At 42.8% G+C, this 41,893-nt stretch carries 49 protein-coding genes and 2 tRNA genes; 37 read left to right on the top strand and 14 right to left on the bottom strand.

The features are described from left to right. Positions 1-39: 39 nt before the first annotated feature. The 8 genes from KTR07_RS23390 to KTR07_RS23355 all read right to left on the bottom strand — a co-directional run bounded on the left by KTR07_RS23390 (position 40) and on the right by KTR07_RS23355 (position 4,806). Positions 40-306, bottom strand: a complete 267-nt coding sequence (locus KTR07_RS23390; protein WP_254305273.1) for a hypothetical protein — start codon at positions 304-306, stop codon at positions 40-42. Further along, a complete protein-coding gene (locus tag KTR07_RS23385) occupies positions 290-697 on the bottom strand; it encodes a hypothetical protein (protein WP_005794432.1) in 408 nt (135 codons plus the stop codon). Before KTR07_RS23385 ends, KTR07_RS23390 begins: the two co-directional genes overlap by 17 nt. Continuing rightward, positions 694-1,071 carry a hypothetical protein gene (locus tag KTR07_RS23380; protein WP_007846579.1) on the bottom strand — a complete coding sequence of 126 codons (378 nt, stop codon included), beginning with the start codon at positions 1,069-1,071 and terminating at the stop codon, positions 694-696. The genes KTR07_RS23385 and KTR07_RS23380 overlap by 4 nt, the downstream gene beginning before the upstream one ends. 5 nt (positions 1,072-1,076) lie before the next feature. Then, a complete protein-coding gene (locus tag KTR07_RS23375) occupies positions 1,077-1,313 on the bottom strand; it encodes a hypothetical protein (RefSeq protein ID WP_007846577.1) in 237 nt (78 codons plus the stop codon). Next, positions 1,301-1,483, bottom strand: coding sequence for a hypothetical protein (locus KTR07_RS23370; protein ID WP_005794436.1), 183 nt, complete (start codon positions 1,481-1,483; stop codon positions 1,301-1,303). The genes KTR07_RS23375 and KTR07_RS23370 overlap by 13 nt, the downstream gene beginning before the upstream one ends. A 1-nt stretch (position 1,484) precedes the next feature. Further along, the gene (locus tag KTR07_RS23365; RefSeq protein ID WP_007846574.1) at positions 1,485-3,122 is read right to left on the bottom strand and encodes a phage/plasmid primase, P4 family; all 1,638 of its coding nucleotides are present in this window, start codon (positions 3,120-3,122) and stop codon (positions 1,485-1,487) included. Between the two features lie 156 nt (positions 3,123-3,278). After that, positions 3,279-3,479, bottom strand: coding sequence for a hypothetical protein (locus tag KTR07_RS28530; protein WP_007846572.1), 201 nt, complete (start codon positions 3,477-3,479; stop codon positions 3,279-3,281). Between the two features lie 760 nt (positions 3,480-4,239). After that, on the bottom strand, positions 4,240-4,806 hold the full coding sequence (locus KTR07_RS23355) for a hypothetical protein (RefSeq protein ID WP_007846570.1): 567 nt from the start codon (positions 4,804-4,806) through the stop codon (positions 4,240-4,242). Between the two features lie 374 nt (positions 4,807-5,180). On the opposite strand from KTR07_RS23355, the gene KTR07_RS23350 reads away from it, so the two are divergent. From KTR07_RS23350 to KTR07_RS23290, 14 genes are all read left to right on the top strand, one after another. Continuing rightward, positions 5,181-5,420, top strand: a complete 240-nt coding sequence (locus tag KTR07_RS23350) for a hypothetical protein (RefSeq protein WP_004327398.1) — start codon at positions 5,181-5,183, stop codon at positions 5,418-5,420. 139 nt (positions 5,421-5,559) lie between these two features. Then, on the top strand, positions 5,560-5,844 hold the full coding sequence (locus tag KTR07_RS23345; RefSeq protein ID WP_007846567.1) for a hypothetical protein: 285 nt from the start codon (positions 5,560-5,562) through the stop codon (positions 5,842-5,844). A gap of 74 nt (positions 5,845-5,918) precedes the next feature. Next, on the top strand, positions 5,919-6,812 hold the full coding sequence (locus KTR07_RS23340; protein WP_007846566.1) for a hypothetical protein: 894 nt from the start codon (positions 5,919-5,921) through the stop codon (positions 6,810-6,812). 4 nt (positions 6,813-6,816) lie between these two features. Next, positions 6,817-7,008 carry a hypothetical protein gene (locus KTR07_RS23335; RefSeq protein ID WP_007846565.1) on the top strand — a complete coding sequence of 64 codons (192 nt, stop codon included), beginning with the start codon at positions 6,817-6,819 and terminating at the stop codon, positions 7,006-7,008. A gap of 343 nt (positions 7,009-7,351) precedes the next feature. Continuing rightward, on the top strand, positions 7,352-7,510 hold the full coding sequence (locus KTR07_RS23330; RefSeq protein ID WP_007846560.1) for a hypothetical protein: 159 nt from the start codon (positions 7,352-7,354) through the stop codon (positions 7,508-7,510). A 146-nt stretch (positions 7,511-7,656) separates the two neighbouring features. Further along, positions 7,657-8,838, top strand: coding sequence for a hypothetical protein (locus KTR07_RS23325; protein ID WP_254305274.1), 1,182 nt, complete (start codon positions 7,657-7,659; stop codon positions 8,836-8,838). A gap of 102 nt (positions 8,839-8,940) precedes the next feature. Then, positions 8,941-9,354, top strand: a complete 414-nt coding sequence (locus tag KTR07_RS28525) for a hypothetical protein (protein WP_254306570.1) — start codon at positions 8,941-8,943, stop codon at positions 9,352-9,354. A 39-nt stretch (positions 9,355-9,393) separates the two neighbouring features. Further along, complete coding sequence (locus tag KTR07_RS23320) at positions 9,394-9,576, top strand: hypothetical protein (protein WP_007846556.1); 183 nt, start codon at positions 9,394-9,396, stop codon at positions 9,574-9,576. Then, a complete protein-coding gene (locus KTR07_RS23315) occupies positions 9,569-10,078 on the top strand; it encodes a hypothetical protein (protein WP_007846555.1) in 510 nt (169 codons plus the stop codon). Before KTR07_RS23320 ends, KTR07_RS23315 begins: the two co-directional genes overlap by 8 nt. 7 nt (positions 10,079-10,085) lie before the next feature. Continuing rightward, on the top strand, positions 10,086-10,343 hold the full coding sequence (locus KTR07_RS23310) for a hypothetical protein (RefSeq protein ID WP_007846554.1): 258 nt from the start codon (positions 10,086-10,088) through the stop codon (positions 10,341-10,343). A gap of 12 nt (positions 10,344-10,355) precedes the next feature. Beyond that, positions 10,356-10,751: a YopX family protein gene (locus KTR07_RS23305; RefSeq protein ID WP_007846553.1), complete on the top strand. Its 396-nt coding sequence runs from the start codon at positions 10,356-10,358 to the stop codon at positions 10,749-10,751. Further along, positions 10,748-11,017, top strand: coding sequence for a hypothetical protein (locus KTR07_RS23300; RefSeq protein ID WP_007846552.1), 270 nt, complete (start codon positions 10,748-10,750; stop codon positions 11,015-11,017). The genes KTR07_RS23305 and KTR07_RS23300 overlap by 4 nt, the downstream gene beginning before the upstream one ends. 5 nt (positions 11,018-11,022) lie before the next feature. Beyond that, positions 11,023-12,279 carry a P-loop NTPase gene (locus KTR07_RS23295; RefSeq protein ID WP_007846551.1) on the top strand — a complete coding sequence of 419 codons (1,257 nt, stop codon included), beginning with the start codon at positions 11,023-11,025 and terminating at the stop codon, positions 12,277-12,279. Between the two features lie 2 nt (positions 12,280-12,281). Further along, positions 12,282-13,100 (top strand): site-specific integrase, encoded by an 819-nt coding sequence (locus KTR07_RS23290; protein ID WP_004326975.1) that lies wholly within the window; start codon positions 12,282-12,284, stop codon positions 13,098-13,100. Positions 13,101-13,151: 51 nt separating this feature from the next. Here KTR07_RS23290 and KTR07_RS23285 read toward each other — a convergent pair whose 3' ends face one another. From KTR07_RS23285 to KTR07_RS23275, 3 genes are all read right to left on the bottom strand, one after another. Then, positions 13,152-14,291 carry a site-specific integrase gene (locus tag KTR07_RS23285; protein WP_007846549.1) on the bottom strand — a complete coding sequence of 380 codons (1,140 nt, stop codon included), beginning with the start codon at positions 14,289-14,291 and terminating at the stop codon, positions 13,152-13,154. Positions 14,292-14,508: 217 nt separating this feature from the next. Next, positions 14,509-14,582 (bottom strand) — tRNA-Asp (locus tag KTR07_RS23280). Between the two features lie 53 nt (positions 14,583-14,635). Then, positions 14,636-14,709: transfer RNA gene (locus KTR07_RS23275), tRNA-Asp, on the bottom strand. Positions 14,710-15,152: 443 nt separating this feature from the next. On the opposite strand from KTR07_RS23275, the gene purU reads away from it, so the two are divergent. From purU to KTR07_RS23230, 9 genes are all read left to right on the top strand, one after another. Then, on the top strand, positions 15,153-16,010 hold the full coding sequence (gene purU, locus KTR07_RS23270) for a formyltetrahydrofolate deformylase (protein WP_008762395.1): 858 nt from the start codon (positions 15,153-15,155) through the stop codon (positions 16,008-16,010). Continuing rightward, complete coding sequence (gene hisH / locus KTR07_RS23265) at positions 16,010-16,600, top strand: imidazole glycerol phosphate synthase subunit HisH (RefSeq protein ID WP_016267206.1); 591 nt, start codon at positions 16,010-16,012, stop codon at positions 16,598-16,600. The genes purU and hisH overlap by 1 nt, the downstream gene beginning before the upstream one ends. A 171-nt stretch (positions 16,601-16,771) precedes the next feature. Next, on the top strand, positions 16,772-17,491 hold the full coding sequence (hisA, locus tag KTR07_RS23260) for a 1-(5-phosphoribosyl)-5-[(5-phosphoribosylamino)methylideneamino]imidazole-4-carboxamide isomerase (RefSeq protein ID WP_055299432.1): 720 nt from the start codon (positions 16,772-16,774) through the stop codon (positions 17,489-17,491). Between the two features lie 107 nt (positions 17,492-17,598). After that, entirely contained in the window at positions 17,599-18,354 is a 756-nt protein-coding gene (hisF, locus tag KTR07_RS23255) for an imidazole glycerol phosphate synthase subunit HisF (protein WP_008762398.1), read from the top strand. 62 nt (positions 18,355-18,416) lie between these two features. Continuing rightward, on the top strand, positions 18,417-19,028 hold the full coding sequence (hisIE, locus tag KTR07_RS23250) for a bifunctional phosphoribosyl-AMP cyclohydrolase/phosphoribosyl-ATP diphosphatase HisIE (protein WP_008762399.1): 612 nt from the start codon (positions 18,417-18,419) through the stop codon (positions 19,026-19,028). After that, positions 19,013-19,738 (top strand): cell division ATP-binding protein FtsE, encoded by a 726-nt coding sequence (locus KTR07_RS23245; protein WP_008762400.1) that lies wholly within the window; start codon positions 19,013-19,015, stop codon positions 19,736-19,738. Before hisIE ends, KTR07_RS23245 begins: the two co-directional genes overlap by 16 nt. 13 nt (positions 19,739-19,751) lie before the next feature. Then, positions 19,752-21,071, top strand: a complete 1,320-nt coding sequence (locus KTR07_RS23240) for an aspartate kinase (protein WP_008764912.1) — start codon at positions 19,752-19,754, stop codon at positions 21,069-21,071. Positions 21,072-21,149: 78 nt separating this feature from the next. After that, on the top strand, positions 21,150-22,310 hold the full coding sequence (gene lysA / locus KTR07_RS23235; RefSeq protein ID WP_008762402.1) for a diaminopimelate decarboxylase: 1,161 nt from the start codon (positions 21,150-21,152) through the stop codon (positions 22,308-22,310). A 121-nt stretch (positions 22,311-22,431) separates the two neighbouring features. Then, positions 22,432-22,911 carry a ferritin gene (locus tag KTR07_RS23230; protein WP_008762403.1) on the top strand — a complete coding sequence of 160 codons (480 nt, stop codon included), beginning with the start codon at positions 22,432-22,434 and terminating at the stop codon, positions 22,909-22,911. Between the two features lie 98 nt (positions 22,912-23,009). Here the strand turns inward: KTR07_RS23230 and KTR07_RS23225 are convergent, their stop codons facing one another. Next, on the bottom strand, positions 23,010-23,417 hold the full coding sequence (locus tag KTR07_RS23225) for a DUF2721 domain-containing protein (RefSeq protein WP_008762404.1): 408 nt from the start codon (positions 23,415-23,417) through the stop codon (positions 23,010-23,012). A gap of 120 nt (positions 23,418-23,537) precedes the next feature. Beyond that, positions 23,538-24,725 (bottom strand): glycine C-acetyltransferase, encoded by a 1,188-nt coding sequence (gene kbl, locus KTR07_RS23220; RefSeq protein ID WP_008762405.1) that lies wholly within the window; start codon positions 24,723-24,725, stop codon positions 23,538-23,540. Between the two features lie 137 nt (positions 24,726-24,862). Between kbl and KTR07_RS23215 the strand changes: the two genes are divergently transcribed. The 5 genes from KTR07_RS23215 to KTR07_RS23195 all read left to right on the top strand — a co-directional run bounded on the left by KTR07_RS23215 (position 24,863) and on the right by KTR07_RS23195 (position 30,095). Continuing rightward, the gene (locus KTR07_RS23215; protein ID WP_008762406.1) at positions 24,863-25,819 is read left to right on the top strand and encodes an NAD-dependent epimerase/dehydratase family protein; all 957 of its coding nucleotides are present in this window, start codon (positions 24,863-24,865) and stop codon (positions 25,817-25,819) included. Next, positions 25,816-26,664 carry a DUF4348 domain-containing protein gene (locus tag KTR07_RS23210; RefSeq protein WP_008762407.1) on the top strand — a complete coding sequence of 283 codons (849 nt, stop codon included), beginning with the start codon at positions 25,816-25,818 and terminating at the stop codon, positions 26,662-26,664. The genes KTR07_RS23215 and KTR07_RS23210 overlap by 4 nt, the downstream gene beginning before the upstream one ends. Before the next feature lie 19 nt (positions 26,665-26,683). After that, entirely contained in the window at positions 26,684-27,679 is a 996-nt protein-coding gene (gene murB, locus KTR07_RS23205; protein WP_008762408.1) for a UDP-N-acetylmuramate dehydrogenase, read from the top strand. Then, on the top strand, positions 27,676-28,434 hold the full coding sequence (locus KTR07_RS23200; protein WP_011107742.1) for an MBL fold metallo-hydrolase: 759 nt from the start codon (positions 27,676-27,678) through the stop codon (positions 28,432-28,434). The genes murB and KTR07_RS23200 overlap by 4 nt, the downstream gene beginning before the upstream one ends. A gap of 83 nt (positions 28,435-28,517) precedes the next feature. After that, positions 28,518-30,095: a DUF3352 domain-containing protein gene (locus KTR07_RS23195; RefSeq protein ID WP_113748368.1), complete on the top strand. Its 1,578-nt coding sequence runs from the start codon at positions 28,518-28,520 to the stop codon at positions 30,093-30,095. Positions 30,096-30,803: 708 nt separating this feature from the next. On the opposite strand, the gene KTR07_RS23190 is transcribed toward KTR07_RS23195, so the two are convergent. Further along, positions 30,804-31,178: a DUF3127 domain-containing protein gene (locus tag KTR07_RS23190; protein WP_008764919.1), complete on the bottom strand. Its 375-nt coding sequence runs from the start codon at positions 31,176-31,178 to the stop codon at positions 30,804-30,806. Between the two features lie 152 nt (positions 31,179-31,330). Here KTR07_RS23190 and dnaN point away from each other — a divergent pair, with 152 nt between their 5' ends. The 9 genes from dnaN to KTR07_RS23145 form a co-directional block, all read left to right on the top strand. Further along, complete coding sequence (gene dnaN / locus KTR07_RS23185) at positions 31,331-32,455, top strand: DNA polymerase III subunit beta (protein WP_117981463.1); 1,125 nt, start codon at positions 31,331-31,333, stop codon at positions 32,453-32,455. Positions 32,456-32,584: 129 nt separating this feature from the next. Continuing rightward, the gene (locus KTR07_RS23180; protein ID WP_008762413.1) at positions 32,585-33,364 is read left to right on the top strand and encodes a 3'-5' exonuclease; all 780 of its coding nucleotides are present in this window, start codon (positions 32,585-32,587) and stop codon (positions 33,362-33,364) included. Continuing rightward, positions 33,364-34,566, top strand: a complete 1,203-nt coding sequence (gene coaBC, locus KTR07_RS23175) for a bifunctional phosphopantothenoylcysteine decarboxylase/phosphopantothenate--cysteine ligase CoaBC (RefSeq protein WP_016267211.1) — start codon at positions 33,364-33,366, stop codon at positions 34,564-34,566. Before KTR07_RS23180 ends, coaBC begins: the two co-directional genes overlap by 1 nt. Before the next feature lie 37 nt (positions 34,567-34,603). Next, positions 34,604-36,271 (top strand): DNA repair protein RecN, encoded by a 1,668-nt coding sequence (recN, locus tag KTR07_RS23170; RefSeq protein WP_011107738.1) that lies wholly within the window; start codon positions 34,604-34,606, stop codon positions 36,269-36,271. 33 nt (positions 36,272-36,304) lie between these two features. Beyond that, complete coding sequence (gene rlmB / locus KTR07_RS23165) at positions 36,305-37,048, top strand: 23S rRNA (guanosine(2251)-2'-O)-methyltransferase RlmB (protein ID WP_008762416.1); 744 nt, start codon at positions 36,305-36,307, stop codon at positions 37,046-37,048. 1 nt (position 37,049) lies between these two features. Continuing rightward, positions 37,050-38,756, top strand: a complete 1,707-nt coding sequence (locus tag KTR07_RS23160) for a serine protease (RefSeq protein WP_117981462.1) — start codon at positions 37,050-37,052, stop codon at positions 38,754-38,756. 553 nt (positions 38,757-39,309) lie between these two features. Then, positions 39,310-39,882, top strand: a complete 573-nt coding sequence (locus KTR07_RS23155; protein ID WP_117981461.1) for a UpxY family transcription antiterminator — start codon at positions 39,310-39,312, stop codon at positions 39,880-39,882. 45 nt (positions 39,883-39,927) lie between these two features. Next, positions 39,928-40,296 carry a UpxZ family transcription anti-terminator antagonist gene (locus KTR07_RS23150; RefSeq protein ID WP_117981460.1) on the top strand — a complete coding sequence of 123 codons (369 nt, stop codon included), beginning with the start codon at positions 39,928-39,930 and terminating at the stop codon, positions 40,294-40,296. A gap of 15 nt (positions 40,297-40,311) precedes the next feature. Further along, positions 40,312-41,893 (top strand): SLBB domain-containing protein (locus KTR07_RS23145; protein WP_217315516.1); only part of this gene is annotated, 1,582 nt, incomplete at its 3' end.

Genomic DNA, 41,893 nt, shown 5'->3' with positions numbered 1-41,893 from the left:
ATGGATGGAGCTCTTTTCAATTAGAATACAGCGCACTTTTCAATTAGTATCTACAGTATAAGTATAGTCTTCAATTATTTCAAGAAGGGATAAAATAATGGCATCCACTTCCTCCTGCAACTGTCTGTTTGCTGAAAAACGGAATAGTTCAGGGCTGATCTTGTACCGGTATGAAATATCTATAATTTGCTTTGCCGCCTCGATCATTACAATTTGAAGATTGGTACGCATGGATAGCTCCGCATCCAGACGTTGACGGAGGTATTCTTTGGCCTCTTCAATTTCCTTATCAGTCGGTACCCTCATTTTTATGTTCCTCCTTAATACCTTCCTTGATACTATTCATGTTTCTCTCTTCTTCCAGTATCTTGGCATCATCTTCCGGTGATACTGGTTGCTGCAAGCCTCGTAGCCGTTCGGTAAGATCAGAATAGCTTTTAAAAAACTCTTCCATAAACTTAACGTCAGGGGTTGCATTACTAATAAGGAAACATACTTTGATCCATGTTTCCAAATATTCACGAAGTTCCTTATTGTTGGTTAACTCCCGAATCCGGGAAAACATTCCGTTATCATCCCGAAAACGCATACTCCAAAAACCTGACACTGCCTTAATACTGATCCAGTCATGTTCACTACCATTATCCCTCGTAACAATAAAGTTACCTACCTGAATACCATTTGTTTTTTTGCTCATAATCCTATTTTTAATTTACGTTCAAATCTATCTCCAAGATTAAAAAAGTATTCCTTACCGTAAGAGTTTATACGTTCTTCATCCGATGATACTTTATTCATTTCATGAATCAAGCAACTATACCTATCATCATCAGGAAGAAGCCCTTTGCACTCTTCTCTGATATAAATATGATGCTTCCCATTTACCCAATAAAATTCAGAGAGAAATCCACCAAGAAGCATTTCAATCATTTTTTGGTGTCTGACAGACAATTCTCCTTGCACTGCTATATCCATTACAATGCTCTTACCTTCTATTGTCTTCAATTCACATGAATAGTTCAAGGCCCGAAGAATAGACATCAGCTCAACACTTAACTCTATGTGATTCATATTTTTCATACTTTTACTATTTCAAATTCATCTGCATGTTTCTTACCAATCCAATCCCGTTTCTGATTTTCAGTTGCGCTTTCGTAGATTCTTCCTCGCTTAGACAAATGCCTTTTCCTAAAAATACCTTCTTCTCCAAGTTTGTCATAATCTCTTCTTGAAGGGGATAATCCCTTTGCCCTGCAAAAGAACAATCCCGTTTCCTTGTGTCTAAATTTTACTGCCATGCTTATTCCTCCCATGGATTTTCGTCTTCTTCCTCAACGTAAATCCGTTTTAATTTGTCTGATACTTCTTCAAGCTCACGCTTCATTTGATTTACATGAAATCCAGCTGGCATAGGGATTTCCAATGCTCCCCGTAGGTTATCTATTTTTTCAATAACCTCTGCAAATTCATCCGGTGCGATCATACTATTTGGTTCTTATTTTTAATTGTTTGATAATCTTCTCCACAGCGTCCAAGTCAAAAACAGTTGTTCTCTTCTCCATGTGGTACGTCCCCTCCAGTTTCTTCTCCCGGAACAAACGCTGGACTTGATAAATGCTCAATGACAAGCAGGCCGCAAGCCCTTCATGGGTATAAGCGTATCGTTTGCCATCTTGATAAACCGGTTTAGCGATCCTTTGCTTATAGTTACCCCGTAGGTCTTCCCGTTTCTCATAATAGAGTTTTTCCGTCAAGGCTGTTCCATACAAACCATACACCTGACCATTCGGGGTTCTTTTTTTACGATAACCGGCTTCCGAAAGAATACGTCCGAATACTGTCACATTCTCTTCTTTGGCATTATTGTCCCTACACCATTTGCAATATTTCCGGTACAGAATGGCCGAAGACATCCATTTGGGTTCAATATCGGCAATTTCCTCATAGCGGCACAGATAGTTCATTTGATACATGAACTTCATTACGGTACTACTTTCCGACTGATATTCATCCATGACATTTTCAAGCTCCTTACTGTCTGTCAACTTATAACCATTGGCGATAAAACGGTCACGTCCTTCCAATATCCAATTGAATATAGCTGGGTATTCGGCCTCCAAATCCCGTGACAGTTCTTTTTTCTGCCGGGCTTTGGGTATCTCCACCTCAAAGGGAATAATGCAAATACGCCGCCTCATTCCATAGCTCCAGTCTTTCAAATACGGCATTTGGTTGGCATTTGCCATAAGCAGGGGAATATTGTAAGCAGTGAAGTTATCGCCATAGATAGGCCGGGCTTCGGTAGGTTCACCACTGATAAGGCTCTTCAACGTGTCACTATCCTTACCAAACTCTAACGCTTGTATTTCAGAACAGTAGTTCAACCGCTTGCCATTAATGAAAGCGATATTTTTTTTTCTCTCATTTCCAGTAATCAATGCACCTATGCCGAAATTGCTGACATTCTCCCGGCCAAGTATGCCCATGATCGTTTCAAAGACTACACTTTTGCCATTGGAGCCGGAGCCACGAAGAACAAGCATAGTTTCCATTTTCGCCACACGCCGGTCAACAAAAATACTTCCAAGAAACTCCTGCAAAACTTTTTGCATGTTTTTGTCCGGCAAAACTTCATCCAGGAACATTCTCCAAAGAAAGACATGCTCTTCCGGCTTGTAGTCATAGGGAACGCATGTAGTCTGTACCCAACGGCGGTTGAAAGAATGTGCACGGCGAGCATTCATATCAAACACACAGTTATTGAACACCACAATGGCATTATCAGGCTTCAAGGCTTTTCCTGCCACCACACGCTTACAGACTTTCAGTACACCCTCCACACGGGAATAATCACCATTGGGCATTTTGCATTTACGCATCAAGTCATATATCAGGTTACCAAAATCATCCCATGCCATCTCTTCATATATCCGGCCACTGAAATAGTAAGGAGTACCATTGAACTTACAAATCGAAGATCGTATAATGGCTGCACGCATCAAGTCCTGCACAGCGTCAACACGCGCTGCACTTTTGGACTCTTGTAAGGCGGCATCCAGTTTCTCGCCTTTCATAAGCCCAAAGACCTCATTTAACAACTTCCTATACTTTCCCGACTCCATTTCAGTCTTTAAATTTACCAGTCCTTACCTGATTGATACAGTCAGCAACCCATCCAACAAGATACGAGAATGTTTCCTGATTAGCTAAATCCACTTTTGCACCTATATAATCAAATATGTTCATCGCTATATGTGAACTTTCATGAGCGATATTTGCTATAGTAATGGCATTCTTACTTTCAAATCGGACAAGAATACACCCAAATTTCGCAGTTTATCACGAACACAGTCCACAATGGCATCAGCAGTATCATCCCATTCACTTACACCTTCAAATCTATCTGAAAATGTATCTGTACTGACTGCAACCCACAACTTGCGTGGATATATCACCGGATCAAACTCATGTATTTTCATAAAATATCATTATATATTCAAAAACAAGTGTTTTTGATAGTTTTATGCCTATTTTCAGGCCGTTTTACGCCACAAATATAGTCTATTTTCTACATAATTATCATATAAATACTATTATTTTCTACTTAAAATATAGAATAAACACGTGCTTTTGAAGGCTTTTTTATCATATTTTGTATTCATAGCACCATTCAATATAAGTAATCATAAAATATTGGCAAACAAAGGATAACGACTCTATTTCAATAGGAAATACAGATGGAGCATTCTCTCTGATATGTATGGTTTATGTAGGGTTTTAAAGGCAACTATACATATATAACATATTGAAATACAAATCAATGGAAAAATAGTGCATAGTATGTATAGTTTTTTATGCAAACCATATTATATATATTTTTTTCCATACGCAATTTACATATAAACTATACATACTATACATTAAATTTCCATTGACTTAATAATGAATGATTTACACATGTATAGTTATGAAGTAAACCATACATATACTATACATTTTCAGAAGTAAAACTATACATCAGACATTCACTTTTGTAATTTATCATTGGAAAAGCCTTAAAAACATCCATTATTGACTCCAAAAAAGAAAAAAAATAAAAATCTTGACCGGGATTGAAACATGCTTGGTGTCTTGGGTAGCCGGGGGGGGTGCCCTCCCTGCTTTCATTCCCCAGTTGACCGGCAAAGAAGGAGAAAAGCCGCGCTTTGCCTTGATTCTCTTTATATTATACCTATAATATTAAATATAATCCGGCTTTTCCGCTTCTTCTGCTTTCCGCTTTGCTCGATCAGCTATAAAAAGGCTGCATCTATAACACTGCAAAGGCAGATAATAATGTACTGTTTCCTCTTCTTCTGTATTTTCGTCCTTCTTCATTTGCTGGAGATCGGCAATTTTCATTAATACATCCGCACGATCTTTCCCCCTCAAATAAGGCAAAGTTTGTTCGAGACCTGATAAAACCGCGTCTTTATCCCGGTATTGTACAACATTCCCGGCTTTTTCTTCCTCTTCTGCTTCTGTGTTTTTCTTTTTCTTCTTGCTTTTGGGGCTATCATTGTCAGGAAGGAAGGCGGCGCGGTTATCTTCAAAAGACCGTATCAATTTATTAATGCCGGGTTTATCCTTTGCAAGCTGGGCGGCTCCGCGTTGCGCCGTTTCTATTTTGGTTGATCGTGGTCTAAATATAGTTGCGTATGCTTCGCCACGACTGGCGCCGGATGCAACAAGCATACAAAAGAAAACATCATCCGGGGTTAATTGATAAATTTGCTGTAAATCTGTTACGCGCTTACTGTACACCATATAAAACGATATAAAAGAGTTCATTATATTGGCGTCTCGCGCTCTGTAACTTGCTACAAAGTTAAACAAAGGCTACAAATAAAGCAAATAAGCATATTTAAAGCCTGCACATTACAAATATTTCATTACTTCATAAATGCTTTATATTTACATTTGCATCATTGTGTAATATATTGATTATTAGTTATTTATATAAATATTAATAAATGCAAAAACAGGACATTTTCTTAAAAATAAAAGTACATTTTGTTTTGTATTACAAATATTATTCGTATCTTTGTAATACAGAAAAGGAGATAAAAGATCGGATCACCTACCACAAATCCCGCTTTTACTTCCTTCTTGGTTGAATGTTTAATTTAAAATATAAGATCATGGAAGTATTACTAAACTTACAAAACAAAAATGTAACGCTAAACGCTGTACATGTAGCCCCAGAGGGCACAAACTGTTGCAACCGTTTGAAGGTTCATTTTGATGTATTTCAAGAAACAGCGAAAAAAGCCGCTATTATAAGACTATCAACGGCAAATAGTTTTGAATTGATTCACTATCAAGATAAACATATAGCGTTGTTAATTCCTTTTGATCGTATTCAAAAGATTTCATACTAATAAAAAACCGGGTCGAGTTTGGCGACTCTTCCCGGCCTCCCTTTAAACTTTGCGTTTATCGGATCACCTACCACAGTGACAACGCAAAGTTAAGGGAAAAACAAAGACAAACCAAGTTTCACCCTTTAAATTTTGCGTTATGAATACAAATTTGCTAATTATCTACATTCGCAATTCTCGCGATATTTACGCGCTTACTGAATGGCTGCAAAATGCACTTTTGAAAAAAGTAAACCGCGGTTTAACTCCTTCCGTTGAATATCTTGCAAACTGTTCCACTATGAAAAAGATCGTCCGGATGGCGGCTAAAATGCTTTCCGATCAGGATCATAAGACCGCAACCAAGCAAGAAAAAGAACAAGCAGCCAAAGAACATGCAATATACATTATTGGATGCGTGGAATACCTTGCAAACAATAAATAGTAATTATTTCCGGGGCTGTCATGGCTCCGGGTTACTTCTTACTTTTCATTATTCACCCTTTAAAACTTTGTATTATGACTACTACAAATAGACTTTTTTACACAGTATCAAAAAGATATATTCAAGCCGGGACAACCTTTAAAATCGATGTTAAAATATTACTGGCTGATGATTGCAAAAATAATATATGCGATTGGAGTATAACGGCGGATATTTACGAACAACGCAAAAACGGGCGTTTCGTTTGGTGTGCTGGTGGTTGCTGCCATGAAGAAATACTAAAGCGTTTCCCACAGTTTAAAATGTTCGTTGATCTTCATTTGTCTAATCATTACGGCGCGCCAATGTACCCAGTTGAAAACGGGTTTTACCATATTACGAACAGCAGCAAAGAAACTGCAATTAACTATTTGCGTATCACGGAAACAGAATATAATTTGCTTTATCAGGCAGAAGATAAACAATACTTTAAATACCTTCTTTATACGCTTGGTATCGTTGAACGCTGGAAAAGAGAATCTAACGAGGCTTTAAAAAAGCTGGAAGAGTTAACCGGGCAAACATGGGAAAACCCATATAAGCCGGAAAACGAACGTTTTACTTTGAAATTGACGGACGAAGAACGTACAACTATAACTAACAGAATAAACGATGGTTATTATCGTCCTGAAGCTGTACAAGCGCGAAAAGACGAAGAAAAGCGCAAAGCATACGAGAAAAAACGCGCTGAAATAATTAACAACTGTGAAAAGAAACAAGAAAAGGCCGAAAATGAAAAGCGGGTTATGTTGGCCGTTCTTGATGCCGGGTTATCAGTTAGTAATGTAATATATTACGATCATAGTAACGAGCTTGTTTTTAATTGGAGAGACCACGAAACAAAAGTAACGGAGAACGATTTTAATAAATTCGTTTCCAGTGTTAACCGTTCTTTGTTACCTGTTGGCATAACTTTTAAAATGAAATAGCCTTATGAAAGTACGTAGAATAACAAAAGAAGAAGGAAAACGGGTGAATATATCCCGTTTCCCGAACTTTCATAAATCCGGCAGTATTAGAGGAATGAAAAAACAGTATTACGGCGTTGCCGCGCTGCTGGTGCGTTGTGGAAGCTATATATATAACGTAACATCAGAACCAAACATTTATTATAATGCTAAATAGTTAGAATATGTTTTGTTTAATGCTGCTTTTATTCGGTGCCGTGGTGTTCATCTCCGGCACCGATCCCAAGAAATTAAAAGACTTCATAAATAAAAATGATCAATCAGACAAATTTTAAATTTATGGAGAAAAAGATATTATATCATATTGGATTATACGGATTTAGAAAACTTATAGTTTATGTAATAAAGGATAACGGGGATAATACATCTATTGTTAGCCTTAACAAAGACGGTTCATTTCCTAAACACGTTTGGAAATGTAATTTGCATAACATAAACGAATAATACAAATATTCCACCGCGCCGGACGGTTTTCCGGCATTCCTTTAAACTTTTATATTATGACTACTTATATAATAGAATCCCCAAACGGAGAAACGCACAAATTAGAAGTATTCCGTACCGCAACCGGATTTAGTGTTTATGTTGATGGCTCAAATATATGTGAGAGTATAACGGAGGAAGATTTTTTGCAAGAGCTTGAAAACCCTACTTTCTAACATGGTGGGCGTAATTATTTGGCTAATAGTAGTTTTATTAATCTGCTTTAGCGTGTTTGGCGGTCTTTGGCTGCTTCCTATTTACTTGCTTTTTTGCCTTGCTTTAGGCTTTTACTTTGGTGTAAAATATCTAACTATTTAATGTTATGAATGAAAAAGAATTTAACGGCCTCATTTTGGCCGAATTGGTTAAAATAGCAAACGACGTTTTTACAAATGAAATAGAAATAGCTCCCGGCACCTATACCGCCGCGGAGCTTGCAAAACTGAAAGATGCCAACGGGAACGAGATAAATATAAAATATCTTTGCGTTGATGCCAAACTAAATATAACGGATTTTAGGACTGTACAAATAAACAGCTTTAAATGTTCCTTTCCAGTGGATCAGGTTTTTAATCTTGTTTGGCAATTTGAAAAGCTGATAAGCACCAAACAAGCCAATAAAACAAGGTTTACCAAAATAGAAGAGCGCGAAAATATTGTTTGCTCCTTTGATATGTGGATTATAAAGGAACATCTAAATATCACTAAATTAGTAACAAAAGATCCTTTAAGACCGGCATTTAATTATATTTATCTTGATCCTTACAAATCGGCTTTAGTTGCTTCTGACGGGCGTACATTAAAAGAATACCCCGTAATTATTGAAACATCCGGGCTTTTACCTGACGGTCTAAAATTATTTATCAATCCCAAACATTTAAAAGAAATGGTTGGCCGGTGTTCTGTTTGTGTTTGTAATCAGGACGGCGGCAATATTACAGAAATAACCAACGACAAGAAACAAACCTTTGTTTGTGATTTTGCCGGATATTTCCCTAATTACCGGCTTGTGTACCCCCATCTTTCAAAAGACGGATTTATAAAGATTCAGAAAAGCGAATTAAAAGCGGTTGCCGGTTTTGTAAAAGAAATAGCCAAACGAAACAAAAAAAGCGGTTTTTCACTTCGTACTATTGCCGGAGATAATAAAGTTTATTTATCTTATAATGATGCAGGCAGTAACGGACACAAAGAACTTTGTGCAACATTGGAAAAAGCCGCTTTAATTGATATAAAGTTAGGTTTCTTTGCATCAAACGTTATCCCCTTGCTTTCCGGCTGGACTGGTGGCGTGTGGCTGGTTGCACCTGATCGGGCGGCGGTCTTTGATGATAAGACGGCGCGTATAGGTGTGGTTATGCCTGCATTTATAAATGATTCTATTTGCCCGAACTTAAAATGTAATATAAAGGCTTTAGATCGCGCCAAAGCTCCGATCATCCCGGAAAAAGAACCGGTAAGAGAACCGGGAACACATTTACCGGCCTTATATGTGGATGCATAAACGAAAACACCGGCGTTTGTCTTTGCTTTGGTAGCTCTGATAGATTTTATTTCCCGTTGGTTTTATCAGGATCAAATAAACAAAGCATTACAGAGGCTAACAATGTTAACCGAACTATCCGGCATTTCTTTGCCTGAACTATTAACCGAACCAGTAAGCGAAGAAACAAACGCAAATGTACCCGAACCAATAACAGAGGATGAACCAGTACGCGCATACACACCCGAACTATTGTATATTGATCGGCCTTTGGTTTTCCCGGTGCCTATCTTCATACATAAACATGAACGAACTATCAGCCGAATCGTTGTGCCCGAACTATTGAATCACCAATGTATAGCGTTACTGTTTGTTTCCATGATGTTACCCGAACTATTACGGCGATATGTTTGGGGAACAATCCGACCAAAGGCAAATGCAGATGAACTATTTTGGGGCGATTTCAGACGTTTTCACACCAAAGGTAATCATCGAATCAGAGACGGAACAAAAGAGGCAAACAAACCTAAATTATAGCCATTTCAAACGAATTATTACATATATCAATGAATCATTATGGAAGAGAATAAACAAGCCAAAAGAAGTTATCGCCGAAACAAACCGGTTACGAAAAGTAAGGTCTATGCTATTAGACTGGATATTGATTTGGTTGATTTTGTCAGAGAGCAACCAAACATGAGTAAATTTATTAATGAACTGATCCGAAAGGAGAAGGAAAATACCCAAAAGTATGAATGAAAAATCAAAAGCTTTTGAACTGATAGAATTTGTTTGGAACAATGAAAAGACTGATTCTTATTTACGAGTCAACATAGCCATGTATGAAGCAGTAAAGTTGGCTATAATATCTCAAATGAAATTCAATAAAGAGGATTTTCAGAATATATTTTCAAAATTCAGCGGTGGTTACTGGTTTGGAGTCAACGCCAACGGTAAGGGCTATGGTGAAAATTTCTATCGGAAAGCTGTTACTTCGGGAAATATTTCAGCCTGCCAAAGCTATGAAGCATTCTGCAATATTAAACCCTTCATAGACTCCAAAGGCAGAAGGTTATGCAAAGGGGCAATGTACCGGGATAATGAGAAACGTTATAGGGTGACGGGATTTGATTTCAGCACTAAAAAAGTTTATTTAGTAGGTTATGCCATAAGTGATTGGGAAGAAAAAGGCAAAAAGACTCTTTTCAACTTTACCAACAACGAATGGAACGAATTTAGAAAACAAATAAAGCAATTTTAGCATAATTATGAATCAAAAAGCAAAAGATTATATCAGACGTAACACTTTGGATTTGGAAAGTGACAACCGGATGGATTCTACCGGCTATGTGCAATATGCCATATCAGAAGCAAAAGCCTATGCAGCAATAGCGATAGCCGAAGAAGGAATGAGACAAAAAGCCATTGAAGCATTCAAATTTGCTGTTGATGGTTACTTCATAATTGGTGGTACCGATTATTCAGCCGATAGATTAAATGAATTTATTAAAAAACTTGAATCTTAATTGGATATTTATATGAGAATGATAAAATTTAGAGCGAAAAGGGTTAACGGTGGTGAATGGGTAAAGAGTATGACCATTTCCTATGGAACCATCAAAAGAAAGATGTACAATGTATTCTTTGAAGTAGAACCCAACAAGTGGGTTGGTGTTATTCCCGAAACAGTCTGTCAGTTCAGCGAAATAACCGATAAGAACGGTAATAGCATCTTCGAACATGATCTAATACTGATTCATGAAAGTGAAAGCTCCTATCAATTTACAGTTGAGGTATTATTTCATAAAGGTATGTTTTGCTACAAGAACAAGGCATGTGGCTTTACTCCGTTGTGGTACGTCAGCGATAGATGTGAAGTGATAGGAAATGCTTTTGATAATCCTGAATTGATGAAAGAAGGAGTCCAACCATGAATATGCCATATAAAACCAGTCGTGACTATCAGCTTCTTAAAAAGCTACTGGATGAAGGAAAAGAGATCGTATGTTTTACAGACTTTCCGATAGATAATCGGATTTTCCGTGATGTTTGTAAAGCAAGAAAAATAGGAGAAGGCCGATATTCCGTTACTTGCCGTGGTTGTGAATATGCTTCATTTTGGGAAAATCACAATTACAAATGGACGTTTGAAGATGAAATGCGAATGGCTAATATAGAATTTATTGAACCAAATATTTAATTGATATGAAAGCTATTATAATATATTCAGGCAAAGGCGGCGTAGGCAAAACCACAACAACCGCAAATATAGCAAGATTACTTGCAAAACAAGGGAATAAGGTGTTTATCATTGATGCAGATATAAACACCCCGTCAATGAACACCGAATTTGAAGGCGATCATCCGCATGAAATGATTTGGGTACACTCTTCTGGAAATATGTTTTCCAAGTTTATTTACTTGGAAAAATCAATGGTAAGGCAATATCTTGAACTGGCTAAAAAGAAAATACACTCTATCAACCCGGATTATGTTCTTATTGACACGCCTCCAAGTGTTACAAACGTGCATATAGAACTTCTTAGTAGGGTAAAAGTAAGTTATGTGCTGTTTGTCACCCAACCCACGAAATTAAGCAACCAAGATGTATTGCGTACAATGGACTTCTTTCATGAAAGATGTGGGAAGGTTAATTGTGGTATTGTGGAGAATATGTGCTACGGTACAGAACATAATGAATACCCAATAAGACTTGTTGCACAAATACCCATGCAGGACAACATGAATACCGAAAACCTGCTAACCAATGCCTATAATGAGTTTCAAAAGATAGTTGATGAAATCGTACAGAGTGATATTGTTGTTCTTGAAGAATATTCCACCGAAAACGGATATGATGAAAACTTTGATGTTACGGATATACACATTACCGGCTCACGAAAACATTACTTTACCCATGAACTTAAATATGATAATGGTGTAGAAAAAACTCTTACTCTACCTGCTATGAAATTTCTGTCTGTAAGAACATGGGATAAAGTAAGAGATTATATCCGATTCCATGATGATATGGGACATCTTTGGGACGAGAGAATGAGAAGATGTGATACAGAAAGGGTTGGCAGAGTAGTAAATCATTTCCAAAATGACGATAACGCCTATTTTATGGTTATAAATGCGCCAAACACGGAAGTTCATCTCATTACTGGAGAAATCGGAATCTGTTCTTTATTGACTGGGCAGAGAGGGCATTTTGAACTACCAAGAGTCAGTTATCAAACGAGTAAAGGAAACGTGGTGCTGTTCCCTGATGAAATCATGCCAGTAGATATAAACTTGCTACAACAAGAAATAAACGAAGGCTATATAATGTTAAGTGACGGGAGATACTTACCACCGAAAGAAGCGGTACAACAATGTTACAACGCTTTCGGCATAAGGGTTGGCTTAGGTGATAATTGGGAAGATATTTATGATGGTTGGAATAAAGAAATGAAATAAAAATGAAAGACTTACGTATAGCATTCTTGGCAAAATACCCCAAATATGAAATTATACTCAACATGTATAGTCGGGCAAATGATTGCCCGGCAACATGGGAGAATCTTTCAAAAGTCCGATTGCAGACTTTTGTTGATTATATGGAAGAACGGCTGGCACCAAACTCTGTTCGCCAATATGCCGCCAAATTAAAAGCTGTATTGAACTTGTATAATGAAGAGGTTGAGCTACCTAAAGACTATAATAAAATCCTTTCAGTAAAAAATGTGAGAAGCACTAATGTTTGGCTTACTGATGAAGAACTTGAACGAATTATCACCTATGCTCCCAAGAATACCAACGAACAATTGGTACGCACACAATTTTTAATAGGCGCCTTTACCGGTTGCCGTCATAGTGACTATACACGGTTGAACAACCGTAATATAGTGGGTGGAATGATCTCTTATGTCAGCCTAAAAACTAAAACTCATGCCACGGTGCCATTGAAGCCAATCGTGAAAGAGCTACTAACAAATTTACCTAAAGAAGAAGTTAGTGATCCGACATTCAACAATAATATCCGTAATATTTGCCGGAAAGCCGGAATCACAGAGGCGGTTAAAGTATTCAAGGCCGGAAAGGAAGTGGAAGGTGAAAAATGGGAATTTGTTTCAAGCCACACGGCACGCCGGAGTTTTGCAACCAATTTGTATTTACGCGGTGCCGATTTATACTCAATAAGCCAAATGATGGGACATGCAAGCGTGGAAATGACTCAAAATTATCTTTGCTGTGGTCTCCGTGAACAATCGGCACAAGTTATGGAGTATTTTAAATGAAACAAGCCACGCTAAATATCGGTAGAACTATTTTAGCGTGGCTTTCTTATACTATGACAAAATCCGTTCCAGCATCTCAAAGTCTTTTTCCACTTCGGCATTCAGAACTTTAGCATATTGTTGTGTGGTGCGTACATTTGTATGACCGAGCATTTTACTCACATTTTCCATTTTAACCCCATTGTTCAGGCACATTGTCGCAAATGTGTGCCTGCTCATGTGAACGGTCAAATTTCTATCAAGCCCTGCATAATCAGCAACTATTTTAAGCCGCAAATTGTATTGTTGATTACTGATAATCGGAAGCACATAATCATATTTTTTCAATATTTCCATTGCAGGAGACAGTAATACGATAAAATAGTTTTCTTCTGTCTTTAAACGAATATCCAATATAACATACTTATTGCCGCGTTTTTGTACGTCACGTTTGAAATTGAATTTAGCAAGATCAGCATAGGATATTCCAGTATATGCCTGAAAAATAAAAAGGTCACGGACTCTACAGATCGTTTCCGAGTCTATTTGAGCATCTTTCACTTTCTTCAATTCTTCGGCAGTCAAATATTTCCTGATGGCATGTTTGCCACGGGAAAAACGCTCCCCCTTATACGGATCATTTTTTAGCAAATCAAACTTTATGGCCTCGTGGATATAACGTTTGTTACGTTTATGATAGTTATATATTGTCGGCTGTGAATAACCCTTAGCATGTAACCAATCATCATACAATGTGATATTGGCTTTTGTGAGATCAGAAAAATATATTATTCTGTCAAATTCACGTAATGAGGTCGCAAATGTCCGATGGGAAGCTTTGGTACTTTCCGTTATATCTCCACGCTCTTCAATTCTTCTTTCTACAAAGTCAACAAAACTTTCCGATTTATTGGTATATCTCAAAAATCTATCCAGCTTATCAAAATCAAAAACTTCCTTTTTGCTGATAAGTTCATTAATCCAATTTTGGATAATCCGGAGTTGTTCATCAAGACACTGGTTCAATTGAATCATTTCAACCGAATTGATTATCTTCTTTCGATCATTCCATTGGTCGGAATAGACTTTAACGCCGGTTCCGATCCATTTTCTCTTACCTTCGCTCAAAACTTCAATTTGAACGAGTCCCTTGTGTGTCTTTGTCGCAACCTTTTTACGGTCAAAGACGAATCTCATTGTCGGATATTTCATATTCTTTTGAGTTTTGGTATCTACTGATTATCGCTACAATAAAAAAATGGTATCAAAGGCGGTATCATTATAGGTGAAAATATCGGGAAAAATCGGGAAATACTGGTAAGTTTCCGGTAAATATGCACCCAATTTTTATATGTTCTCCATCTACTCCCAACGCCTTAATTGCTTGATACACAACAAAAAAGGGAGTAACTAATGTTACTCCCTTTCGCGGTGCGTACGGGACTCGAACCCGTGACCCCATGCGTGACAGGCATGTATTCTAACCAACTGAACTAACGCACCAAATATTAAAGACTAATTCATTTTATTTCTCTTTGCTTCTTACTTAAAAGAAGCGGTCCGGACGGGACTCGAACCCGCGACCCCATGCGTGACAGGCATGTATTCTAACCAACTGAACTACCGAACCAGAATTTCATTTTGTTAATCTGCATCTCTCTCGATTGCGGGTGCAAAGGTAGTTGTTTTTTGTAAATCTGCAAATGTTTTGATGAAACTTTTTTCCAATAAAAAGCAAGAAAAAAGCTTAGTGTCTCATTTTGAGTACTTTTATAATGAAAAAAAATATTAGTTTTTTCTTCAGTCAGGATGGTGACACTATCCGGTCGTCATAGTGACACTATCACGATGGGATAGTGTCATTATCCGGAGGCGATAGTGTCACTATCCTGAAGTTTGTCATCTTCTTCTTTGGAAATAGTCTTGGATATCTTTCTATCTGTAAGAAATCACCGTTTTTATATCAACTTTCTGCTTGAATAATTCGTAGTTTTGCAATAAATCGTTATTTTTGCGCACTAAAATTAGATAGGTGGAAGAATTTCCGCCCGGAATAGTAAATTAGTAAAAAGAATGATGACTACAGCCAAACTGTTATTGCACTGTCCCGACAAACCGGGAATCCTCGCGGAAGTGACAGACTTTATTACGGTAAACAAAGGAAATATTATCTATCTGGATCAGTATGTAGACCATGTGGAGAACATCTTCTTCATGCGTATAGAATGGGAATTGAAAGATTTTCTGGTTCCGCAGGAAAAGATTGAAGATTATTTCAGAACGCTATATGGGCAGAAGTATGAAATGGATTTCCGTCTTTATTTCTCGGATGTGAAACCGCGTATGGCTATATTCGTTTCTAAAATGTCTCATTGCCTGTTCGATATGTTGGCTCGCTACACGGCAGGAGAGTGGAACGTGGAGATACCTCTTATTATAAGCAACCATCCGGACTTGCAGCACGTGGCAGAGCGTTTCGGTATTCCTTTCTATTTGTTCCCCATCACCAAGGAGACCAAAGAAGAACAGGAACGCAAAGAAATGGAATTGCTTGCCAAACATAAAATTACATTCATCGTGTTGGCACGTTATATGCAAGTGATTTCCGAACAGATGATCAATGCGTATCCGAATAAGATTATCAATATCCATCATTCCTTCCTACCGGCATTTGTGGGGGCAAAACCTTATCATGCCGCATTCCAGCGTGGAGTGAAAATTATCGGTGCGACCAGCCATTATGTAACGACTGAGCTGGATGCAGGTCCGATCATCGAGCAGGATGTAGTACGCATTACACATAAGGACTCTATAGAAGATCTTGTAAATAAAGGAAAGGACCTGGAAAAAATTGTTCTTTCGCGTGCGGTACAAAAGCATATCGAACGTAAGATTTTGGCTTATAAAAATAAAACAGTAATATTTAGCTGATGAAAGTAGCAGTTGTAAAATACAATGCCGGGAATATCCGTTCTGTGGACTATGCTCTGAAGCGGTTGGGAGTAGAAGCAGTGATTACTGCCGATAAAGAAATACTTCAATCTGCCGATAAAGTGATTTTCCCCGGAGTAGGAGAGGCGGGAACTACCATGAATCACCTGAAAGCAACAGGGCTCGACGAGCTGATCAAGAATCTGCGTCAGCCTGTGTTCGGAATTTGCCTCGGTATGCAGCTGATGTGCCGGCATTCCGAAGAAGGTGAGGTGGACTGCCTGAATATCTTTGATGTAGACGTGAAACGTTTTGTTCCGCAGAAGCATGAAGATAAAGTGCCGCATATGGGCTGGAATACGATTGGTAAGACAAACAGCAAACTGTTCGAAGGATTCACCGAAGAAGAGTTTGTCTACTTTGTACACAGTTTCTATGTGCCGGTTTGTGACTTCACTGCTGCTGAAACCGATTATATCCATCCGTTCAGCGCGGCATTGCATAAAGATAACTTTTATGCCACCCAGTTCCATCCGGAGAAAAGCGGGAAGACAGGTGAAAGGATTCTGAGGAACTTTCTGGATCTCTAATAAACGTTGCAACAGTTTATAATAAACTCCGCTATAGTTTATAATAAACTCGGTCATCGTTTATAATAAACTATTTCCGGCTTTTCGGAGAAGAAGAAAAGGACAGGCATAAGAAGATGGAGTGAACAGCTAAAATAGTAAATCGTAAATGATCAAATTGTATATAAACAGATGATAGAAATTATTCCAGCCATTGATATTATTGACGGGAAATGTGTACGCCTTTCTCAGGGAGATTACGATAGTAAGAAGGTCTATAACGAAAATCCGGTGGAAGTAGCCAAGGAGTTTGAAGCGAACGGGGTTCGCAGGCTTCATGTGGTAGATCTGGACGGAGCCGCTTCTCACCACGTAGTTAACCATCGGGTATTGGAGCAGATTGCTACGCGTACCTCTTTAGTAGTAGATTTTGGCGGTGGAGTAAAGAGTGACGAAGATTTGAAAATAGCTTTTGAAAGCGGTGCTCAGATGGTGACAGGCGGAAGCGTTGCCGTGAAAGATCCGGAGCTGTTCTGCCATTGGCTGGAAGTATATGGCAGTGAGAAAATAATCCTCGGAGCAGACGTCAAGGAACATAAGATTGCTGTAAACGGCTGGAAAGACGAAAGCGCCTGCGAGCTTTTCCCATTTCTCGAAGACTATATAAATAAAGGTATTCAGAAAGTTATTTGTACTGATATTAGTTGTGATGGAATGCTGAAAGGTCCTTCTATAGATTTGTATAAAGAAATGCTGGAGAAGTTTCCGAATCTCTACCTGATGGCTAGTGGCGGAGTGAGCAATGTGGATGACATAATCGCCTTGAATGAAGCCGGAGTTCCCGGAGTCATTTTCGGTAAAGCATTGTACGAAGGGCATATAACATTGAAAGATTTGCGTATATTTTTATAATCAGGAGTGCTAAAATGAAAGGAAGCACCCTGTTATAATGAAAAATAAGGAAGCAGGTTCTCGGATTAGTAGAATCTAAATTGTCAAATAGTAAATAAGATAGAATTGTGTTAGCAAAAAGAATCATACCCTGTCTGGATATAAAAGACGGACAGACCGTAAAAGGAACGAACTTTGTCAATTTGCGCCAGGCCGGTGATCCGGTAGAGCTGGGGCGGGCTTACAGCGAACAAGGAGCAGATGAACTTGTGTTTCTGGATATTACTGCAAGTCATGAAGGACGTAAGACTTTCACGGAATTGGTAAAGCGGATTGCTGCCAATATCAATATCCCGTTTACCGTGGGCGGTGGCATCAATGAATTGAGCGATGTAGATCGCCTGCTGAATGCCGGAGCGGATAAGATCTCGATCAATTCTTCCGCCATTCGCAACCCTCAGCTGATTGATGACATTGCCAAGAACTTCGGTTCTCAGGTTTGCGTTCTGGCGGTAGATGCCAAGCAAACAGAAAACGGATGGAAGTGTTACCTGAACGGCGGGCGTATCGAAACCGATAAAGAATTGCTGGCATGGACCAAAGAGGCTCAGGAGCGTGGAGCAGGCGAAATCCTGTTTACGAGCATGAACCATGATGGGGTGAAGACCGGTTATGCGAACGAAGCGCTTGCTTCCTTGGCCGATCAACTCTCTATTCCCGTGATCGCTTCGGGCGGGGCAGGGCTGAAAGAACACTTCCGTGATGCTTTTTTAGTAGGAAAAGCAGATGCGGCGTTGGCTGCCAGCGTTTTTCATTTCGGAGAAATTAAAATTCCCGAATTAAAATCGTATCTTTGCGGCGAAGGAATAACCATCAGAGGGTGAGGCGGCATGGGCTCACACAAACGGTATAGTAAATTGAAATAGTAATTAGAACTTAATATAAGATGGAATTGGATTTCGATAAGATGAACGGACTTGTTCCGGCTATCATACAGGACAACGAGACACGCAAAGTCTTGATGCTGGGCTTCATGAACAAGGAAGCCTACGATAAAACGGTGGAAACCGGAAAAGTAACTTTCTTCAGCCGTACCAAAAATCGTCTTTGGACGAAAGGAGAAGAAAGCGGCAACTTCCTTCATGTGGTATCTATCAAAGCGGATTGTGACAACGATACCCTGTTGATCCAGGCAGATCCGGCAGGTCCTGTTTGTCATACAGGCACAGATACTTGCTGGGGTGAGAAAAACGAAGAACCGGTTATGTTCCTGAAAGCATTGCAGGATTTCATTGACAAACGTCACGAAGAAATGCCCCAAGGTTCTTACACCACCAGCCTGTTCGAATCCGGAATCAACAAGATCGCTCAGAAAGTAGGTGAGGAAGCTGTCGAAACAGTGATCGAAGCTACGAATGGAACAAACGAACGTCTGATCTATGAAGGAGCCGACCTGATTTATCACATGATTGTATTATTAACTTCAAAAGGCTATCGGATCGAAGACCTTGCACGCGAATTGCAGGAAAGACATAGCAGTACATGGAAGAAGCATTAATTCAATATAAAAACGTAGAAATCCATCAACAGGAACTCTGTGTACTGAGCGATGTCAATCTGGAATTGCACAAAGGAGAGTTCGTCTATCTGATCGGGAAGGTAGGTTCGGGGAAAACGAGCCTGCTCAAAACCTTTTACGGCGAACTGGACGTAATCGACGGCGAAGCGGAAGTGCTGGGCTATAATATGCGTTCAATCAAACGCAAGCATATCCCTCAGTTGAGAAGAAAGCTGGGAATTGTGTTTCAGGACTTTCAGCTGCTGACGGACCGTACCGTTTACAACAATCTGGAATTTGTGCTTCGTGCCACTGGCTGGAAGAACAAACGGGAAATTCAGGAAAGAATAGAGGAAGTGCTCGACCTCGTGGGAATGTCCAACAAGGGCTATAAACTCCCCAACGAACTTTCCGGCGGCGAACAGCAACGCATCGTTATCGCACGTGCCGTGCTCAATTCTCCGGCTATTATCCTGGCAGACGAGCCGACCGGAAATCTGGATGTGGAAACAGGCAAGTCCATCGTTGAATTGTTGCACAACATCTGCGAATCCGGTTCGTCGGTAGTGATGACAACGCACAATCTGCAATTGCTGAAAGAATATCCCGGCAGTGTATACCGCTGTTCCGAACATCGTATAACGGATGTGACAGACGAATACATGCCCAGACAGAGAACAATAGAAATAGATTTAAATATAGATAACTAAAACAGTAACGAAAATGAAAGTTTTAAAGTTTGGAGGAACTTCCGTGGGTTCTGCTCAGCGGATGAAGGAAGTAGCCAAATTGATTACCGATGGTGAACAGAAGATTGTTGTCCTTTCTGCAATGTCAGGAACAACAAATACATTGGTGGAAATTTCGGACTATCTGTATAAGAAGAATCCGGAGGGTGCCAACGAGATTATCAATAAGCTGGAATCAAAATATAAACAGCACGTTGATGAGCTTTTTGCAACTCAGGAATATAAACAGAAAGGTTTGGAAGTCATCAAGTCTCACTTCGACTACATCCGCTCCTATACTAAAGACCTTTTCACTTTGTTCGAAGAGAAAGTGGTTTTGGCACAGGGAGAGCTTATTTCTACGGCTATGGTCAACTTCTACCTGCAGGAATGCGGTGTGAAGTCCGTATTGCTTCCGGCTTTGGAATTCATGCGTACTGACAAGAACGCGGAACCGGACCCTGTATATATTAAGGAGAAACTGCAGACACAACTGGAATTGTATCCGGATATGGAGATTTACATCACACAAGGTTTCATCTGCCGCAATGCTTACGGTGAGATAGACAACCTGCAGCGTGGTGGCAGCGATTACACCGCATCCTTGATCGGTGCTGCCGTAAAGGCTTCCGAAATCCAGATATGGACGGACATCGACGGTATGCACAATAACGACCCGCGCATTGTGGACAAGACAGCGCCGGTTCGTCAGCTGCATTTCGAAGAAGCAGCCGAGCTGGCTTACTTCGGTGCAAAAATCCTGCACCCGACTTGCATCCAGCCTGCTAAATATGCCAATATACCTGTACGTCTGCTGAATACAATGGACCCGGATGCTCCCGGAACACTAATTTCTAATGACACGGAGAAAGGTAAGATTAAAGCCGTAGCTGCCAAAAACAATATTACAGCTATCAAGATCAAATCAAGCCGTATGTTGCTTGCTCATGGTTTCCTGCGTAAAGTATTCGAGATCTTTGAAAGCTATCAGACTTCTATTGACATGATCTGTACTTCAGAGGTCGGTGTATCTGTTACAATAGACAACACCAAGCATCTGAACGAGATTCTGGACGACCTGAAAAAATACGGTACTGTCACTGTTGACAAGGATATGTGTATTATCTGTGTAGTAGGTGACCTGGAATGGGAGAATGTCGGTTTCGAAGCTAAAGCGCTTGATGCGATGCGGGATATACCTGTACGAATGATTTCCTTTGGAGGAAGTAACTACAACATTTCCTTCCTTATCCGGGATTGCGATAAGAAGACGGCGTTGCAGTCGCTGAGCGATATGCTTTTCAACAACAAATAATTCCACAAATAATACGAGCGCTTTTATTGATACTGATAAAAGCGCTCTTTTTAACTAACTAAACAAGTTTCTTGAATTATGAAAGGAATATTTCCAATCGATAAATTCCGTACTTTGCAGACACCTTTCTATTATTATGATACGAAAGTGCTGCGTGATACATTGTCGGCTATTAACCAAGAGGTTGCCAAATATCCTAGCTATTCCGTACATTATGCCGTGAAGGCGAATGCCAATCCGAAAGTACTTACCATTATCCGTGAAAGCGGAATGGGAGCAGACTGCGTGAGTGGCGGAGAAATCCGTGCCGCTGTCCGTGCCGGATTCCCTGCCAATAAAATCGTTTTTGCCGGAGTCGGGAAAGCGGATTGGGAGATCAACCTCGGACTGGAATATGGCATCTTCTGTTTCAATGTAGAGTCTATCCCCGAACTGGAAGTCATCAACGAACTGGCTGCCGCTCAAAATAAGATCGCTAATGTCGCTTTCCGTATCAATCCGGATGTCGGGGCGCATACGCACGCCAATATCACCACCGGTCTGGCTGAAAACAAATTCGGTATCAGTATGCAGGACATGGACAGGGTGATCGATGTGGCTTTGGAAATGAAGAATGTAAAATTCATCGGTCTGCACTTCCATATCGGTTCGCAGATATTGGATATGGGTGATTTCATTGCTCTCTGTAATCGGGTGAATGAATTGCAGGACAAGCTCGAAGCACGCCGCATCCTGGTAGAGCATATCAATGTAGGAGGAGGTCTGGGCATTGACTACGGTCATCCGAACCGCCAGTCCGTTCCGGACTTCAAAAGCTACTTTGCTACCTATGCCGGACAACTGAAACTGCGTCCTTACCAGACGCTGCACTTCGAACTGGGACGTGCGGTGGTAGGACAGTGCGGCTCTCTGATATCCAAAGTGCTGTATGTAAAGCAGGGAACGAAGAAGAAATTTGCCATCCTCGATGCAGGTATGACAGACCTGATTCGTCCGGCTTTGTATCAGGCTTATCACAAGATGGAAAACATTACTTCGGAAGAACCCGTAGAGGCTTATGACGTAGTAGGCCCGATCTGTGAATCATCAGACGTTTTCGGTAAAGCGATTGACCTGAACAAAGTGAAGCGGGGGGACCTGATTGCACTTCGTTCCGCAGGTGCCTACGGTGAGATTATGGCATCCGGATACAACTGCCGTGAACTGCCGAAAGGATACACTTCGGACGAGCTGGTGTAAATAAAATGTGAATGTAGTTTAAAAATGCAGGGAGCTTGGAACAATTTTAACTGAAATCTTGTTATTTTTGTAATGAGTTCAAAAGAAAACTACATTAACAACTTAATAAAAATATACGATTATGATTTCAGAAAAATTACAGAAAGCAATCAATGAGCAGATCACTGCTGAAATGTGGTCTTCTAACCTGTATCTGGCAATGTCTTTCTACTTTGAGAAAGAAGGTTTCAGTGGCTTTGCACATTGGATGAAGAAACAATCTCAGGAAGAAATGGGACATGCTTATGCAATGGCCGATTACATCATCAAACGTGGCGGAACTGCTATAGTTGACAAGATTGATGTGGTTCCCAATGGCTGGGGTACTCCGCTGGAAGTGTTTGAACACGTTTACAAACACGAATGCCATGTATCTGCATTGGTAGACAAGCTGGTAGATGTGGCTGCTGCTGAAAAAGATAAAGCTACTCAGGATTTCTTGTGGGGATTTGTCCGCGAACAGGTAGAAGAAGAAGCTACTGCACAGGGAATTGTGGATAAAATCAAGAAAGCTGGTGATACCGGTATTTTCTTTGTTGATTCACAACTGGGACAACGCTGATAATGATCTGAAAAATAGAAAATTATATAAGAGAAGCTGTTTGGGTTTATATTCAGACAGCTTCTTTTTTTATCTTACTTATCAACTTCCCTGCCGGGCTATTTCTTTATCTTTCCTTTTTCCATAGCTCCCAGATAAATCTCCAGCGAGCGGGTAGAAATCTGTATTTCGCGGAAGGATACACCCAAAGAAGCGATTAACAGTATCAATGCCAGTCCGAATACATAAACCGATAACAACTGCAGTCCGATGTAAATAAGAAACATACTGACTACACAGAAAAAGAGGCTTGCTATCCCCAGTCCCTGCATCGTGCGTGTCAGATTCAACCGTTTCCTCAAATTCTCGATTTGTGCTACCGTGATATCCGTAGGATTTTCCATATAGCGGTCCCGCAACTGTCGCACCAGCTGCGCATACGATAAAAAACGATTGGTATAAGCCAGCAAAATCAGCGAAACAGCCGAAAAAAGCAAAGCAGGAGTAGTGAGCGTAAGTTCTTCCATCTTGAAAAATAGGTAATAGGTAATAAATAATAGGTAATAAGTAATAGGTAATAAGTAATAGGTCATGCGGGTAAAGCTACCGGCAGCTACGATTATTACCTATTACCTATTACTTATTACTTATTTCAAGGTTCCCAGTTCTTTGCCAACCTTAATAAAAGCAGCGATACATTTGTCGAGGTGTGCTTTCTCGTGTCCGGCAGAGATTTGTACACGGATACGTGCCTGTTCTTTCGGAACGACCGGATAATAGAATCCCGTCACATAAATGCCTTCTTCCTGCATGCGTGCGGCATAAATCTGAGAGAGTTTGGCATCATACAACATAACGGCGCAGATGGCACTTTGTGTCGGTTTGATGTCAAATCCGGCAGCTGTCATTTGGTCACGGAAATAGTTTACATTCTCTACCAGCTTGTCATGCAGCGCATTGCTTTCTTTCAGCATCTTGAATACTTCGAGACTTGCACCGATGATACCCGGAGCCAACGAGTTGGAGAACAGATAAGGACGGCTGCGCTGACGCAGTAAGTCGATGATCTCCTTGCGGCCGGTGGTAAATCCTCCCAATGCGCCTCCGAAAGCCTTGCCCAGTGTTCCCGTATAGATGTCTACGCGTCCGTAAGTCTTGTACAGTTCGCTGACGCCGTGGCCCGTAGCGCCAACCACACCTGCAGAGTGCGATTCGTCCACCATTACGAGTGCATCATATTTCTCGGCCAGGTCACAGATCTGATCCATAGGTGCTACATTTCCGTCCATAGAGAATACACCGTCGGTAACAACGATACGGAAACGTTGTGCCTGAGCTTCTTGCAAGCATCTTTCCAGATCCTTCATATCCGCGTTGGCATAGCGATAGCGTTTCGCTTTGCAAAGACGTACGCCGTCGATGATAGAAGCATGGTTCAGAGAGTCCGAGATGATGGCGTCTTCTTCGCTGAAAAGCGGTTCGAACACACCTCCGTTGGCGTCGAAACAGGCTGCATACAGAATGGTGTCTTCTGTCTGGAAATAATCAGAGATAGCAGCTTCCAGTTCCTTATGTATATCTTGCGTTCCGCAGATGAAGCGGACAGATGACATACCAAATCCACGGCGCTCCATCATTTCTTGAGAAGCTTTAATCAGACGGGGGTGATTGGACAGTCCCAGATAGTTGTTGGCGCAGAAATTCAGCACTTCTTTTCCTTTTACAGTGATGGCAGCTTGCTGCGCACTTTCGATCAGTCGTTCTTCTTTGTAAAGTCCGGCTTCCTTAATTTCAGCCAGTGTCTGGCTGAGGTGTTCTTTCATTTTACCGTACATAATGTTTGAGTGATTAAGTTAATGGTGCAAAGGACACGATTTTTCTTGGAATAAACAATATCTTTTTGATTTAAATCTGAAAAAAAAGTGCTTACTTTGCGCACTATTTAGCTTAACACTTTTATTTAAAAGGAAAAATGAAACACATTTTGATTATTGGAGCCACCGGACAAATAGGATCCGAGTTGACGATGGAGTTACGCAGGCGTTATGGAAACACAAACGTAGTAGCAGGTTACATCCAGGGTGCAGAGCCCAAAGGAGAGTTAAAAGAGTCGGGACCGTCGGCAGTTGTCGATGTAACGAATGGTGAAATGATTGAATCGGTGGTGAAGGAATACCACATTGATACCATATATAATTTGGCTGCACTGCTATCGGTGGTGGCTGAGTCCAAGCCGAAGCTAGCCTGGAAAATTGGTATTGACGGACTGTGGAATGTTTTGGAAGTGGCGCGTGAGCAGGGATGTGCGGTATTTACCCCCAGTTCTATCGGATCGTTCGGTGCAAGCACGCCTCATACACAGACACCACAGGATACTATCCAGCGTCCCCGTACTATGTATGGAGTCACCAAGGTAACGACAGAGTTGCTGAGTGACTACTATTTTAACAAATACGGTGTTGACACACGTGCTGTCCGTTTCCCGGGCATCATTTCGAACGTGACCCCTCCGGGAGGAGGAACCACCGATTATGCTGTCGATATTTATTATTCGGCAGTAAGAGGAGAAAAATTTGTGTGCCCTATCAAAGAAGGCACTTTAATGGATATGATGTATATGCCGGACGCGCTGAACGCAGCAATCATGCTGATGGAAGCAGATCCGACCAAGCTGATACACCGCAACGCTTTCAATATCGCCTCTATGAGTTTCGACCCTGAGACGATTTTCCATGCCATCAAGAAGCATGTGCCCGCGTTCGAGATGATCTATGATGTAGATCCTTTGAAGCAGCGCATAGCGGACAGCTGGCCCGATAGTCTGGATGACACTTGCGCCCGCGAGGAGTGGGGGTGGAAGCCGGCTTACGATCTGGAAAGCATGACGGTAGATATGCTTGAAAAGCTAAGAGAGAAACTGAAAAAATGAAAAAACTAATTGCGGGGGTTCTGGTGCTCACTATCCTTGGTTCCTGTGGAAACAAGAAAACGAACATCGACCCCTTTGCATCTATCACTCAAGAGGTGGATTCTATCCGGCACAAAGCCGATTCGATCCATCAGGAGGAATTGCCGGAAGAGCCCAAACCGACAGAAGCGGACGAATCTTTCGACGATTTTATCTATAATTTTGCTTCCGATGATGCCTTGCAGCGTCAGCGTGTCAAGTTTCCGTTGCCCTATTACAAGGGAGATGAGAAAACCAATATCGAAGAACGCAACTGGAAGCATGATGACTTATTTACCAAACAGCATTATTATACGCTCCTGTTTGATAAAGAAGAAGACATGGATTTGGTGGGGGACACCTCACTGACCTCCGTTCAGGTGGAATGGATATTCGTGAAAACCCGAATGGTGAAAAAGTATTATTTTGAGCGTATCAAAGGGGCATGGATACTGGAGGCTATCAATCTGCGCCCTGTTGAGCGGAATGAAAATGAAGACTTTGTGGAGTTTTTCAGTCATTTTGCTGCCGACAGCCTTTTTCAAAGCCGGCGTGTGCAGGAGCCTCTGGCTTTTGTCACCTCAGATCCGGACGATGACTTCTCTATTCTAGAGACTTCTCTTGATTTGAACCAGTGGTTTGCTTTCAAGCCAGCATTGCCTACAGACCGCCTTTCAAATATCAATTACGGACAGCGGAATGATGATAACTCGCCGACAAAGATTCTCGCCTTGAAGGGAATCGGAAACGGCTTCTCTAATATTCTATATTTCAGGCGGAAAGCAGGCGAATGGCAACTGTATAAGTTTGAAGATACCAGTATTTAACAACGAAAAAACGGAAGATATGTATTCTCTTTTATCACACAATACGTTCGGCATTGATGTCTATGCCGAACGGTTTCAGGAATATGCTTCGGTAGAAGAACTGAAGACATTGATAGCTCAAGGTGCCCTTACGACACCTTTTTTGCATATAGGCGGCGGAAGCAACCTGCTTTTTGTCAAAGACTATGAAGGGCTGGTCTTACATTCCCGCATCGAAGGGATCGAGGTGACGGAAGAGGATGAACGGAGTGTAGCCGTGCGGGTAGGAGCAGGCGTGGTTTGGGATGATTTTGTAGGATATTGTGTAGAGCATGGCTGGTATGGAACGGAAAATCTCTCCCTTATTCCCGGTGAAGTGGGAGCGAGTGCCGTGCAGAATATCGGTGCCTATGGTGTGGAAGTGAAAGACTTGATCACCTCTGTCGAAACAGTGAACATTCACGGTGAGGAGCGTGTTTATGCTGTAGATGAATGTGGCTATGCCTACCGCGACAGCATTTTCAAACGTCCGGAGAATAAATCCGTATTTGTGACTTATGTCTGCTTCCGGCTCAGCAAGGAAGAACGTTATACATTAGATTACGGCACCATCCGTCAGGAACTCGAACAGTATCCCGAACTGACCTTGCCGGTACTCCGGAAAGTGATTATCGATATCCGTGAAAGCAAATTGCCCGACCCGAAAGTGATGGGAAATGCCGGTAGTTTCTTTATGAATCCCATCGTTCCGCGCGAAAAACTGGAAGCCTTGCAGCAGGAATTTCCCCGAATCCCCTTCTACGAACTGAATGACGGACGAGTGAAGATTCCGGCAGGATGGATGATTGATCAGTGTGGCTGGAAAGGAAAAGCATTAGGTCCGGCGGCAGTGCATGACAAGCAGGCCTTGGTGCTCGTTAATCGGGGCGGAGCGAAAGGCAGCGACATCCTTGCGCTTTCGGATGCGGTACGGGCTTCTGTTCGTGCGAAATTCGGCATAGACATTCATCCGGAAGTAAATTTGGTTGGGAAATGAAAGTAAGAATACTTGGAAGCGGAACATCGACGGGAGTTCCTCAGATTGGATGCACCTGTCCGGTCTGCACTTCTGCCGATCCGAAGGATAATCGTCTGCGTGCGTCTGCAATCGTTGAGACGGAAGATGCGCGGATACTTATAGACTGCGGGCCCGATTTTCGGGCGCAGGTGTTACACCTTCCTTTTGAGAAGATAGACGGTGTGCTCATTACGCACGAACATTATGACCACGTGGGCGGGCTGGATGATTTGCGTCCGTTTTGCCGCTTCGGGGCGGTTCCTATCTATGCCGAAGAATATGTGGCACGCGCATTGCGTTTGCGGATGCCTTATTGTTTTGTCGATCACCGTTATCCCGGTGTTCCTGATATTCCCTTGCAGGAAATTGAGGTCGGGCACGCCTTTTCCATCCACCATACGGAAGTGGTGCCTTTGCGGGTGATGCACGGTCGGCTGCCGATTTTGGGCTACCGTATCGGCAGGCTGGGGTATATCACGGATATGCTGACCATGCCCGAAGAATCGTATGAACAATTGGAAGGGATAGATGTTCTGATTATGAATGCGCTTCGTATCGCTCCTCATCCTACTCACCAGAATCTGGAGGAGGCATTGAAGGTGGCAGAACGTATTCGGGCAAAGGAGACATACTTCATCCACATGAGTCATGATATGGGGCTGCACAAGAAGGTAGAGAAGGAGCTTCCTGAAAATATTCACCTTACATATGACGGAATGGAAATCATTTTCTGATTATTGGTGATTTTTTTAGCAAAAGTTTTGTTTTCTTTGTAGAAATTATTATTTTTGCCCCTAGCCGATAAACAGCAAATATTATGAAACTTCGTACGATAGTGAAAATAGCGATCACTTCTTCTGTTGTACTTTTGTGCTCAGGTTTTGCGTTGTACTCTTTTTTTAGGTTGTCGGCTGCCGAGGATCAGAAGGATTTTGATCTCTATACCTTGGTTCCGTCCTCTGTTTCAGCAGTGTTTGCGACGGAAGATGTAGCCGAATTTGTAATGGAAGTGGATGAGCTGACCTGTAGTCGGGATCACCAGTATCTTTATGTTTCCAAACTCTTTTCTTATCTGAAACAATATCTTTATTCTCTTCTCGAAGATGCTCCTCACGGTCTGAGCAGGCAAATGAATCAGATGCTGATCAGTTTCCATGAGCCGGACAATGATCGTAATCAGGTGCTTTACTGCCGGTTGGGGAATGGAGACCGTGCGCTGATCGACCGTTTTGTGCAGAAATATGTTTCGTCGGGCTATCCTTCGAAAACATTCGATTATAAGGGTGAAGATATCATTATCTATCCGATGGCGGACGGTGATTTTCTCGCCTGCTATCTGACGGAAGACTTTCTGGTGCTCAGTTGTCAGAAAAAGCTGATAGAGGAGGTGATAGATATCCGCAAAACCGGCAAGTCGCTGGCTGCCGACTCTGCTTTTAAAGAAGTGCGGGCGCCGAAGAAAAGTCCGACTGTTGCTACCGTCTACACTCGTCTGGCAGGAATGATGGGATGGACGGAGTTTGATATGAAGCTGAAGGATGATTTCATTTATTTCTCCGGAGTCAGCCATTATGTAGATACTTGTTTTAACTTTATAAATGTAATCCGCCAGCAGGAATCTGTCAAAGGATTTCCGGGCGAGACACTGCCTTCCACTGCTTTTTATTTCAGTAAACAGGGCATTACGGACTGGGCATCCCTGCTTTCCTATGGCGGTACGCAGGAATATGCGACGGCAGGCAGAACGAGTGAAGTGCTGAATCGGGATCGGGAATTGTCACGTTATCTGGCAGAGAATACGGGGCAGGATTTGGTGGCTTGTCTTTTCCAGCGGGAAGACTCTCTGATGGGGCCTGCGGCTGTTTTAAGTCTCTCGGTGATGGATGTGGCTGAGGCGGAAAGGATGTTGCGCTCTTTGGTAAATACGGCTCCGGCAGAGGAAGGAACAGGCCGGAATTCACGTATAACTTTTTGTTATACTCCCTCTAAAGCATACCCTGTGTACAGGTTGCCTCAAACAACGTTGTTTACGCAACTAACCAGTTTTGTAGAGCCGTCCTTGCATGTTTTCGCTACATTTTATGGCGGACGTTTACTGCTTGCCCCCGATGAAGATAGTTTGTCACGATATATCCGCCAGCTGGATAATGACGAAGTGCTTGACGGCGCTTTGGCTTATCGGGCGGGGACGGACGGATTGTCCGATTCGTATCATTTCATGTTGATGGCGGACTTTGGACACGTGCTCGAACAGTCCGGACATCAGGTTCATTACGTGCCGGAATTCTTTCTCCGCAACTCCGAATTTTTCCGTAATTTCATTCTTTTTGCGCAGTTTACTTGTGCGGACGGGATGGTCTATCCCAACATTGTTTTGAAGTATAAATCCGAATAGAATTCGAAGAAAAAAACTGGCGAAAATAGAGGGGAAAAATAGCTCTTAATTTGCGAAACTAAAAGCTCTGAAACGCCTTCTGGCAGGGCGCGAAAACCGAATGGAAACCAGTAGAGTAGAGAAGAGTATATAATTCTATTCTAAAGAAATAGAATTAATAAGAAAAAAGATAGAGAATTTTGCCGCCGCTGATTCACTTTTTATTCCATTCCGTAAGATGCCTTTGAGAGAATTCATGAAGGGGTGTCAAAAGAACTAAAGTGGGGGCTAAAAAATCGATTCTATCTCTATTCTCCTCCTTCGGGAAGGAGGAATGGTCGCAGACCGAGGTGGTAGGAGAAATAATGTTTATTTCTATTTCTTTGTAAATGATAGGATTATGTATTCACCTACCACCTCCCCCTACGGGTACTCCTCCTTCCTGAAGGAGGAGAGTTTAGTTACTATTGACTTTTGGCATACCTTCATGGGGGCTTTTCCGTCTCGCTGTCCAATCTCCTTCGTCTCGCTGCTCAATCTCCTTCAGCTCGCTGCTCAATTCCTTTCGCCTTGCTGCTCAGTCCTTTTCAGCTCGCTGCTGAATCCGCATTGGCCCCGAGGTGAATTCACTTCAGCTCGGTGTCCGGTTACCTCAGGGGACAGTCATAAAAAAAACTCCCGACAGAAATAGTTCCATCGGGAGTTTTTTATGCAGATTGTTTTTAATTCTTAGAACGGCAGGTCGTCTTTTGCGTCACCCATCGTGAAATCCGGGGTAGCAGACGGAGCCGGGGGAGGAACGGGAGCACCCGGAGCCATAGGAGCACCTGCGCCTACACGTTCAACTTTCCATGCACGGATACTGTTGAACCAACGGTCGTTCCATTGACGGGCGTCAACGTCGAATGATACGGTCAGTTCTTCGCCCATCTGAATGTTGAACTGTTCGATTTTGTCGGCGCCAAATACGTCGAAACACATTTTGCGCGGATATTGGTCATGGTTTTCGATTACGAACTCTTGTGATTTCCACTCGTTGCCGCTAGTCTTTGAAACTCCACCTCTCGGAGGGAGGATAGCGATGATTTTTCCTGTAAATTCCATTGCGATAATTTTAAATTCTGCGGCGAAGTTACAATTTTTTAGGAATATCCCTCACACAATGCTTGTTTTTTCTTTCGTTTTCTTGGGCAGCACGAATCTTTTTTCGTAACTTTGTGCGATATATAATTCAAAACTTAAATACTCGAAAATATATGAAATTTATCGTTTCAAGTACTGCTCTTTCCAGCCATTTACAGGCTATCAGTCGTGTAATTAACTCTAAGAATGCGCTGCCTATTCTCGATTGTTTTCTCTTCGAATTGGAAGACGGAACATTGTCTGTGACTGTTTCTGACAGTGAAACGACCATGGTGACAACCGTTGAGGTAAATGAAAGCGATACAAACGGGCGTTTTGCCGTAGTAGCGAAAACATTGCTTGATGCACTGAAAGAAATTCCGGAACAACCGTTGACATTTGACATCAACACGGACAATTATGAAATCACAGTGCAGTATCAGAACGGAAAGTATAGTCTGATGGGACAGAATGCTGACGAATTTCCGCAGTCGGCTGTGCTGGGCGAAAATGCAGTCCGCGTGGAGATGGAAGCAGGTGTACTGCTGGGTGGTATCAACCGTTCGGTATTCGCAACTGCCGACGACGAACTCCGTCCGGTAATGAACGGTATATATTTCGATATTACAACAGAAGACATCACGATGGTGGCATCGGACGGTCATAAGCTGGTACGTTGCAAAACGCTGGCTGCCAAAGGAAACGAACGTGCCGCGTTCATCCTTCCGAAGAAACCCGCTACATTGCTGAAAAACCTGCTTCCGAAAGAACAGGGAACAGTAACCATCGAATTTGACGAACGCAACGCTGTGTTTATGCTGGAAAGCTACCGCATGGTCTGCCGTCTGATCGAAGGACGCTATCCGAACTACAACTCGGTAATTCCGCAGAACAACCCTCATAAAGTGACTGTAGACCGTCAGCAACTGATCGGAGCTTTGCGCCGCGTGTCTATCTTTTCTTCACAGGCAAGCAGTTTGATCAAGCTGCGTATGCAGGAGAATCAGATTGTGATTTCCGCACAGGACATCGATTTCTCCACTTCTGCCGAAGAAACACAAGTTTGCCAATATTCGGGTGCCGCTATGAGCATCGGATTCAAATCTACTTTCCTCATCGATATCCTGAACAATATTTCGGCCGATGAAGTGGTAATCGAACTTGCCGATCCGTCGCGTGCCGGAGTCATTGTGCCGGTAGAACAGGAAGAAAATGAAGACTTGCTGATGCTGCTGATGCCGATGATGCTGAACGATTAGTTATTTAATGGAAAATTGAAAATGGATAATGGATAATGAGCTGCGCTGTCAGTGTTCAGGAGTTATCCATTTTTTATGTTTCCTATCCATTATCAATTCTCCATAATCCATTATCCATTAAAGAAAGAAATGAAATTAAATTTGAAAAACCCGATTGTGTTCTTCGATCTGGAGACAACGGGAACCAATATCAACACAGACCGGATCGTTGAAATTTGCTATCTGAAAGTATATCCTAACGGGAATGAGGAAACGAAAACAATGCGTATCAATCCCGAAATGCATATTCCTGAAGCTTCTTCTGCCGTACATGGCATTTATGATGCCGATGTAGCGGACTGTCCGACTTTCAAGGAGGTGGCAAAGAATGTGGCCCGTGACATTGAAGGCTGCGATTTGGCTGGATTCAACTCTAATCGCTTCGATATTCCGGTATTGGCAGAGGAATTTCTTCGTGCCGGTGTAGATATCGATATGACGAAGCGCAAGTTTGTCGATGTACAGGTGATTTTCCACAAGATGGAGCAACGTACCCTTTCGGCTGCCTATAAGTTCTATTGCGAAAAGAGTCTGGAAGACGCCCATACGGCCGAGGCCGATACACGTGCCACTTATGAGGTGCTGAAAGCACAGCTCGACCGCTATCCGGATCTTCAGAACGACATCGCCTTCCTGGCAGAATATTCAAGTTTCACTAAGAATGTGGACTTTGCCGGCCGGATGGTGTATGACGACAATGGTGTGGAAGTATTTAATTTCGGAAAATATAAAGGAATGTCTGTAGCCGAGGTACTGAAGAAAGACCCCGGATACTACAGCTGGATTTTAAACAGTGATTTCACGTTGAATACCAAGGCGGTGCTGACTAAAATCCGTCTGCGTGAAATGAGTAATTTGATTACAAAATAATGCTAAAAGGAAAAAAGATAATTCTTGGAATAACCGGTAGCATCGCTGCTTATAAGGCTTGTTACATTATCCGCGGACTGATAAAGCAGGGAGCGGAAGTGCAGGTGGTCATTACTCCGGCGGGAAAAGAATTTATTACTCCCATCACTCTTTCGGCTTTGACCAGTAAGCCGGTCATCAGCGAGTTTTTTGCCCAACGAGACGGTACGTGGAACAGCCATGTGGACTTGGGTCTGTGGGCGGATGCCATGCTGATCGCACCCGCTACCGCCTCCACCATCGGAAAGATGGCGAACGGGATAGCAGACAATATGCTGATAACCACTTATCTTTCGGCCAAAGCTCCGGTATTCATTGCACCGGCTATGGACCTCGATATGTATGCACATCCTTCTACACAGAAGAATCTGGATATATTGCGTTCCTACGGCAACCGCATCATTGAGCCCGCAACGGGTGAACTTGCCAGCCATCTGGTCGGCAAAGGGCGTATGGAAGAACCGGAAAACATTATCCGAGTGCTGGACGAGTTTTTCTCTGCGAGTGCCGAACTTCAGGGAAGGAAAATTATGATAACTGCCGGACCGACTTACGAAAAGATCGATCCGGTCCGTTTTATCGGCAATTATTCTTCCGGTAAGATGGGATTTGCTTTGGCGGAAGAATGTGCCCGTCGTGGGGCAGAGGTGACGTTGATCGCCGGACCGGTGCAACTGAAAACGCAGCATTCGCGTATCCACCGGATAGATGTGGAATCTGCTCAGGAAATGTATGAGGCAGCGCAAACCTGTTTCCCGACTTCCGACGTGGGGATTCTTTGTGCGGCAGTCGCCGATTTCCGCCCGGAAACGGTGGCCGGCAAAAAGATCAAACGGGAGAAGGAAGAAGAACTGACCTTGCATCTTCAGGCTACGCAGGACATTGCTGCAAGTCTGGGAAAGATCAAAGAAGACAATCAACTGTTAGTGGGGTTTGCCCTCGAAACAAATAACGAACAGCAGAATGCCGAAGGAAAGCTCGAACGTAAAAACTTTGACTTTATCGTCCTCAACTCTCTGAATGACGCGGGAGCCGGCTTCCGTCACGATACAAACAAGATTAGCATTATTGATCGCAAAGGTCGCGAGGATTATCCTCTGAAGCCCAAACAGGAAGTAGCGCAAGACATCATCAACCATCTGATTGCCGTCTTGACTCACTGATCTTTATTTTTTAGGTTTAATTTTTAATTTACAGAAGGTGTTACGTTCACTTTATATTCAGAATTACGCATTGATAGAAAAACTGGATATCGGTTTTGAAACAGGCTTCTCGGTCATCACAGGCGAGACGGGGGCCGGAAAATCGATTATTCTGGGAGCTATCGGTCTGCTGCTCGGACAGCGTGCCGATGTGAAAGCGATTCGTCGTGGAGCTTCTAAATGTATTATCGAAGCACGTTTTGATATCTCGGCTTACGGTATGCGCCCGTTTTTTGAAGAGAACGAACTGGAATACGACGACGAGGAATGTATCCTGCGGCGCGAAGTGCAGGCGTCCGGCAAAAGCCGCGCATTCATTAATGATACGCCTGCTTCGCTGGCACAGGTGAAGGAATTGGGCGAACAACTGATCGATGTACATTCGCAGCATCAGAATCTTTTGCTCAATAAAGAAGGTTTCCAACTGAATGTACTCGATATTCTGGCTCATAACGATGATGCGCTGGAGAAGTATCATTTACTGTATAATGAATGGAAGCTGCTCGACCGTGAATTGTCCGAGCTGACGGCACTTGCCGAGCAAAGCCGGACGGATGAGGACTATCTTCGTTTCCAGCTGGAACAACTGGAGGAAGCTCATCTGGTGGAAGGGGAACAGAGTGAACTGGAGCAGGAGGCGGAAACTCTGAGTCATGCTGAGGAGATCAAAGCGGGGCTTTACCGCATCGAACAGTCTTTTTTCTCGGACGAAGGCGGACTGCTTTCTTTCCTGAAAGATAATCTGAATACGCTGAATAATCTGAGAAAGGTGTATCAGCCTGCCGGAGAACTGAGCGACCGCATGGAAAGTGCCTACATCGAACTGAAAGATATTTCGCAGGAAGTCTCAGCGCAGGGAGAATCCATCGAGTTTAATCCTACCCGTCTGGACGAAGTGAACGATCGTCTGAATCTGATTTACTCCCTGCAACAGAAGCATCGGGTACAGACACTTGAAGAATTGATGGCCTTGGCAGACCAATATCGCAGTAAGTTGTCCGAGATCACCTCTTATGATGATCGCATAGCCGAACTGACTGCCCGCAAGGAAGCCCAGTATGAACGGGTGAAGAAGCAAGCCACCGTGCTGACAAAAGCCCGTGCGGCAGCCGCCCGTGAAGTGGAGAAACAACTGGCTGAACGGCTGGTCCCGCTGGGTATGCCCAACGTCCGCTTCCAAGTGGAAATGGGATTGAAGAAAGAACCGGGCATACAGGGGGAGGATACTGTCAACTTCCTGTTCTCCGCCAACAAGAACGGAACGTTGCAAAGCATATCTTCCGTTGCTTCTGGAGGTGAAATTGCGCGTGTGATGCTTTCTATCAAAGCGATGATCGCCGGTGCGGTGAAACTGCCTACGATTGTATTTGATGAGATCGATACCGGAGTTTCCGGTGAAATAGCCGACCGTATGGCGGATATGATGCAGGAAATGGGTGACTGCAACCGTCAGGTGATCAGTATCACACATCTGCCTCAGATCGCAGCTCGCGGGCGCGCTCATTATAAAGTATATAAGAAGGACAGCGATACGGAAACGAACAGCCATATCCGCCGTCTCACCGATGAAGAACGGGTAGAGGAGATCGCTCACATGCTGAGCGGAGCCACATTGACCGAGGCTGCCCTCAGCAATGCGAAGGCCCTGTTGGCCCGTACTTCATAATCCATAATTCAAAATTTATAATTCAAAATTACAATGACCGATAAAAGTGAAATGATTTTCGGCGTCCGTGCCGTCATAGAGGCCATTCAGGCTGGAAAAGAGATTGATAAGATCCTCGTTAAGAAAGACATTCAAAGTGATCTTTCCAAAGAGCTTTTCGCAGCATTGAAAGGATTGCTGATTCCTGTTCAGCGTGTGCCGGTGGAACGTATCAACCGCATCACACGGAAGAATCATCAGGGTGTGGTTGCCTTCATTTCCTCTGTGACCTATCAGAAGACGGAAGACCTCGTTCCTTTCTTATTCGAGCAAGGCAAGAATCCGTTTTTTGTGATGTTGGATGGCATAACGGATGTGCGTAACTTTGGTGCGATAGCCCGTACCTGCGAATGTGCCGCGGTGGATGCGGTGATTATTCCTGCGCGTGGCAGCGTATCGGTGAATGCCGATGCCATGAAGACTTCCGCAGGTGCGTTGCATACATTGCCTGTCTGCCGCGAACAGAATCTGCGTGCGACTTTGCAGTATCTCAAGGACAGCGGTTTCCGTATCGTTGCCGCTACCGAGAAAGGAGATTATGACTATACGAAAGCCGATTATACGGGACCGATGTGTATCATCATGGGAGCGGAGGACACCGGTGTATCATATGATCATCTGGCTCTCTGTGACGAATGGGTGAAGATACCGATGCTGGGAACTATCGAATCTCTGAATGTTTCCGTAGCTGCCGGTATTTTGATTTATGAAGCTGTGAAACAAAGAAACAACGACTGATATGAAGAAACTTTTAATCTTACCTTTAGCGCTTTTCCTCTTGGTACAGAGCGGTCTGGCGCAAACCCCGAAATGGGTGGAGAAGGCGAAACGTGCTGTTTTCTCAGTAATAACTTATGATAAGAATGACAAGATGCTGAATACCGGAAACGGATTTTTCGTATCCGAAGACGGACTGGCTCTCTCTGACTACAGTCTCTTCAAAGGGGCTGAGCGTGCGGTGATTGTCACAGCCGAAGGCAAGCAAATGCCGGTCAGCCTGATTTTGGGAGCAGATGATATGTACGATGTGATCAAGTTTCGTGTGGCCATCACCGAGAAGAAAGTGCCGTCACTGGTAGTGGCGACTACTGCTCCGGTTACAGGCGCTGACGCATGGATGCTTCCTTATTCTACGCAGAAGAGCATTGCCTGCGTTTCGGGTAAAGTGAAGGATGTATCGAAGATTGCTGGAGAATACCATTACTATACCTTGAGTATGCAGATGAAAGACAAGATGGTGAGTTGTCCGGTGATGAATGCGGAAGGCCAGGTGTTCGGTATTTCACAGAAGTCCTCCGGTGCGGATACGGTAACGACTTGTTATGCGGCAGGGGCAGCTTTTGCAATGTCGCAGAAGATTAGTGCTCTGTCTTTGGGAGACGTTGCTCTGAAGAATATCGGTATCCGGAAAGGATTGCCCGAAGCGGAGGATCAGGCATTGGTGTATCTGTTTATGGCTTCCACGCAGATGTCGGCTGATGAATATGAGAAATTGCTGGACGATTTCATTCGCCAGTTCCCCAGCAGTACCGATGGATATATCCGTCGTGCCAACTATTACGTAGCAAAAGGTAAGGATGACCAGTCTTATTTTGACAAGGCTGTAGCCGACTTTAATCAAGCCTTGAAGGTGGCGGCTAAAAAGGATGATGTGTATTATAATATCGCCAAGCTGATATACGGTTATCAGCTTTCAAAACCGGAAACGACTTATAAAGACTGGACGTATGATACGGCTTTGAAGAATCTCCGTCAGGCGATGGCTATCGATCCTTTGCCCGTTTATACGCAGTTGGAAGGAGATATACTTTTTGCACAGCAGGACTATGCAGGTGCTTTGGCCGCTTATGAGAAGGTGAATGCCAGCAATCTGGCTTCAGCAGCCTCATTCTTTAGTGCCGCCAAGACGAAAGAATTGCTGAAGGCAGATGCCAAAGAAGTGTTGGCATTGATGGACAGTTGCATTGCTCGTTGTCCGCAGCCTGTCACGGCAAACTTTGCTCCTTATCTGCTGGAACGTGCACAGATGTATATGAACAACGATCAGGCAAGAAATGCAATGCTCGATTATGATGCTTATTATAAGGCTGTGAATGGACAGGTCAATGACCTTTTCTATTATTATCGTGAGCAGGCTGCGTTGAAAGCCCGCCAATATCAGCGTGCATTGGATGATATCGTGAAAGCGATTGAATTGAGTCCCAAAGATCTGACTTATCGGGCAGAACATGCAGTGGTTAATCTGCGTGTAGGACGTTACGAAGAATCCATGAAGATACTGAATGAAATTCTGAAAGACGAGCCGAAATATGGGGAAGCATACCGGTTGTTGGGCCTTTGTCAGATACAGTTGAAGAAGACGGACGAAGCTTGCGGAAACTTCAATAAAGCGAAGGAACTGGGTGATCCGAATGTGGATGAACTTATAAAAAAATATTGTAAATAAGCGGAGGTGCTTGGAAAGAATAACGTCTTACTTTCTTTTCGGACTCCTTAGTAGTAAAAATAAACCCCTGCCGGCTTCTACAGTCGGCAGGGGTTCTCGTTTTTGGGGACGTTTGTAAAATACTCTCTCTCTCTAATTTCTCCCCACTTGTCAAGTTCAGGTTTCAGGTCTTAATATGATATATAGGTTTGATTCTTTTTTTTCTCCCGTTTATAAGTTAAATGCAGCAGTTTATAGAATACTGCATCCTTTCTTTATTTTTTTTCTCAGAATAGTTATTTTTTTTCTTTTTATGGTAAAATCTTCTGATTGAGGTGGAGCTTTTAATTCTTTTTTAAGGGCTGGGCAATGAAAATATTGAATATTTCATTGTTCGTAAATGGTATAATAAATAGGTGTTGAAAATGAAACAAACAGATATTTCCCTCTAATTATGGTCGTTTAACGAAAATATTATTGTTTTTTATTTGCGTATATTGGTAAATATGGTCATCTTTGCACCGTTATTCGTTTCTGTTTGTTAAAGAATAACGAATAAGTGTGGGGTAAATAGATGATTTTTAGTAAAAAAGACATTCAAGAAGTTCTGCCGGCAGATGTGACTGGCAGGAGCGTAGCGTACCATAAACGTTGGTTAGTGGCTTTAGTACGTATTTCTCATGAGAAGAAAACGAGTGAGCGACTATCTAAAATGGGTATTGAAAACTTCCTTCCTGTTCAGCAAGAAGTGCATCAATGGAGTGATCGTCGAAAGGTAGTCGAGCGTGTTCTTCTTCCGATGATGATATTTGTGCATGTCGATATGTATGAACAGAAAGAAGTTTTGACATTGGGCTCTATCAGCCGATATATGGTATTGCGTGGAGAAAGTACTCCTGCTGTCATTCCGGATGGACAGATGCACCGCTTTAAATTTATGCTAGACTATTCGGACGAGGCGATTAATATGAGTACGACTCCCTTGTCACCAGGAACCAAGATTAAGGTTATCAAAGGGCCATTATCCGGACTTCAGGGAGAATTGGTTACAGTAAATGGAAAATCGAAAGTAGCAGTCCGTCTAACTATGTTGGGATGTGCTTTTGTAGATATACCAGTAGGGTGTGTAGAGCCTCTGGAGAAATAAGGGTTTAAATATAAGTGAAACAAGCATTAAGTGAATAAAAGGGGTATGGTGAGTTTTTTACTACAAGAAAATATTGATGAACTGCAACATCTGGCAGATCATTTACTTCACATCGGTGATAAAAATGGGTATGTATACACCGATGACCTTTCTGCATTACAACAATCAATCCACGAAAAGATAAACGATTTATATTCACAACGGGGGAAGACACCGGAGCAGGATGCTACCCTGTGTTTGGCCATCCTTCAGGGATATAATGTGTCGATGTACGCCAATCCGGAAGACGAGGATAGAAAACGGTCTGTCTTGCAGCGTTCTCTGACCCTTCTTGATGTTCTTCCCCCATCTCTTCTTAAACAACAGTTGTCTGCCGTCTGTCACGGTATGCAGGAACTGTGTGAAACCAACTAACTTTTTTATTTGTCAATGAAAATACAACGACTTTTTAGCATTCTACTTTTTTGTTCTATGCTGGGAAGTGGCTCGCTTATGGCCCAGTCCATGAGTGACTCACAGGTACTGGAATATGTGAAGGACGGCATCCGGCAAGGCAAGGAACAGAAACAGCTTGCTTCCGAGCTTGCGCGTAAAGGTGTGACCAAGGAACAGGCTATGCGTGTGAAGCAGCTCTATGAGCAGCAGAACAATGTAAACACCTCCCAATCCACGGGTACGGATATCAACGAGTCCCGCCTTCGTGAAGAGACTAAGGAAAATACTTCCGACATGCTGGAAGATCATCCGACTACGGAAGATTTGGCCCGTGAGGATCAGGTTTTCGGGCGCAACATCTTCAATACCCGCAACCTGACGTTCGAGCCTAGTGTCAACCTTGCCACTCCTGCCAATTACCGTCTGGGTCCCGGTGATGAAGTCATCATCGATATCTGGGGTGCTAGCCAGAACACGATCCGCCAGCAGATCTCTCCTGAAGGCACCATCAATATTCAGAAGATCGGTCCTGTCAACCTTAGCGGTATGACAGTCTCCGCCGCCAACGACTATCTGAAGGGCGCCCTGAATAAGATCTATAACGGTCTGAACAATACTACCGACCCTACTTCCGACATCCGTCTGACTTTGGGTAATATCCGTACTATCCAGATCAATGTGATGGGAGAAGTCGTGCAGCCGGGTACCTACGCTCTTTCTTCCTTCTCTACCGTCTTCCACGCGCTTTACCGTGCAGGCGGCGTGAGTGATATCGGCAGCCTCCGAAACGTTCAGTTGGTACGCAACGGAAAGAATATCGCCACCATCGACGTCTACGAATTTATCATGAAAGGCAACACACAGGATGACATCCGCCTTCAGGAAGGTGACGTGGTTATCGTCCCCGCCTACGATGTCTTGGTAAAGATCAGCGGCAAGGTAAAACGTCCTATGCGTTTCGAAATGAAGAAAGACGAGAACCTTGCCACTTTAATCAAATATGCCGGCGGCTTTGAAGCCGATGCCTACACCCGTTCATTGCGTGTTGTCCGTCAGAATGGTGAGGAATATGAGGTCAACACGGTCAAGGATATGGACTACAGCATCTACACAATGCGTAACGGCGACGTTGTAACAGCCGAAGCCATTCTTAACCGCTTCACAAACAAACTGGAAATCCGTGGCGCTGTCTATCGTCCCGGCATCTACCAGCTCAGCGGTAAACTGAACACGATCCGCGAACTTGTCCATGAAGCCCAGGGCCTGACCGGTGACGCTTTCCTGAATCGTGCCGTCCTTTATCGCCAGCGTGAGGATTTGACCAGTGAAGTTGTTCAGATAGACATCAGGTCTATCATGAACGGTACTTCCCCGAACCTCGCCCTGATGAAGAATGACATCCTCTACATCCCGAGCATTCACGATCTGGAAGATCGTGGCAATGTCACAGTTCACGGTGAGGTCGCCCAACCGGATTCCTATCCCTACGCTGATAACATGACACTTGAGGATCTGATCATCCAGGCCGGTGGCTTGAAAGAAGCCGCCTCCACTGTCCGCATTGATGTGTCGAGAC

It is taken from the genome of Bacteroides sp. MSK.20.82, assembly GCF_019052485.1.
Lineage (GTDB): Bacteria > Bacteroidota > Bacteroidia > Bacteroidales > Bacteroidaceae > Bacteroides > Bacteroides thetaiotaomicron.
This window is presented reverse-complemented; position numbering and strand designations above follow the sequence as displayed.

Excerpts from the sequence above, each read along its gene's own strand:
- KTR07_RS23390 (WP_254305273.1), bottom strand. The coding sequence starts at position 306 with ATGAGGGTACCGACTGATAAGGAAATTGAAGAGGCCAAAGAATACCTC.
- KTR07_RS23385 (WP_005794432.1), bottom strand. The coding sequence starts at position 697 with ATGAGCAAAAAAACAAATGGTATTCAGGTAGGTAACTTTATTGTTACG.
- KTR07_RS23380 (WP_007846579.1), bottom strand. The coding sequence starts at position 1,071 with ATGAATCACATAGAGTTAAGTGTTGAGCTGATGTCTATTCTTCGGGCC.
- KTR07_RS23375 (WP_007846577.1), bottom strand. The coding sequence starts at position 1,313 with ATGGGAGGAATAAGCATGGCAGTAAAATTTAGACACAAGGAAACGGGA.
- KTR07_RS23370 (WP_005794436.1), bottom strand. The coding sequence starts at position 1,483 with ATGATCGCACCGGATGAATTTGCAGAGGTTATTGAAAAAATAGATAAC.
- KTR07_RS23365 (WP_007846574.1), bottom strand. The coding sequence starts at position 3,122 with ATGGAGTCGGGAAAGTATAGGAAGTTGTTAAATGAGGTCTTTGGGCTT.
- KTR07_RS28530 (WP_007846572.1), bottom strand. The coding sequence starts at position 3,479 with ATGAAAATACATGAGTTTGATCCGGTGATATATCCACGCAAGTTGTGG.
- KTR07_RS23355 (WP_007846570.1), bottom strand. The coding sequence starts at position 4,806 with ATGGTGTACAGTAAGCGCGTAACAGATTTACAGCAAATTTATCAATTA.
- KTR07_RS23350 (WP_004327398.1), top strand. The coding sequence starts at position 5,181 with ATGGAAGTATTACTAAACTTACAAAACAAAAATGTAACGCTAAACGCT.
- KTR07_RS23345 (WP_007846567.1), top strand. The coding sequence starts at position 5,560 with ATGAATACAAATTTGCTAATTATCTACATTCGCAATTCTCGCGATATT.
- KTR07_RS23340 (WP_007846566.1), top strand. The coding sequence starts at position 5,919 with ATGACTACTACAAATAGACTTTTTTACACAGTATCAAAAAGATATATT.
- KTR07_RS23335 (WP_007846565.1), top strand. The coding sequence starts at position 6,817 with ATGAAAGTACGTAGAATAACAAAAGAAGAAGGAAAACGGGTGAATATA.
- KTR07_RS23330 (WP_007846560.1), top strand. The coding sequence starts at position 7,352 with ATGACTACTTATATAATAGAATCCCCAAACGGAGAAACGCACAAATTA.
- KTR07_RS23325 (WP_254305274.1), top strand. The coding sequence starts at position 7,657 with ATGAATGAAAAAGAATTTAACGGCCTCATTTTGGCCGAATTGGTTAAA.
- KTR07_RS28525 (WP_254306570.1), top strand. The coding sequence starts at position 8,941 with ATGTTAACCGAACTATCCGGCATTTCTTTGCCTGAACTATTAACCGAA.
- KTR07_RS23320 (WP_007846556.1), top strand. The coding sequence starts at position 9,394 with ATGGAAGAGAATAAACAAGCCAAAAGAAGTTATCGCCGAAACAAACCG.
- KTR07_RS23315 (WP_007846555.1), top strand. The coding sequence starts at position 9,569 with ATGAATGAAAAATCAAAAGCTTTTGAACTGATAGAATTTGTTTGGAAC.
- KTR07_RS23310 (WP_007846554.1), top strand. The coding sequence starts at position 10,086 with ATGAATCAAAAAGCAAAAGATTATATCAGACGTAACACTTTGGATTTG.
- KTR07_RS23305 (WP_007846553.1), top strand. The coding sequence starts at position 10,356 with ATGAGAATGATAAAATTTAGAGCGAAAAGGGTTAACGGTGGTGAATGG.
- KTR07_RS23300 (WP_007846552.1), top strand. The coding sequence starts at position 10,748 with ATGAATATGCCATATAAAACCAGTCGTGACTATCAGCTTCTTAAAAAG.
- KTR07_RS23295 (WP_007846551.1), top strand. The coding sequence starts at position 11,023 with ATGAAAGCTATTATAATATATTCAGGCAAAGGCGGCGTAGGCAAAACC.
- KTR07_RS23290 (WP_004326975.1), top strand. The coding sequence starts at position 12,282 with ATGAAAGACTTACGTATAGCATTCTTGGCAAAATACCCCAAATATGAA.
- KTR07_RS23285 (WP_007846549.1), bottom strand. The coding sequence starts at position 14,291 with ATGAAATATCCGACAATGAGATTCGTCTTTGACCGTAAAAAGGTTGCG.
- purU (WP_008762395.1), top strand. The coding sequence starts at position 15,153 with ATGATGACTACAGCCAAACTGTTATTGCACTGTCCCGACAAACCGGGA.
- hisH (WP_016267206.1), top strand. The coding sequence starts at position 16,010 with ATGAAAGTAGCAGTTGTAAAATACAATGCCGGGAATATCCGTTCTGTG.
- hisA (WP_055299432.1), top strand. The coding sequence starts at position 16,772 with ATGATAGAAATTATTCCAGCCATTGATATTATTGACGGGAAATGTGTA.
- hisIE (WP_008762399.1), top strand. The coding sequence starts at position 18,417 with ATGGAATTGGATTTCGATAAGATGAACGGACTTGTTCCGGCTATCATA.
- KTR07_RS23245 (WP_008762400.1), top strand. The coding sequence starts at position 19,013 with ATGGAAGAAGCATTAATTCAATATAAAAACGTAGAAATCCATCAACAG.
- KTR07_RS23240 (WP_008764912.1), top strand. The coding sequence starts at position 19,752 with ATGAAAGTTTTAAAGTTTGGAGGAACTTCCGTGGGTTCTGCTCAGCGG.
- lysA (WP_008762402.1), top strand. The coding sequence starts at position 21,150 with ATGAAAGGAATATTTCCAATCGATAAATTCCGTACTTTGCAGACACCT.
- KTR07_RS23230 (WP_008762403.1), top strand. The coding sequence starts at position 22,432 with ATGATTTCAGAAAAATTACAGAAAGCAATCAATGAGCAGATCACTGCT.
- KTR07_RS23225 (WP_008762404.1), bottom strand. The coding sequence starts at position 23,417 with ATGGAAGAACTTACGCTCACTACTCCTGCTTTGCTTTTTTCGGCTGTT.
- kbl (WP_008762405.1), bottom strand. The coding sequence starts at position 24,725 with ATGTACGGTAAAATGAAAGAACACCTCAGCCAGACACTGGCTGAAATT.
- KTR07_RS23215 (WP_008762406.1), top strand. The coding sequence starts at position 24,863 with ATGAAACACATTTTGATTATTGGAGCCACCGGACAAATAGGATCCGAG.
- KTR07_RS23210 (WP_008762407.1), top strand. The coding sequence starts at position 25,816 with ATGAAAAAACTAATTGCGGGGGTTCTGGTGCTCACTATCCTTGGTTCC.
- murB (WP_008762408.1), top strand. The coding sequence starts at position 26,684 with ATGTATTCTCTTTTATCACACAATACGTTCGGCATTGATGTCTATGCC.
- KTR07_RS23200 (WP_011107742.1), top strand. The coding sequence starts at position 27,676 with ATGAAAGTAAGAATACTTGGAAGCGGAACATCGACGGGAGTTCCTCAG.
- KTR07_RS23195 (WP_113748368.1), top strand. The coding sequence starts at position 28,518 with ATGAAACTTCGTACGATAGTGAAAATAGCGATCACTTCTTCTGTTGTA.
- KTR07_RS23190 (WP_008764919.1), bottom strand. The coding sequence starts at position 31,178 with ATGGAATTTACAGGAAAAATCATCGCTATCCTCCCTCCGAGAGGTGGA.
- dnaN (WP_117981463.1), top strand. The coding sequence starts at position 31,331 with ATGAAATTTATCGTTTCAAGTACTGCTCTTTCCAGCCATTTACAGGCT.
- KTR07_RS23180 (WP_008762413.1), top strand. The coding sequence starts at position 32,585 with ATGAAATTAAATTTGAAAAACCCGATTGTGTTCTTCGATCTGGAGACA.
- coaBC (WP_016267211.1), top strand. The coding sequence starts at position 33,364 with ATGCTAAAAGGAAAAAAGATAATTCTTGGAATAACCGGTAGCATCGCT.
- rlmB (WP_008762416.1), top strand. The coding sequence starts at position 36,305 with ATGACCGATAAAAGTGAAATGATTTTCGGCGTCCGTGCCGTCATAGAG.
- KTR07_RS23160 (WP_117981462.1), top strand. The coding sequence starts at position 37,050 with ATGAAGAAACTTTTAATCTTACCTTTAGCGCTTTTCCTCTTGGTACAG.
- KTR07_RS23155 (WP_117981461.1), top strand. The coding sequence starts at position 39,310 with ATGATTTTTAGTAAAAAAGACATTCAAGAAGTTCTGCCGGCAGATGTG.
- KTR07_RS23150 (WP_117981460.1), top strand. The coding sequence starts at position 39,928 with ATGGTGAGTTTTTTACTACAAGAAAATATTGATGAACTGCAACATCTG.